The organism is Flavobacterium sp. ZB4P23, assembly GCF_003970375.1.
Lineage (GTDB): Bacteria > Bacteroidota > Bacteroidia > Flavobacteriales > Flavobacteriaceae > Flavobacterium.
The window spans coordinates 519,043-576,713 of the sequence record NZ_RYDK01000001.1; the positions used below are offsets into that span (position 1 = coordinate 519,043).

Below are 57,671 nucleotides of genomic sequence, written 5' to 3' on the forward strand. Positions count from 1 at the left end.
GTTTGATTATTTTGGTCTGTAACTCTACCCTTTAGATTTGATTGCGAAAATCCCTGAACTGATAGCAGCGCAGCAGCAATTAAAATAATAATTTTCATGTTATTCTTATTTAGATTTATTAAATATAAAGTACGAAAGTAAAACTAAAAAGAAAGTTAGCAAAGGAAAATTAAGTTTATTTTAAGAAATAAATGATTAGAGGGTAAGTCCAGCTTATGATCTGTTGAATAGCCGTGTTCATATAGACGATAAAGAATTTGCGTTGGATGATGGACTATTACCTGAAAATTTAGATCAAGGAAAAGTAAGGCAACAGTTTTTTGTCTTTGCGGTGCATATAGGCATCAGTGAGAAAAACTTTAATGATATCATGGAGTTGCGTTATCACAGTCAGAAAAGGCAGAAAAAGTGGTAGCTGCTTCTTTCCTAAACGATGCTACTAAGAGAAATTATTGGCAGTCTTACCAAGGCCGGCTAAAACAGTTAATGAAAGGATAAGCTTTCTATATAGTAATATGTACCACAAAATATAGAAAAGTGCTGCTGGTATTTGTTGAACTAGGGCTCCTAAAATTTAATTGGCATGATAAACACAAAAACCTCGTTCACCACAAAATTTAAGGAAATTATCTCAATCCAATTATAATAGTGTACTAAAAGTTGTATATATTTGAAAAAGAATAAAGCGAAACAAAACTTCTGGAATCAATCCCTATAGGGTATATATGCGAAGATTTGTTTCGCCAATATGCGAGTTACCAGCAATTTTACCTCAGAATCAGAAATCTAACGTAAATTTATAATCAAAATAGAAGAAAATGTCAGATGCTTTAAGAAGGGTTGTTTATTATTCAAATGATGATTTAAGTAGTGGAATAAATTTAGAAAATGCAGAAAAAATAATTCAATTATTCGATATGAATAATTCATTTGCGATAAATGATTTACTAGAATTATATAACGTTCAATTATACTTCAAAAACAATCTTCGCTTACCTGCTTGGTCTGATGAACAATACGAAAAATATAAAACTATAGTAAGCGGGTTTTGGGAGTTAATAAAAAACTTTTTTTTATCAATTGAAAACTCAAATTTCACTCAAGTTTTTAAAGAAATAAATTTCAAGTATTCTCATAATTTTTGGGAATTATTCAACAAATTAAATATATTTAAAAAAATTGATTCTAGTTTAATATCAGCTTTATTGACTTCTAAAAAATATATATTTCAAGAAGTTTTATATAACCAAGAATTAGTAAATTACTATTCAAAGGTAATTCTAGAGCATTTTGAAAAAAATCCCGAAACTGCTGAAATAATTTTATCTCACTACGAGGAAATTTCATTTCGTGAGAAGAAAAAAATTTACATACCTAAAATCTTTTCTTTTGATAAAATTGAAATATTGATCAACCGCTATATTTCGCTTTCGGAACCGAACTTAAATTACATTAATCTTATTGTAAATTCTCAAAATTTAAAACTTGATTATAAAACTAAATTTAGGGCTTCTAAAAAAGAACGTGAAATCACAAAATCATTTTTCAAGGAAAACAATGGAATATCATATGGTGTTGAAATTGGAATTTCTGGAGAACAATTAGAACCTAAATCATTAAAATACAATGAAGAAAAGAATAGATTAACTTACACTTATAGTGAAAATCATCTTAATAACAAAAGAGATTTTTTTTCGATATTCAAAAACTTCACTTTCTTATTTGAATATGTCAACTTTCAAGGTTGTATGAATTTAGTACAACGAACTTGCGAGATAGACACTATGGATAGGATTTTTATGCGTTCAAAAGCAGAATATTTAAAATATATAAAATTTAATCAAAAAGAACTTCTCTCTAATGGACAATTTGCTATATACAAGTATTATTTAAAAAATAACAATATTGATATTGAAGATATTATTTCTTTTATAGTTGTAGAGACACTGCAAAAAGTCTATGGAATTGGAAAACTAAAAATATCACTACCCTCAAAAGAAACTGAATTTTTTGAAAAGGTTCGTATTCTAGCACCTGAATTAGAATTTCTACTAAAACAATATAATGCATTTATAGAAGACGGAGAGATAGATTTTGAATTATTACGGTTTAACTCATATCCCATCTATTTCAGCAAACTAAAAAGCAAAGTAGAGATTAAATATGTATATGCTAAAGGCGAAAATATTTATCGCATAAAAAATAGTTTGTTTTCGACACATTCATCTTTAACATATATTGCACCATTTAAGAATAAATATAGTCATCTGTATGAACTCCTTTTAAAAGAAAATGTCACTTATGATTTATTTGAAGGTTTTCAACAACGAGATATTGATTATCTATTAGAGAAAAAAATCATTTTTTTTGATATCGAAAACTTTATTAGAGTTGATCGAATTATGTCTCTTATTTTTAGTTCCTTTCATTATCAAGAGGTTATTAGTTTTTGGCATTTTCCTTTAGAAGTAAGAAAAATTTTAATTGATTTAGAAAAGCAGAATGAAGTAATATTTGAAAATTGTTTGTTTACTCGAGAAGAAATACGCTATTTAAACTATAATTTAAATAAAAAAGAATTTTCCAACGGTTTAGATTTACGCAATAAATACATTCACGGCTCAAACTCTGAATCGAAAGATGTTCAAGAAAATGATTACAATGTACTTTTAAAAATTTTGATATTAATTCTTTTAAAAATTGAAGACGATATATTTATAAGTAAAAGAGAAAACTAAAAACTAAAACTACTGGTGACAGCAGGGTTCGTTGCGTGCGCAGCACGAACAATGAAACCTGTATTGAACGGAGACGGATGTAGTTTTGAAAAGTACTTTTTTTAAGCTTTGGGATTTGTAGACTGGAATAATACTATTTAGGAAAAGATGCTGTGAGGTGTCTTTCTTTATTTAATTATATTTTTTACGATAATAATGTGGAAAGCCGTAAAATACTGAATATCATTACTGATATATTTGTAGCTCAACCTAAATATTTTAATTATGGCTTTATCGTATGAAATCAAATGTATCAACAAATCTGACAGGACAAACATTCACGAAAGGATTGTAAACATTGGGGGTATTAAAACAGACGGCAATCGCTGGAAGATAAGCAAGAAGGAGGCTATTTCGGCAATTGAGGCAAACAAATGGCAATTTTATGTAGGTCAAGGAGTGAATAAAGTAGATGTAATTATTGCAGAAAGTGCTGCTGGTTACAAATACTTAAAAACTAAAAATGACACAACTACAACTAACAATCTTTTAAGCCTTCCTGAATGTCCATAAGTTATAAAAACTTAATTAAAAAAATAGGTCACAGAAAGTGAATATCCCATTATTTATAAAATGTTACTTGATATGAAGTGTCAGAAAAAGAAAACACAAAAAATATGGTTTTCCTAAAAGGGCGTCGATGCTTTTTGTTTCCTTTTTATTTTGTAAAATCCCGATGGTCATCCGAAAGAATTGAGATTGGTGCTATTTTTTTTAATAAAAAAAGAATACTTGTCTTTTACAACAAACATCCTTTTTGAATTAAATAACTAACCTTAAATACTACCTTGTTAACTTCAACGCATCGTTCAATCGCATGGCCACGTTATCCCAATTGATGATATTAAATAAGGCATCCACAAAATCGGTCCGTTTGTTTTTGTATTTTAAATAATAGGCGTGTTCCCAAACATCAATAACTAATAAAGGAATGGCACCCCATTGTGTTAGTTTTTCGTGGTTTTCGCATTGTAAAATCACCAAACTATCGCTGTATGGTTGATATGCTAAAATTCCCCAACCATTTCCATCAACATTTTTTGAGGTAGCAGCAATTAAGATTTTAAGTTTATCGAAACTTCCGAAATTTTTCTCTATTCGCTTTAGTAAATCGCCTTGTGGCGAGGTATTTTTATTAGTTAGGTTTGTCCAAAATATGGAATGTAAAATATGTGATGAAAAATGATGGGATAATTTTTTTGTCCAAAAATCAATGGTTTCCAAATTATTTTCGGCCAATGCTTTTTTTATCATTTGCAAATCTTTGTTTGCCCCTTTTACCGCACCACCATGATGAAAAACATAATGCAAATGCAAGGTCTCTGAATCCATATAGGGTTCTAAAAAACTTTCACTATACGGAAGTGTTTGTTGAATATAATTACCGTTTGCATCAACCAATTTATCAATTGAATTATCAGCTAAATTTGTGGCAAATGCATTATTTGTTGGAAGAATTAGCGAAGCTGCACCTAATAAAGTGCTCGATTTTAAAAACTCTTTTCTGTTCATAGTATTAATTTTATAATGATACCTCATACTGCTGGAACAGCAATAATAGATGGTTCTTGAATTTTCTTAATATAAAGTAAAGCAAAAATTGTTGCAATAGCTATTAGTACCGTAGGAATATCTAAAATACTTCTTGTTGCGATTATAATAACTGCACCTACCAAAGCTCCAATAACCGTCGCAGTAACACCTTCTACAAAGGCTTTAATTGATTGATTTTGTGCAATTTTCTTTAGGTCTTTACCTGAGAGGGAAGATTTATAAGTTTAGGAGGAATTATGATAAAAATGATAGTTGAAAGAGTAAAGGGAAGAGGTAGAAAGATGCTGAGAGGTGTCTTTTTCTTGACATTTATTTTTTGATAATGAGGAAAACCGTAAAGTATTGTAAAAATGGTTTTGTATGTTTGAAACTGTAAAGGAAAAAACTAAAATTTGGCACAAAGCCAACCTAATTTGGGTAGATTTAAGCCATTTTATGGCTGGTATAAATAAGTTAGCAACATTAACAGAAACAACGCAATATGAATGAAATTATCTTCTCCATAGTTATGCTTTTTCAAGTAACCAATGGAAATGTTTTTAGTACAGCAACAGGATTTTTTTATGAGTCTAACGGGCGAATTTTTTTAATTACGAATAGACACGTAGTAAATTATTCAACTACAGATTCCACGGCTAAATTAGTAGTTAAGATTCATACTAATAAAACAGATTTAAGTAAGTTTAAAACTGTTGAAATTCCATTAGTCAAAGACAGAAAAATTACGTGGCTTGGGGACTCTAATCCAGAAATAGACGTAGTAGCAATTCCGATGGAGAATATTGACATATCAAACACAGTAATTAACACTCTTTCAAATAAAAATTTTCCTCCTCAAGGTTTAGAACTTGAAGTTGGTTCTGAATTACTTGTTATTGGTTATCCTAGAGGTTTTACCGATAAAATAAATCAACTTCCTATTACTAAAAATTGCATAGTTTCTACACCAATAGAAATTCCGTTTGACGGTAAACCTTATTTTTTAATGGATGGTAATTTATTCCCTGGAATGAGTGGTTCTCCCGTAATTACAAAAGCATCATCAACTCATAATATAAATGGAGGAATTTCTTTTTCTAGTTCCACACAATTTTTCTTTATGGGAATTCATAGCGCTAGTTTTTACAAAGAAATTGGTATAAAAGAAAACCCCATTTATGTATTAGAAAATGGAGAAATAAAAATTAAAGGTTTTAATAATGAGCCTGTAAAAGAAAATTTAAGTTTGCAAACTTGTTGGTACAATGGAATAATTGAGGAACTAACAACACCTAAGATAAAATAACGTTGCCGAACAGCTAAGATTTCGTTGCGTGCGCAGCATGAACAATGAATTATAATCACCGAATACCAACAAAAATAAATTCAATGAGGTAAACCCGTGTTGAACGGAACCGAGTACCTGCCGTCAACACTATGGAGTTATCGTAAAGATTGTAGCGGTATTTTCAAGAGGATTTTGTTCCTCTTTTTTTGCGGAGTAGTTTCAGCTAGTTTTTTCGTGTTTTCCTTCACTTTTGAACACAAATTCCCTTACCCGTAAAATTAATTTTGATAGGAATTTAAACATTACAGACGAATGCACCACAATTGAAGCCAAAAAAGGTTCTGCAATCGACACTTCAATAATGGAAAATATTTGTGCGTTTTCTAATTAACCCGGTTTGGGTGGTGGGCTAATTGTGCTTGGTGTTGTAAAAGATGAAACTTCGTTATTCCAAAACTATTTTATTGAAGAATTATATTTACCCTCAATAAAAGTTAAATAATAACAAAAAACAAACCCCGATATTTAATGTCAATTACCTTTTTGTAAAGAAAGAAAAACTTAAAATCAAACGAGGGCAATATTTACTCTCAAAAACAAAACGAGAGTAAATTTTTATTATATTTACACTCGAACACAAATTAAAGGTAATAAACGCCTTCGTTTAAAAATTATAATATGAGTAAGAGAATAACACATAATCCAGAAATTGCGTACAATGATTTGCCGTTATTACCCCCACAAGCGGAAATAGAAAATACTACAATACTCAAAAAAACAATTGCAGCCAGTAGAGCTTTATCAGAGCTAAAAGGAGCAATTACAAATTTACCCAATCCAACATTATTTATAGACACAATCAATTTACAGGAAGCACAAGCTAGTTCTGCAATTGAAAATATAATCACAACACAAGACGAACTGTTCAAAGCATCGATTGCTGAGAAAAAAAATGATAATCCTGCTACAAAAGAAGTAATGCATTACAAAAATGCCTTGTGGTTTGGTGTAGAACAAGTAGAAAACCGACCTATCCTAACGACAAATCTATTTGTTGCAATAATGCAAATCATAAAAGAAAATCAATCCAGTATAAGAAATGCACCTGGAACACAATTAAAAAACCCAGCAACAAACTCTGTAGTCTATACACCACCAGAAGGAGAAAATGTAATTAGAGAAAAGCTAAAAAACCTAGAAGATTTTATTCACGCAGAAGATAATATTGACCCATTAGTAAAAATGGCAATCATTCATTACCAGTTTGAAGCAATTCACCCATTCTTTGATGGAAATGGTCGTACAGGAAGAATTATTCTATTATTATACCTCAAAATGACAGGCTTACTTGATTTATCGGCACTATATTTAAGTAATTATATCATTCAACACAAAGACAAATACTACACCAATCTCAGAAAAGTAACAGAAGAAGGAAATTGGGAAGATTGGATTATATATATGCTGGATATGGTGGAACAAACAGCCCTAAAAGGAAGGAGCCAAATAGCGGAGATTGAAAAACTGATGAATGAAATGGGAACCGAAATACAACAAAAGTTACCAAAAATATATTCAAAAGACCTTATGGAAGAGCTATTCCGATTACCATATACAAAAAGAAACCAATTAGAAAAGGCAGGATTAGGCAATCTAAAAACGGTAGGTAATTATTTAAAAGAATTGGAAAATCACGGTTTCTTGAAAAGTGAACAAGTGGGCAAAGAAAAGTTGTATCTAAATTTTAAGTTGTTAGAAGTTTTGAGAGTAAAATAATTAAAAAAGTAATCAATAAAAATATGGCTGACTTAAATCACAATCCAACGGAATATATTAGAGGAATCCAACAAATTCTTATTGGATATTCCGGGTCAAACTGAACACCCCATTCCGGTTCAAACTGGACAGGTGATTCCGGAGCAAAGTGAACACCTCATTCCGGTTCAAACTGGACAGTTTTGATGATGATTTTTAGTCCTACTTTGTGATCAAATCACATCAGTATGGCCAATAAATTAATAGGATCAATTATGATACGAGAAATCATGGGTCATATAAATTTTCTGGGGATTAGGCAAAAAGTTTTTCCATTCTAAAGAGAAAGAATTTGATATCTACGACACGCTACTTTTCTCCTGCAAAAGAACATGAATTTAAAACTATTGTCCTTAACTCTTCAATTGTAAGCACGGGTGCCAAAATGAAAACATTAAGAAATATTGATTCATTTGATAACAAAATGATAAGTAAAGTTCAAACTTTAATGAATACAAGAAATGCTTTTGCGCACTTGCCATTAACAAAATCAGCAACAATAACTGCTACCAATAAAGGAGAAACCTTGTTTGGAATTTAGAGGACGTATCAACTCAATTAGACATAATGAATTCAAGCGGTGAGATTAAGAAAAAAAATACTAAAAGAATTAATTATAGAATATCAGAATGTTTTAGCTGAAGTCAATACATACTTAGAATCATATTTTACACATAGTATTTAAATAATTAACCTCAACTCAATTTGTTATAGTCAATAGAGATATATTGCATATCGCGATATGCGATATAAAATAGTAATCTATTGTTTTATAAGTAAATATTAAGTAATATTGCATATCGCAATATGCAATATAAAGAAAATGTCCCAAATAAAAAATAATCTAAAGCCACAAGACATAGTAATCCTCCTAAAGATTATCGCTTTAGGAAACAAAGATTGGTTTCACCATACACTGGCAGAAGAATTGGGAATGAGCCAATCAGAAGTCAGCCAATCTCTCAATCGTTCCAAATATGCAGGCTTAATTGATGACGCAAGAAAAAAAGTAAACCGTATAGCATTCAATGAATTCATCATCCACGGCATAAGCTATGCGTTTCCACAACACCCTGGACCAATAGTAAGAGGTGTACTGACAGCCCATTCTGCAGAACCGTTAAATAAAATTATAAATGCCTCAGAAAAATATGTTTGGCCTTACGCTAGAGGAAACGATAGAGGTCAAGCCATCGAACCGTTATACAATACAGTAGTAGAAGCAATACTAAAAGATAACATATTATACGAATTACTGGCAATGGTCGATGCATTGAGAGTCGGTAGAGTAAGAGAAAAAGAAATAGCGAAAAAAGAACTGGAAAAAAGAATACTAAATGCATAATAAAATAATAAATCTAGCTTTAGTAGCTCAAGTAGCAAAAGGCCTGGAAGAACTGAGAGAAAAAATGGTATTCATTGGTGGAGCAGTGATTAGCTTGTACACCGATGACCCAGCTGCAGAAGAAATCAGACCGACTTCAGATATAGACATGACCATAAACTTAGCTAACTATAACGAATGGGCACAAATGCAAGAACGCTTGGCAGAACTAAAATTTTATCCAGATCCTGAAGGACATTCTATTTGTTCATACAAATATGATAAAATAGCAGTAGACATAATACCTGCAGAAGATAGTAGCATCGGAATTTCTAATATATGGTACAAGCCAGGCTTTAAATACCTACAACAAATTGATTTGCCAGAAGGAGTTAATATAAACATTTTACCTTCACCCTACTTCCTTGCCACAAAATTAGAAGCATTTAAAGACAGAGGCGCAAATGATTTCTACGGTAGTCACGATTACGAAGACATCATCTACCTATTAGACAACAGAACCTCAATTGTAGAAGAAATACTCGCTGCCGATGAAGATGTTAGAACATACATAAAACAAGAAATAAATGGCATAAAAAAGCATCCGCAAGCAAACGAAATTTTAGCCATGCACATTCATCCATTAATAAGGGAAGAAAGGTTTGGTATGTTGATGGAGAAAATTGAAAAAATTACAAAATAAAAAATATAAACCAGAAGCTTTTTACTACTGGTTTACCTTTAGAAATAAAATGATTACAACTAGTATTATAAAATATGCTATTCTGTTTTACTAGTATGGCTACTAGTTTCACAACTTATAACCTCCAATATCGTTCTAATTATAAATGCGGTGATTATTTCTATTTATCACCGCATTTTTGCGGTAAATATAAAATACAATCACCGCATTAGTACAAAAAACAAAGTATGCAATTCGGGAATTTCACTATTCAATTCGGGAATCGCACACTACTCCATTTGCAACGGTAGCGAGCATCAAATAGATTTACAGCCCAATTCAATTACCAAATAAGTCAATTTGTAAATCTTAAACCGCTTCAATGAAATTATTTTCTGAATCCTTGATGTCTCAATTAGAACATCAGTTAAAATTGATCCATCTGGAAACAGAAAATCCAATTCAATCGGCTGAATTGTCCATTAAAAGTAGCGTTACTGCCTTAGAGAGACTAAAATCCTCTTTCATAAAATACAAATCGTTGAACAAGAAAGAAGAAATAGAATTCTTCCGAGACATCAAGCCTAAGTTTGCTGCTAAACTGATTTACTATAGCGAAATCTATACTATAGAAACCAACAAGCCATTGGGTTCCCATAAAACAATAGCTAAATATTATAACTCCGAACTTCTTAAATTAAAAGTTTTCTTCAAACAAAACCAGGAATTTTATCGTTACTGTCGCACGGCTAACAACTGTCTCGATAGCAAATATTATATACGCGAAAAATACGACCTTAAATTAATGATGGACAGTGTTTATTTTCAAATAGACCATCGATTCGCGACCTCTCACGACTATAAGATGGCTCGCATAATAGCGAACGATGAAATAAAAAATTTTCTGGTGGAGCAAATGGAAAAACTAGAAAGAAAGGCAATAATCACACAATCGCCTTCTCCACTCTCTAAAAGCCTGAAATGGACTGGATCAAAAGTAGATCTGATAGAATTGATTTATGCACTGCATTCAGAAGGCGTTTTTAATAATGGAGCCACAGGGCTCAAAGAAGTCATAACCTTTTTCGAGTCTTCTTTAGAAATCGAATTGGGCCAATTCAACAGGGTTTTTTTGGAAATCCGAAACAGGAAATCCGATAGGACAAAATTTATGAATACACTCAAAAACAAACTCATAATCCGCATGGATGATGCAGATGAGAATTAAAAAAAAAGCTGCTCACACTAAAATGAGCAGCCTTCTAGCTTTGGTTGCAAAAAAATCATACTGTAATAATAACTACCATAGCAATGTGTATGATTTTTATGTCTACTTACTACTTCCAGAACCATCAATAATATGGCCAACAAGTATTTTCCAGTCAGGATCAACAGCCATTGCTGGCTCCTCTGTACTAGTGTTAGCCGATAAACTTTCTGCAGCGAGCACTGTATCCCCTTTATTGGGATAATAATAATGAATTTCATTCTTTGCGTCTGCCTTGCTTATAGTATCTCCCGATACAAAAGGTGTATCGGTGGTACAGGAATCAAGTGTAAATAGAACGCACAAACAAATTAATGTGCTAAGACCTGAATAGAATTTTTTCATCTTTGATAATGTTTTTAAATGTTACTGATTATTTTAATCAGTTCATTTCTCCCGGGATAATCTGAACAATGTTGGTGTTGGTTTTACTCATAACAAAACCGTTTGAATTCAGGACAAAACTACTAGGAGCTTTCCCCACCGGCAAGCCAACAACTGTTCAATTCGGGAATCTACTATATGCAATTCCCGAATTGAACACAGAACTTTTTTAGATAAACAACAACCATCCAGCAACTTATATTCATAAAAACAGAAAAGCCATTTGTTGAGGTAATTCTCGTATCAATTAAATTATTTTAGTTACATTTATTTTACCAAAACAGAGTCTCAAAGGCATTAATCTTATGTTTTCTAATCAGTAAGACCCCAATCTCTTAAGAATATGACAAAAAAATACTTACTTATAATATTCCTATGCCTGTATAATAATGCATCCGCACAACAAAATAGTTTTATTATTCCGGACAGCCTTTCAGCTAAAGACTATGAATATTTTAGCAAAAACATACTATATACGGAAAAGGACAGCATTAAAGAATGGCTGTATGCTCATTCATGGTTAGCTAAAGCAAAAAGGGAGAAAAACTTCGGTCAAATGGCGTGGGCTTATAAAGTTTTAATTTACAAAAACGATAAAAAGTTACGGATTATATATGCCGATAGTATGGTGACAGCAGCTAAAAGAACAGCCGACATCGAATTAATTGGAGCAGTGTACATGACTAGAGGAGCAGTGTACTATGACCGGAAAGAGCAAATGAAAGCACTTGACAACTACCTCATAGCAGATGAATACATTTCAAAGACAAGCAACAAATACCAAATTTACAAAATAAAATATGGCATTGCTCAGATCAAATATTACCTTGGATTTTACGATGAGGCAATAGCATTGTTCAAAGAATGTCTTGGCTACTTCAAGGAAGAAAATAGCAGTGCCTATCTTAATTCACTTCATTCTTTAGGGCTTTCTTACAATCGCATAGGTAAATATAAACTATGCAGCCAAATGAATCAGACGGGAATCGGTGCAGGTCTGCGCTTTAATAACCTAGAAATGCAGTCCTACTTCATCCATTCCGAAGGCGTAAACCAATATTTTAAACACAATTATCCCGACGCAATAAAAAAATTGACAAAGGCACTGCCTTCTATGAAAGTGAATAAAGACTTTACAAACGAAACGACGGCCTATTTTTACATCGGTAAAAGCTACTGGGCGCTAAAATTGCAGGAAAAGGCAGTACCCTACTTAAAAAAGATAGATGAAGCTTTCCAAAAACAAAAGTACATACGTCCTGATTTACGGGAAGCCTATGAAATATTAATTGATTATTATCAGCAACAAAACGACAAAGAATTAGAGTTATATTATGTCACAGCCCTTTCAAAAGTAGACCAAGTGCTAATTAAGGATTACAAATACCTTTCAGGGAAAATACACAAAGAATACGACACAAAAAATTTAATTCAAACTCAAAGAAACATTGAACACTACTGGACCATTATAATTACCATAATGACAGTAATCATAGCGGTATTAGTGTACAGACACTATAAAAATAAAAGATTGTTTGAAGAATTGATGAATCGCAAACCCGAAACGACCCGATCATTAGTTTCAAACAATACCAGTAAAGAAACCGAACTCGATATCAATCCCGAGGTGATTGCCGCCATTCTTAAAAATCTCGAAAAATTTGAACGCAATAAAAAGTATCTCGAAAAAGACATGACTTTGGCAAAAATGGCTTTATTATTAAACACCAATACGAAATACGTATCAAAAATTATTGCACGTTACCGCGACAAAGGAACCGTTGAATATATCACCTATTTAAAGATTGAACATATTATAAAACTACTCATAAACGAAAACAAATACCGCAATTACAAAAATAAGTCATTAAGTGACGAAGCTGGTTTTGGTTCCACACAAATCTTTACACGAGCGTTCAAAAATCAAACAGGCCTATCTCCTACCTACTTCATCAGTAAATTAAGAAGTCAACAACATTCATAAATAATAACAAGACATCCAAAATCGACTATGCAAGACCAGTAATATCAAAAACAAACATGAATTTACAACCTCCTCACCCCGCCCTTAAATAAAAAGCATAGCAAAACAACGAGGAAGTGAAGTGGCAGCAGTCCGCGAGTTGAGGACGAAGGACGAACGGCTCGGGCTGCGGAACGGAACTTCGAGGTAGTTTTCAAGCTTTTGATTTTCAGGCTTGATCTTTTGTTTCTTTTGCATCAAGGCAAAAGAAAAGATTTCTTCAAACAAAAAATCAGTACTTACATAAACGTACTTCTTATATCCGCTCTTATATTTTTATTAAAAAAAGTCAATAACCACAGCCCCTTCAAAATAAAAACCCATTTTTTCTTTCACAACTTGTGAACCACTTGTGATATAAAAACAACCAATTACAACAATTTTGCACCATAACAATATAAACCGAAAGTTATGGCACTTGAAAGCAACAGCTCCACCAACGCTACTAAAAACAGAATGTACCGCGAGCAATTAATTACAATGGAAGACTTAAACGAATTTCGCAGTCTTCTTCTCAATGATTTAAAAGGAATCATACAATCCAAACCACTCCAGCAGAAACAATGGCTCAAATCCAACGAGGTCCGGAAACTGCTAAATATTTCACCCGGTACTTTACAAAACCTTCGCATTAACGGAACATTGACCTACACCAAAATCGGTGGAATTATGTATTACGACCAAACTGATATAGAAAAACTTTTAAACGGAAATAAAGTAAATGCCCTCCCTACCCTTTTCAAGTAAATTAGTTTTTAGGAACGAAGCAATCTAATCATTATTCACTTTTTACCACTCACTATTAAAATGAACTACATCAAACACCTCACCGGATTTTTCAATAAAATCAATTATGAATCCACCCTAAATCCAACGCACATTTCTCTCTATTTGGCACTTTTCCAATGTTGGAACGTAAACCGATTCAAGAATCCAACAGGCATTTCTCGGGAAGAAATCATGAAAGCCAGCAAGATCAATTCAAAAGCAACGTATCATAAATGCATGAGAGAATTAGAACTTTTAGGGTTTATGATATACAATCCAACATTCAATCCACACTCTTGCTCCAACATCATTATGACCAATTTTTCTGAAAAAGAAAAAACAATTTCAAAAATACCACACTCAACCCATTCAAAAAATGAACCCGTTCACAATTTGACCGAATCAAAAAATGAACATGTCATTGAACAGGTAAATGAACAGCTCTATATATATAATAAAAAACAAACAGTTAAAAACAATTTAAACAATACAAAAATAGATATAGAAAAAAATTTAATAAATCAACCAGTTCAAAATTTAAATCCTATAATAAATCCAAAAGAGAAAGAAATAAAAACGGAGACCGGGCAGCAAATACTTCCAGTATTCGCTGCTACCAATAAAAAACAAACTGAAAGCGGGCAGCAAAAAGAAAAAAGTTGCACCAAAAAAGAAAAAGCTGTTGAACTCGATTTATTTTTTGAAAACACAGTGCCATCACTCGAAATGATACTGGAATACTTCTCTTTCAAGGAAAGCTCCCAAATAGAAGCCAATAAGTTTTTCAATTACTACTCCAGCATCGGTTGGCTCATAGGCGGAAAAACAAAAATGAAAGATTGGAAAGCTGCAGCAAGAAACTGGATGCTCAACACAGCTAAGTTTGCGACACATACTTCAAAATCCGATTACAACGCCCAACCAAAACCGATGCACCTGCACACGGCAACCCAAAAAAACTATGACGAACCATTGTAAATCAGTCCATGAAACCTTCTTGGTCTACAAAGGTTTCAAAGTGTATAATTTCCAGAAATGCTTGGAATATTTAGAAAACCAAGGGAAAACAACCTATGGAAGTTCGTTTCAAATCAGCGAAATGGATTACCCTACCATCTACAAATTGTTGATTTATATGATAAAAGATGAGAAAGCTGCCATAAACCAAAATATAGACTTAACAAAAGGCATTTTAGTATCAGGTTCAATAGGTTGCGGAAAAACATCTTTAATGAACTTAGTACGTCCATTTGCCTATCATGCGTCTGAGTACAAAATCAAAACATGCAGGGAAGTCTCGTTTGAATTTGCCAAAAATGGCTTTGAGGCCATCAACTGCTACACGCTAAAGCAAACCAATCAATCGAAACTAACCGGTTATTGCTTTGACGATTTGGGTGCCGAACAGCAAATAAAGCACTTCGGAAATGATTGCAACGTCATGGCTGAGGTACTCATCAGCCGGTACGAACAGTTTGTCGAAAACAAATCCATCACGCACATCACCACCAACCTTTCTGCCTCCGAAATCGAAAACAACTACGGCAACCGCCTCCGCTCCAGAATGCGACAAATGTTCAATTTGATAACATTTGATAGTAGAACGAAAGACAAACGATAAAGTCATTGCGAGGAGTTGCGAGACACGAAGCAAAGCAATCTTATCACTTTGCGTAAAAATTGTATCGAGAAGCAACTTTAAACTTTTCAAACCTTAAACCTTAAACTTTTCTATCATGAAAAAAATCAACACTTTCTGGAACTGGTTCCAAGACAACAATCAAACCATCAAAAACCTCATCAACGAAACCCCTAAAAACCAAAAACACATCAGCTTTTGGATAAACAAAAACCTCGGTTATTATTGCAAGGAAATTGACTTTATGATTGTATATCCGAAAACCGCCAACGGAAAATGCGAGCTAATTTTAACCGCCAACGGCAACCCAGAATACTTTAATCACGTAATTGATTTAGTCGACAATGCACCGCAATTGAAAAACTGGAAATTCACCGCTTTCATCCAACCAATCGAAAGAATTGACAAACTCATGAAGGGTCTTGATGAACCTTACATCTTCCATGAGATTTCATTAAAAGCCAGCGAACTCACTTTTTTACCGCTGGAGTATCATGAATTATCGCATAAGGTAGACATTGTAGTTTTTTTAAAAAGTTACAATTTGTATTGTGATACAAAGACGTTACAACAAGCTATTTTCATCATCATGCAAGAAATTTTAGGAGAAAAATCCCTATACCAAAACATCAATTTTGTGCAGTTGGCACAAGTACCGGATAACAAGGACGGGTTGATTAAATTGTACGATTTTCAATTGTTTCTGGACAATCTAAACGGCGTGGAATTAAATAATTATTTTCTCAAAATGTGGGAAACCGTAAGGTAAACAATTTTTTATACTATAGATTTGACGCATTATTATTAATCTAAATCTCACTATCAAATGAAAAAATTGACTATTGCTTTAATTATGATCCTGTCATTAGTACCGAAACAATCGCAAGCACAAAATAATGGAGCAGCAGTAGCTGCGGTAGCCGGTGGTCTGTTAGCCATAGGAGCAGGAATTGCTGCCGTGGAGGACATGAAAGAAAGAGCCGAATTGACTGCTACCCAATATGTTTTAGCGAATCATCCTGAATTAAATAGTTTTTCATTAAAAACACTTGATTTTAATGGAAAAAAAACAAAAGATATGTCAGCTACCTCTGTTATTTCTTTTAAAATACAAGAATTTAGTCCATCCGACAATCCAAAACTAGATGGTAAAAAGCTGGTATTACTTGCTTTTACCAGCTACGGATGGATCAGCGATCAAGGTATTGACTTTAATAAGGTACAATGGTACTTGATTGACAATAGCGAATGGATGAATATGATAGTAGCCTATGCTAAAGTAGCATCAAAAGAAAAAAGCGATGCAGTACTAAAGGATGCTTTAGCTAATGGCGTTGTCGTTAATAAAGGAATAAAGGCAAAAGGGAAATCTGAAATTCCTTTTTTTAAATTAGAAGGTGATATGTATTTGGTGACCGACTATTCTTCCGAAATGAAATTGATTTATAATGAAAAAACACTCGGAATATTTTTAAAAAAAACGCGCAATTTAGTACAGATGGGAAGAGCAGCTGTTATTGATACGCACGAATTCTTATTTCAACAAAATTAAGTCTAGGAATACCCATCTGTCAACAAATTCAACCTAAAACAAAATATTCAATCACGACTTTTGGGATTTTGTTTGAATGACCTTGGCACCAAAAAGCAAGTCAAACATTTCGGTAATGAGTGTAAGGTAATGGCTGACATAATTCTCAGCCGTTACTATTCATTCATAATAAAAAAATCACTAATACACGTGGCCAGCAATCTATCCGCTTCAGAACTCAAAGCCTGCTATGGGGACCGCATATCATCCCGCAAGAGACAAATTTACCCTAGTATGATTTATACCAAATTCAAAAGAAAAACGATAACAAACGGCACATTCATAAACTCTAATAAATAACAAACTGCATGAGTCAATAAATATTTAAGTTGATAGTGTTTGAAAGTAAAATAAGGGAGAACAGCTAAATTAAATATCACTAAAAGTGGGTATAGTAATATTCTAGAAAATACTGTTTATTTACAAATTAACAATCGAAACATTATCGTTTGATAAAACGAAAGGAACATTAATTCAAAAAAATATTTAATTTCCTCAAATGAGTGAAACCGTAAAGAACTAAGAAAGTTCTATATTACTTTTGTTAATAATATGTTCAATATATTGCACTTAATATTATTATTTTCATGTATATTTGGTACATAACAAGCGAGGACAACGCTATACAAACTGTAATCGATTATGAAACCAACAAAAGAAGGACAAATAGCAAAATTTCACACACCATTAGCCGGAGAAAATCCAGAGCAATTATATGTGGTATTAGAAGTGATTCAAGATGACGAAAAACCAAGAGCCGATATACAGGCGCTTAACACAGGCTTACCATTTCCACCTATTAACAAAGTTCGCTTAGACGATCTGGAAGTGGTTGAAGTAAGTACACAAGATTTAATCGGACATTATGTAACAATTAATAAAACTGATTATTCACAAGTGGAAGGAAGAGTAAGTAAAGTTAGCGAACAAAAAATAATAGTAAATCTTTCTGCAGGTGTTCAGGGTACTGAAACTAATGTTTGGCTTACGGTTATTGATAATAACGGAGTAGAACACTTAGGAACCTTATTTGTTAATCCAGAGTAGTCAATTGAAAGAGCGCACAATTATAATACAACCATCATGAGCACATACATAAATGAAGAAGAGAAATTAAAGCATCCATACTATAAACTGATGGAATTGAGAGACGACGCTTTGGAAAGAGAATTAAATTCTTGGTCCAGATTAGATTTAATAGAATGGCTTTGTTGGAATGACCGAAATGGTGTTTACAAAGATAATGAATCGTTACAAGAGTTTGGTAATACAGTTAGTAAAGAAGAAGCAATTGAAATTATTACAAGACAAATTACAGAAGCATAATAAATGAGTAATACAAAATCTCAAATTACAGATTTGAAAATGGAGAATTATCTTCATGATTGTCGTTTGAAAATGGGTGAAACCATTCGTGAAATCAGAGAAAAGAGAGGTTATAGTCAAGATGAATTAGCAGCCATAATGGAAGTAAATCGTTCTACAATCTCTAAAATTGAAAATGGAAAATTTAGTTTTAGTATAGATTATCTTTCCAAGTTTTCATGGTTTTTAGATTTCGATCTTTCAGTAGTTGATAATAAAGAAATAAAATTAAAATAAACAATGGCATTAAATTATATTGATTTATTTGCAGGTGCAGGTGGGTTGTCAGAAGGATTTAAAAGGGCTGGATTTAATCCAATAGCTCATGTTGAGATGAACAGTCACGCTTGTAATACCATAAAAACAAGAATGGCCTATTATCATTTAAAAGATAATAATCAGGAAAATATTTACCTAGAATATTTAAAACAAAATATTGATCAAAAACAATTTTGGGAAAGTGTTCCAAATGAAGTTCTGAATACAGTTATCAATACTGAGATTTCAGACGATACTATTAAAGAAATTTTCAATAAAATTGATTCTCACAAGGATAGTAAAAATGTAGATCTAATAATTGGAGGGCCTCCATGTCAAGCTTACTCTATAGTTGGAAGAGCCAGAGATCCAAAAGGCATGGCTGATGATCCAAGAAATCATTTATACCTTCATTATGTTAAGTTTCTTAAAAAATACAAGCCTAAAATGTTTGTATTTGAAAATGTCCCCGGAATTTTATCAGCAAAAAATGGAGAATTCCTAGAGAAAATAAAGGAAGCTATTGATGAAGCGGGCTACATAGTAGAACACAAAACATTGACTTCAAAAGATTTTGGTGTACTTCAAAATCGTAGAAGAGTAATTTTAATTGGTTGGAAAAAAAATAACAATTTAAAGTACCCAACATTTGAAAATTTTCCTATGCAGGGAGAAATCATGAAAGATTTATTTTATGATTTACCAAAATTAAAACCAGGAGAAGAAAAAGTACCAGCCAGTTATACCAAACCAATTAATGAGTACTTAAACCTTTCTAGAATCAGAAATGGAATTGATTTTACAACCCAGCATGTAGCTCGGAATCATAATGAAAGAGATTTAGAAATATACCGAACAGCTATTGATTTATGGGTAAATAAAGGGAAAAGATTGAGTTATGCTGATTTGCCTTCAGAACTAAAGACACATAAAAACGAAACCGCTTTTTTAAACAGATTTCAGGTTGTTGACCCAAAAGGTGTTTGTCATACTGTTGTGGCTCACATTTGTGCTGACGGACATTATTACATCTATCCAGATTTAAAACAAGTACGTTCAATCTCAGTTCGTGAAGCTGCCAGAATTCAATCATTCCCAGATGATTTCTTTTTTGAAGGTGGAAGAACCGCAGCGTTTAAACAAATAGGTAATGCCGTACCACCATTAATGGCTGAAGGAATTGCTAATAAAATAAAAGAGATGATATAGATCTTTTTATTTTCGAATTACATTTTTAAAAAATACCACAAATAAGATGATAATTAAAACCGAGACGAATGTAGAATGAAATTAAATTCGTAATTAAATATGCAAGTATGCACCAATACAAAGCCGAAAACGCCAAACCAAATCCAAAATCTACCATAAATTCTTATCGTAGTTTTGGATACAATTTATCTACTGCAATTGCAGACATTGTTGATAATAGTATCTCAGCCAATGCAAATCGAATAACTATAGATTATTTATGGAAAGGTAAAGATTCATTCATCTCAATTCTTGATAATGGTAAAGGAATGAATTTAGAAGAGTTGATTATTGCAATGACGCCTGGAAGCAAAGATCCGGAAGACTTGAGGGATGAAAAAGACTTGGGTAGATTCGGTATGGGATTAAAGACTGCTTCTTTTTCCCAATGCAAAAGACTGACAGTTGTTACAAAAAAAGAAGGTTTCAATACGATAAAACGATGCTGGGATATTGACTTTATTAATCAGGAGGAAGAATGGACTTTATTGGATTTTATTTCTGACGAATCCTATTTAAAAAAAGTAGATGAATTATTAAGTGGAACTCTTATAATTTGGGAATCTTTAGATCGTATTGTAGGAAATGCCAATGAAGAAAATGAATCAGTTAAAAACGCATTTTACCAAGAAATGATAACAGTAAAAGAACATCTTGGTCTTGTTTTTCATAAATTCATAGAAAGTAAAAAAATTAAGCTGATTTCAAACACCTATGAAATTGATGCTTGGAATCCGTTCCTTTTAAATTTAAATCCAAAACCTGAAATGGGGCAAACAGAATTACTTCTTAATAACGTTGAAGTAACCTATTTCATACTGCCACACATGTCAAAAATCAGCACTGAAGATTATGAAAAATCGGGTGGTCCGTTAGGTTGGTACCAGCAACAAGGTTTTTATGTTTATAGGGGTGATAGATTATTGGTTTCAGGAGATTGGTTAGGAATAGAAAAAAAAAGGGAATATTCAAAATTAGCAAGAATTGCGATAAACTTTCCCAATGCAAATGATTTCGACTGGAATTTAGATATAAAAAAATCTACAGCAATGCCTCCTATTGAGATTAGAAAGGAATTATCCAGAATAGCAAAAATTGCAGTTATGAAGTCTGCTAAAATTTATAATTGGAGAGGCCAGAAAACAATTTCTAATGAAAATGGAAATGCGTCATTTGAAAGCTTATGGAAAGACGAAACCAATAGAGAAGGAATTAAAAAATATAAAATAAACAAGAAACACCCTATAATAAAGCAGCTGTTGGAATCAGATAATACAAATAAAATATTTTCTAAAGCTTTGAAATTATTGGAAGAAAATATTCCAGTAGAGTTAATTTTATATAATCAAAATGAAGACCCTTCATTTCATGAACTTGAAAAAATAACAGAAACGCCAAGTGACGATTTAATAAAACTAGCTGTTGAATTATTTCAAATTTATAAATCCCAAGGAATACCAGAATCATTATCACGTCAACAAATAATGAATGCAACACCATTTAATTTTTTCCCATTAATCAACGACTATTTAAAATGAACGATATAAATCAAACTGCCAAATTAGTATGTTACGCATTCCTGAATATGATCCCGAAAGAACAAATAACCGATGATATTATACTTAAAATAATAAAAGAAAAAATTGAATCAGCACCTGAATTTAAAGATGCTGATTTTGCGAATTTATTTGAAGTGATTAGATCCGAATGCGAAATCGGAAAAGGGAAGATAACTGTAATGTCTGACGATATCGACCCATGGTTGAGTGAAGAAAAAAGCAATATCAATTTTGAATTGTGGAATAGGTATAAATTATTTATGTCTCAAAATGACCCTTCATTTCCTGTGAATGAATTAGATGACTTTACAGATAAAATTTTAGATAAATGTGTAAATCCTAAAGATAAAAATTCTTGGGACCGTCGTGGTATGGTTGTAGGACATGTGCAATCTGGAAAAACATCTAATTATGTCGGATTGATTAATAAAGCAACTGACGCAGGTTATAAAGTAGTAATTGTTATCGCTGGAACTATTAGCTCTTTAAGAAGACAGACTCAAGAACGAATTGATGCTGGATTTATTGGAAGAAGTAGTTCTGCTTTTATTCGAGAAAATGAAAATAGACTTATTGGTGTAGGAAAACTGAAAGTAGAAACGGATATTTATTCGCTTACATCTTCCTATTACAAAAGTGGTGACGAAGGCGATTTTAGTCAATCTGTCGCCAATCGATTAAATATTCCAATTGGGAAAAACCCTGTTGTTTTTGTTATCAAAAAAAACAAAAGTATTCTTGAAAATTTAATAGACTGGTTTTCAAAAAATGAAAATATAAAAATTATAGATGGAACGCCAAAATTGTTTGATGTTCCTGTTTTAATTATTGATGATGAAGCAGATGCGGCTTCCGTAAATACCGCAAAAGATATTAATGATATTAAAACAATCAACAAGTTAATTAGAACTTTACTTAATATTTTTAATCAAAACACATTTATTGGTTACACTGCAACTCCATACGCAAACCTTTTTATTTCACAAGATCACAATGAAGAATTAACAACTATTGTAAAAAACAAAATATATAAAATTGGCGAAGATTTATTCCCGAGAGATTTTATAATCAACATAAAAGCTCCTACTAATTACATTGGTGCGGCCAAAATATTTGGCTTTGAAAATCCAAATGGAACAGATAATGAACCATTAGATATTTTCCGGGCAATTGATGATTTTGACCCCCCATTTTTTAGAACAATTAATATACACAATAAAGCAGACTTACCTGAGTATTTACCTAAAAGTTTAGAAAAAGCCCTAAAATCATTCATTTTAACTTGTGCAATTAGAAGAGTCCGTGGTCATGAAAAGAAACACAATTCTATGTTGATTCACGTTGCATTATTGGTGAAATGGATAGATAGAGTTGCCTATTTAGTTAATGATAAAATGCGGGAATATAGAAATGCAATCGAAGGCAATGATGAATCTTTACTAATTGATTTACAATATTTGTATGAATCTGATTTTTTACCCACAACTGAAAATGTGTTAGAAAATTTAGATTATACGGACATTAGGATTAAAACACATACTTGGGAAGAGGTAAAAACAGAATTAAAAAAGGCAGCATCAAAAATAGAAGTTCGTTCAGTTCATGGAACTCGCTCCACAACAAATTTAGAATATCACAATATTGAAGAAATTGATTACAGTAGATATGACAATGGTCTTTCTGTGATTGCAGTTGGAGGAAGTAGATTATCTAGGGGGATAACTTTGGAAGGATTGTCTGTAAGTTATTATTTGAGAACTACAAAAATGTATGATTCATTAATGCAAATGGGGCGTTGGTTTGGTTATCGACCAGGATATGTGGACTTATGCCGACTTTATACAACAGAGCAAATTTTTGAGTGGTTCAACCACATCACAATGGCAACAGAAGAAATGCGTGATGATTTTGATGAAATGACAGCAGCTTTGCAAAGACCTAAAGATTTCAGACTCAAGGTAAGAAATCATTCTGGTTTAATGACAATTACGAGCTTGGCAAAACTTTATCACTCGGATAAAATTGAAATATCCTTTTCAGGTACTAATCCGCAAACTTATCAGCTATTAAAAACGAAATCAGCTATTGAAAATAATTTTAATGCCTTGCAGTCTTTAATTTTAAATATAGGTTTCCCGCTGCAAAAAAATAGGATTGAAACAACTAAGGGGAAGATTAGGTATTTATTTTATCAAAATCAAAAGGCAAGTGCAGTGTGCGACTTTATAGATGCATATAAAATCCAACAACCTAGCATAAAAAACTCAACTTTGAGTGATTATATTAAAAAGCAAGAAAAAAGCGGTACAATAAAAGAATGGAGCATCTGTATTGTATCAAATACTGATCAAAAAGTTTTTATCGACTATGTTGGAAACACACCTTTAAAAGAAAGACAGGAAAAAGAAAATGTAATGAATTATGATTTGCATTTTAATGGAGAGTTAATCTCATTAGGATGTAGCGTACGTAACCAACCAAAAGTAACTCGAGGAAGCGATTTTTATTTGATTGCAAAAAATCAAATTGATGATTTAAAAGATAGACAAGTAGATTTATCAATAAAAAAACACACTAGTAATAAAGATATCAAAAACCAAAGATCGAAAGAAAAGAAAGGATTATTATTAATTTATGCCTTAGATGAACGAGCGACACCAAATGTAAAAAATGATAGTCCTATTATTGGTTATAGTCTTCACTTTCCGAAAATTGACAATGAAGAAAAAGTATCGTATACTGCTACGATAAATAATGGATTTGATGAACAGGTCCAAGAAGATGATGACTTAATTAACGAAGACGAATAATTATGATTAGTATTAAATCTATCTGGGAAACTCACATACCTACTGATGAAATCATTATCAAAACACAACTTGAACATGTAAAACCTTTTAAATGTTTTGCAGCGACTAATCACATTACAGGAAACCACTTATTCATATTCGTAACTTTAAAAACTGCTAAATATCCTGAATTTAAGAACTATAAGTTCAAAGGATTGTTTGTTGAAACATTTGAATTTAAAGGTGTAAAAGAATTACATATTTATCTTTTAGACAATCAACTTAAAGATATTTTTAGCTTATTTATAGAAAATATCGTCGAAGAAATATCAAAATGTACAACGGAAAATGAAGCGTTAGTAGAAACTTCAAACGTTGTTTTAAAATGGAAAAGATTATTTGATAAAGTTAATTTTCAAGGACTCACTTTAGAAAACCAAAAAGGATTAATAGGGGAACTTTTATTATTCAATTCTTTTTTAGCTGAAAATTATCCTATTGACAGTCTGCTTGAAAGTTGGACCGGTCCGGATTATGAAGACAAAGATTTTTTATTTGGATCTAAAGGGATAGAAGTAAAATTTACATCTTCAAAAACTCCAAAAATAAGAATTACAAGTGAAAGGCAATTAGATGCTCAGAATTTGTCTCATTTGTATTTAATTCTATATGGTGCCGAACAAGTAAAAGACAGAGGGTTTTCACTTAACTCAATAATTGAACAAATCCGGAATAAAATAGCAGGCAATCATAGCGCACTGAAATTATTTAATGAAAGATTAATATTGGTTGGCTACTTTGATGAGGATTTTGAAAACTACGATAGTCAATACGCTCTCAAAATGAATTATAAATATTCAGTTGATAATGATTTTCCAAAACTAGTTTCGTCAGACCTAGCTACTGGAATATATAATGCTTCATATTATATTGAATTATCTGCAATAGAGTCTTTTATGGTAAATGTTGAATCAATTATTGAATTAGTAAACTAATGGTAAAAGGATTAAAAAATTATATTGAATCAATACAATCTGATGTAGCTGCATTAGTGTATTCAGATGGTGAAGGTGCTAGTTTTGAAGATAAATTCACTGAACATTGTCTTGAAATATTGGATAGCGCAGGAAAGTCTGAAGGAGCAAGTGTATTATCTTATATTCATCCGGATTCACAAGGAAGAATAGATTGGAAACTAAATGGATATTGTTTAAAGGACGAATTCAAGGACGATGACAATAAGGTCTATTTCGAAACTTTAGACCTTTTTATTACTCATTTTAATCACACCACTTATGATTTTAATATTCAAAAAAGTGACTTTGACAAGAATATAAATCAAATCAAAAAATTTCTAAATGCCGCTTTAAAAGGTCATATAGATTATATTGATCCTGCACAATCAGAATTAAATGCACTTTTAAAAATTATAGGAAAACAAAAATCAAACTTCGTCAGAATAAATGTTTTCTTTTTAATCAATGGAAATTCAAATCACAATCTTGACACTACTTCTATCAAAGGATATGACGATTTGAAAATATACATTCATGTTTGGGATATTCAAAGATTTTATAAATTAAATGAAAACTCTAGTAATCGAGAACCTATAGAAATTAAATTCAAAGATTTTTTGACAAATAATCTGCAGGGTATTCAATGTCTTAAAGTGCCTGATTTAGACGAATTGTATGAGTGTTATTTAGCAATTATTCCTGGGGATGTTCTCTCTAAATTATATGATTTACATTCTAATGAATTATTAGAGAGTAATGTGCGAGCTTTCTTAGGACAAGCAGGGAAATTCAATAAAGGAATTAGAGATACGATTAGAGATAAACCTCAAATGTTTTTACCATATAATAACGGTATAACGGCAACCGCTGAAATTGTAGAAACCGAAACAATTGAAAATCAACTTTACTTAACAAAGATGAATGATTTTCAAATTGTTAATGGTGGGCAAACGACAGCTTCATTATTTCATACACAAAAGAAATATAAAGATGCAGACATAAGCAAAGTATTTGTTCAAATGAAATTGACAGTAATTAAGGATATTGATCAAAAGAATATTGAAGTCCCTAATATTGCTAGATATGCTAACAGTCAAAACAAAGTTTCAGAATTAGATTTGTCGTCTAATAACCCATATTTTGTTCAAATAGAGTCATTATCAAGGAAAAAATATGTGATTGATTCCAATAATAGAAATTTATCTACACTTTGGTACTTTGAACGTGTAAACGGTCAATACAAAGAGTCTTTGAATAAATTAACTACTCCTGTTCAGCAAAGAAAATTTAAAGAACAGAATCCTACGAGTCAAAAATTTGTCAAATCTGAAGTTGCAAAATATATAAATATTTGGGAATTAGAACCTCATTACGTATCACAAGGAGCTCAGAAAAACTTTATTCATTATACTAAAAAAATAAACGAATTAGTTAAGAAGAATAAATTACCAGGTGAAAATTTTTATAAGAAGTTAATTGCAAATTCCATCCTTTTTAAAGCAGTCGACAAACTATTTGGTAGAAAAAATATTGATGCCATTGGCGACACCAACTTAAAATCATTCACTGTTGCCTATACCCTATCATATTTTTATTATCTAACCGAAAACAGACTCGATTTATGGAAAATCTATGAAGAACAACATATTGACATTCGAATTATTAATGAATTACAAAAACTGATTGTTTTTGTTTACAATCATTTGGTTAGGGCTTCAAACAACTCTTTGATTTCAGAATATGCAAAAAGAGAATCTAGTTGGAAACTATTAAAAGAAGAGAACTATAAATTTAGTATCGATAATTTTATCGATTGCTTTGTTACTGCAGATTTAGTTTTGTCAAGGGATATTGAAACAGAAGAGGTAGACAATAAATCAGAAAACAATTTGATGAATATTACCCAAATACTTGGCTTTGGTAATAAATTTTGGGATGGCATGTCTAAATATATTTTAAATATTGATGAATTTAAATTAATGTCTACAGATGTTTGGGAAATTGCAAATAAAATTAAGCGTTCAAAAAATCTAAATACAAGGGATATTTCTATCGGAAATAAATTTCTAGCATACATTGAGGATAACCAAATTGATATAGACAAAATTAAGTCACTTTCCAATGAAATTGAAAGTGAAATTATCGATATAAAAGCAATTTATGACCGATTAAAACTAATCAGTAAGAATGATTGGGCCACGATAATTAATTTGGGAGAACAAAGAAAAATATTTGATAACCTTGAACTTTCAAATTTAAAGTCAGTTAATAAATCTATTTCTAAAAATGAAAGTATTAAAGAAATAAATATTATTAATGCTTTGAAATCAGTGAAGAAGCTGGCAAAGTTTGGTTTAAAACATTAATTAAAAATGGCATATAATCATTCCTACTATAACAGTTAATAATAATGAAGATGGCTATGTAGATAGAATAAATATAATTACTGTGAGTCCTTAACAAAATTTCACAAAGTCAGCAATAAAAAAATACCTTTTTATAATGTACTAAACCAGCTTTAAATTAAGAAAATCTAAATTGAGATAACTGAAAAATATATTTCGAAAGTATCTTTCATTGACAACGAGAAAGATGTCGAAATTATTCAAGCAATTGAAAGAAAGGCACCCGTACAAACCCATCTCTTCCACGATGAAATCAAACTAAATAGTACGGTAAAAGTAAAATATGTGAATAATGGCAAGAATATTAGTGTTCAAATAGTTGAAGCCACTAACAACAATGGTGAAATAGTAAATGGAGTCCAAAAAGTCAATATAAAATCACCTTTGGCGGTATCAATACTTGGTCGTTCAATTGGTGATATTGTAAAAGTTGGAAATTTAGACAATTTTGTTGAAATTCTTCAAGTGGCAAATTAAATTAATTATTTAAAACTAGACGAAGCACTTAAACAACTTTTAATAAAAGAGTATCTCCAGAAGAAAATTACGAAATAGAGTTAAGTACATATAAATCATCAGTTAAAATATAAAGCAATCGACGAGACCAAAATATAATTAAACCAGAAACTATGATAAAATTAAGATTTCCTGCACTTGAAAAAAATTATTGGAAAAAAGTAGGTAACAAAAATTTTGTTAAGCAATTACTCGCACCAAGTTTTGAAGCTGATTTTAATTTTATTTCTAGCCATAGAAGTTATTCAATCATAGAAAAAAACGGAATAAGATATTGTTTATCAAGTAGAAAAAATATTGTTCCAGAAGAATTTGATTACATCATATTGACTAATCAAAAAGCGACGGAAGCAAAATTAGTATCAAATAGTATCAAGTTAAAAGAATGGTTAAAACACCCGCTTGATATGGAGTACACGAATGATGAAATAATAAATTCGTGGAATAATGATTTTAATTTCATAGAAGAAGATTTAAGCGTTCCTCAATTTGGTTTAAGGGAACCTCAAATTGCAGCATTATATTCAATATTAAGTCATTTAAAAGTTTATGATGAAATAGGTACAGTTGTAATGCCTACTGGGACAGGAAAGACAGAAACAATGTTAACTACCCTAGTTGCTAATAAATGTAATAAAGTAATAATCACAGTCCCTTCTGATGCTCTAAGAAATCAAATCTTTAAGAAATTCTATTCTCTAGGCCTTTTAAAGCAATTTAATATTGTTGGCAAAAAGTCTTTATATCCAAAAGTTGGTATTATTCAAGAGAATTTTAGCTCAGTTGAAGAATTAGAAGAGTTTATTCAAGAATGTAATGTCCTAGTTACAACAATGGGGATCCTTTCTAATAGTTCAAATGAGTCCATATTAAAATATTCTGATTTATTTTCACATCTTTTCATTGATGAAGCGCATCATATAGAGGCTAATTCTTGGAATAGAGTTAGAACATTTTTTTCAAAAAGCAAAATATTGCAATTTACTGCTACACCTTTCAGAAATGATCGAAAGAGATTAGAAGGAAAAATCATATTCAATTTCTCGTTGAAAAAAGCTCAAGAACAAGGATATTTTAAACCTATAAATTTTCTACCTATTAGAGAATATGACTTTAAAAAGGGTGATAAATTAATTGCAGAAAAATCTATATCTCAATTAAAAAAAGACATTGAAAATGGTTTTGATCACATTTTAATGGCAAGATGCGAGAATAAAATACGAGCGCAAGAAGTTTATCAAATCTATAAAGAATACGAAGACTTTAATCCTGTCTTAGTTCATTCAGGTGTTCTAAATAAAAAAGAAATAGTAGATAGAATTGTAAAAGGTGAACATAAAATAATTGTCGCAGTTAATATGCTTGGAGAAGGTTTTGATTTACCTCAATTAAAAATTGCGGCCTTTCACGATATTAGAAAAAGTCTTCCTATTACGCTACAATTTGCAGGTCGTTTTACAAGAACATCCAAAGATAATGAACTTGGTAGTGCAACATTTATTGCCAATCTTGCTGATTCTAACGTTGAAGAAGAATTAAGTGAATTATATGCACAAGATTCTGATTGGAATTTATTATTGTCAAAACTAAGCTCAGGTGAAATTGACGAACAAGTTGATTTTGATGAATTTATAAATGGATTTCAACATATGGACAATTCAAAAATTCCATTTCAAAATATTCGTTTTGCATTAAGTACTGTTGTTTATAGAAATAACTTTGATTCATCTGTCGAAGATTTAAATATATCAGACACTTATGATTTAAAAAAATTCAAAAAAGGAATTCCAAAGTTTGATGAATTTGAATACAAGTTTGCAGATTATAATCCTAATTCAAATACGGTAGTTATAATTACTGCAAACAAAAGTGAAATCGAATGGGTAAATTATAAAGAAGTTTTCGGGTTGGATTGGAAACTAACAGTATTATATTATGATTCTAATACAAATCTATTATTTATTCATAGTTCTGATAAATCAAGTTTATATCAAGAATTGGCAAATGCCGTCCTTAATGACAATGCTGTTTTAATTAACCAAATAAATGTGTTTAAAACTTTCTATGATATAAAGCGAGTTTCATTACAAAATGTAGGCCTTAAAGAATTTTTAAATCGAAAAATTAGATTTACAATGAGAGTTGGAACAGATATAGAAGAGGCATTATCTATCTCTGAACAACAAAGCGGGCAAAAAGCATTTGTATTTGGTTCAGGATATGAAGAGGGCAACAAGATCACATTAGGATGCTCTTATAAAGGACGTATTTGGAGTTATTTAAAAGGTGATTTAAAAGAATTCATAAATTGGTGCAAGAATATCGGAATAAAATTAATTGATGATACAATTGATCCAAATCAAATTTTAAGAGAGACATTAATTCCTGAAATAATAAACGAAATACCCAGCATACATCCTACCCATATAGATTGGGATGAAGCTGTTTACAATTATTCGGAATCAAAAGTTTCGATAATCGTTGACAGTAGAGAATTTAATCTTGTAAATTGTTCTCTTAATATTATAAATCCATCAAATAATCAAGAAATACATTTTGAAATTGAAACTCCTAATGCAAAAATTCACTTTCAAAAAGAACTGTTTATAAATAATACATTAGAACCAAATTTTTCGGATTTCAGAATAATTAAACACAGTGTAAACAATGTATCTATAAAAATTGGTACCAAAGAAATTGATATAGTTGAATATTTCAAATATAACATCCCTACCGTCTGGTTTGCAGATGGTTCAGCACTCCAAGGTAATTATTACATAGTTTTAAAACAATTAATTAATTCTTATCCAATTCAAAATTTGATTGGATGGAAATGGGAAGGAGTTGATTTAAGTAAAGAAGCACAAGGAGTACTTCCTTTACAAACAAATTCAATTCAGTATAAAGTTATTCAAGAATTAAAAAAAGAAGACTTTGATATCATATATGACGATGATTATTCAGGAGAAATTGCAGACATAATTACAATTAAAGAGTATGACAATAGACTTGACATACAATTCTATCACCTGAAATTTGCCAAAGATGGTTTAGTGAATACTCGTGTAGATAACTTTTATGAAGTATGTGGTCAAGCACAAAAATCTATTCATTGGAAACATAAAAAAGGAAAGGAATTCTTTGAACATCTTTTACGTAGACTAATAAAAACAAGAAGTGGTGAGGAAAGAAGTCGTTTAGAAAAAGGAACTAAACCTGATTTAGAAAGATTATTGACAATAGCTAAGAATAGTAAACCAATGAATTTTGAAGTTTTTATAGTTCAACCTAGCTTATCCATAACGAATACATCTGAAAGTATCTTAACATTACTTGGGGTTACCGAAAATTATTTAAAGGAAGTCGGAGACATTAACCTGAAAGTAATAGTAAACGAATAACTATTATATTTTAAATACTTATTTCAAGCTATCCTAAACTGTAGCGGTATCTTTTTAAACAGTAACACTTCTTTCGGATGAATATAAAGCCACTCTTTGTCATTACTTTATTATCATAACAAATAAGAAATAAAAAACAAATGTTTGCTATTTAAAACATAAAGGCTATTTTTGTTCAGAATAACAAACATTTTAAAAAATGGCAACGAAAAAACAGACCGTATTCCCAAAGTATGACAAGATATTGGAGCAAATGGGAGAAAACATAAAAATGGCGCGTAAAAGAAGAAAACTCACTATGATACAGGTCGCGGAGAGAGCCGACATTTCAAGATCCACATTACACCTAATCGAGTTAGGAAACACAAGTGTGGCAATGGGTGCTTATTTCAATGTACTCAGAGTATTAGGCCTTCAGGACGATTTCCTAAAACTAGCTTCAGACGATGAACTCGGAAGAAAACTCCAAGACCTCGAACTTCTAAAATAAAACCACTCTACTTAACTCGCACTAAAATTCCCCTCCTTTGGAGGGGTGCCCAAAGGGCGGGGTGGTAAATTAATAATATAAAATGGCAACTAACAAAACCGACATATACGTTTACGTCCATTGGCAAGATTTGATTTTAAGAGGAGGACTGCTAGTGGCAGTCTGGTATAATCTCAATTTAACAATATAAGATGTCTATAAAAACTGAAATATACGTATATGCACATTGGAAGGGTTTACCTGAACCCAAGATAATTGGCATCTTATCAGCACAACAAGCTAAAGGCAAAAAAACATTCAGCTTTGAATATAATAAAGACTGGATAAAATCGGAACAAAAATTCCTGTTAGATCCGGACATTCAATTATATGGTGGACCACAATACCCTAACAAAAAAGAAAACTTCGGAATCTTTTTGGACAGTATGCCCGACACTTGGGGAAGAACACTGATGAAGCGGAGAGCGGCGCAATGGGCAAAAGAAAAAGGAGAAAAAGCACCAACACTCTATGATATTGATTTTCTGCTTGGTGTTTACGATGAAAGTCGTATGGGAGCATTACGCTTCAAAATAAATCCGGAAGGAGATTTTTTAGACAACAACAAAACAGCTTCAACACCGCCTTGGTCATCCATTCGCGAACTACAAAATGCAGCTGCTAATTTTGAAAACGACGATGACAATGATGAGGTTAAAAAATGGTTATCTGTCCTGATGGCACCAGGTTCCTCACTCGGAGGAGCTAGACCAAAAGCCAATATCTTAGACAATGATAAAAGCCTTTGGATTGCTAAATTCCCATCCAAAACCGACACCACAGACAAAGGGGCTTGGGAATTCCTATCCTATAAATTGGCAATAAATGCTGGTATAGAAATGGCACCATGTCGGATAGAAAAAATAATGGGGAACTACCATACATTTTTCACAAAACGTTTCGACAGAGAAAACGGAGAAAGAATACACTTTGCATCCGCAATGACCATGACTGGAAACAATGAAGATACAATCCGGGACAATCCGGCAAGCTATTTAGACATAGCCGAATTTATTAGTAATCATGGAACAAATATAGAAGCTAACTTATACCAATTATGGCGCAGAATAGTATTTAACATAGCTATTTCAAACACAGATGACCATTTAAGAAACCACGGCTTTATCCTGACCAAAGAAGGTTGGATATTGTCACCAGCCTATGACCTAAACCCCTCAATTGAAAAGGATGGTTTGGCTTTAAATATCGATACCGATAATAACGACCTCGATTTCGAATTAGCAAAAAGTGTTGGAGAATATTTCCGCCTAAACAAAGAACAAATGGAAACCATCATACAAGAAGTACTCCAAGCAACAAGCAATTGGAAAAACATTGCTAGTGAAATAGGTATTTCAAGAGGAGAACAAGAATTGATGGTAAAAGCATTTAATTCCTAAACATCATTATGATAGAATCATCTTTCGACAAAATAATTACAACGTTAACCCGTTCGCGCGGAATTGCATTCCGTGCCCATTCCTATTAGCAAATGAACAATTACTCCAAACCAGAACGTTAGCGCTAATATTTCAGAACTTATATCTAAAAAGAAATTCATATGAACAAACAGGAATTTAATGACCTACAAAAAAAATTTGGTGAGGAAACTAAAAAAAGAAAGTTTCAAAAAGTCTTCAATTTCTTTTCAACTCTAATTTCTATTCTAGGAATAACAGTCATTTCGTATTACTTTCTCAAAACTCTTTTTATAAAAAATGACACTCAAAAGTTAAAAATAGAAAATCAAAATATACAACTTCAGGAGCGTATATCTGAGTTAGAGAATAGGCTGAGAACAAAAGATTCAACTATTTCCATTTCGTCACCAAGTGAAAAGCGAATTCAAGATTTGGAAAAGAAGATTGAGACATTGAATAATATTATTATCGAAAATCCTGAGAAGTCATTAACAATTCCACTTTTGAATAAAGATATTGAAAATATCAAAAAAGAAAACGAGTTACAAATTGAATTAATAAAGGATAAAGTTGAAACCGTTGTGGATTTAAATAAGTGGATTTTAGGCTTAATATTTTCGTTACTAATTACAATTGTAATATCAAACTTGGCCAAAAACAAACCGAAGAATAATCTGGAAGAATAAATACTACTACCACTAACAGCTATGCTCCTATGTAAAGCAATTAAAATTATCAACAACTTTTTTAAATTGAGAGATATGTTGGTGTTTCTCGAGTTTAAAATGCCGTAGGCTTAAGATAGAAAAAGTTATTATGATTTTTTCAATAATACCAGCTCTTCGAGGTCTTCTGACCTCGAAGCTATAGTAGTTATTTACTCGCTTTTATAATACAGTTTTAAATCAGCTCTTTGAAGTTTACTTACCTTGAAATATAAATAGTTACAGTTTTTCATAATTAGGTATTCAAATTTTAGTAAAAGTGGTGCCCGTAAAAAAAGCGTCATAATTCAAAACTTCCTATCAAAATTTTATTTTTTTTGTTGAAAATTATAATCTACAACAATTCCGTCAACCAACATCTTAGAACCTTCATACGTAATTGCTCCGCCTGAAGGGACACAAATAATAACTGCAGCACTTTCTGGGGCAATCTTTATTTTGGCCAACGAAGAAACCTTTCGAGCAACAAAACGTCCGGATACTGTATTATATAAATCTACTTTTTTTCCCTGCTCTGTTTGTATAATAACTTTTTTAGTATTGCTATGAGGATTGTAATATAAAAAAGAAGGATAGGCTTTGTCTTTAAAAAAATCGGTAGCCAATAAATTTAATTGTAGAATTCCACTCACATTTGTTGCTCGAATAATACTTCCAAAAATACCCACATGTCCGCTTCCATAAACACTAAATTGAGATTCTTGAGGATTTTCACCCGCTACCCATAGTGGACCATCTCCTTGCGCAACAGGCCCTTTTAAATTTTCATACGCTTTATAACTGGATTGTTGAATGATACCTTCATATCCGATAACTCCTTTAGTAACCTCTGCCAATTGTGGAATCGTTTCATGTTCATCAGGCATGTATTGCGGATAGAAAAATCGAGAAGCATTGGCAGCATTCAACATCCATTTACCAATTGCCGTGGCATACGATTGATTGTAACGAACCATTGGAACCATTGGCCAAGCCATATCATAGGTATTCATCAAAAAACCATATCCTCCGTGATCCACCGTACTTCCCACTGTTCCTGAAATATCAAATCCATTCCAATTGCCTACTAATACGCCCCAACCTTCCCGGCAAATGGCGGTTCCATCGAAAGTCCACTCCAACATCTTAGCAGTGTCGTAATCTTCCCCCTCTTCAGCATTTATTCGGGCGGACAAATAAGCACCAAAAGGCATTAATAATTCATAGGTTGGATTTATAGATTGAGATTGTAGTGCAGATAAGGCACTTTTGGCTCCTTTTAAATATCTTGGATCTCCAAACTTTTTATAAGCAGAATACAATACCCAGGCATGTCCAGCAGCTGCATCGGGTTGGGCACAGATGTTATTATTCATTGGTTTCATTTTACCGTAATCAAAATAAGAATAATTATAATTCCCATTCAATATCGAATCAGCTTTGAAGAATTTTTCAGCAATACTTCTCGCAATAACATCAAAACCAGGCTCGTTCGGATATTGATCATAAACAGCATAAAACAACAGATTTGGATAAACATCATACCACCAGTCTCTCCCATAACCTCCTCCTAACAAAGCAACCTCTGGACTAGTATTATTCATCATAATGTCCCAACCCGTTTCAGTATTAAAATAATTTTTCATCATACTGACATGATTCCGATTCTCTTGATTGCTTTTATCAATACCTACTAAACTAGCACCTAAAGTAGCTCCCATAGTAGCCAACGATTCGTGAAACATTCCTTTATTATTAGAAGGCCCTTGTCTTACATCGCCAACAGCAGTGTACAAACCAACAACATCTTGAGGAAAATTATTTTGGCTCTTGTCAATCCATACCAATGGCCAATATTTACCTTTAGCGTTGAAATCATATACGGTACTGTCAAAACGGACCGCCATTTTCTTATAATCTATTATTTGAAATGGTTTCGGCAAGTTGGGCATTTGATCTACACGAGCAATATTTTTTTGCTTTATTTGTGCTGAACCACTTAGTACGCAAAGGATAAAAAATAGACTTGTCAAAGTGATTTTGAAAATAGTATTCATTATTTGTTTGATTTAATTATAAATAAAAATTTATTTTTTGATTCTGTATTTAAACAATTTTCTCTGCAACTTCCTTCATAACTTTACTATCAATTTCAGGTTCATCTGGAGAAAGTAAATTTCCTTCTGCAATAATTTTTTTGGCGACAAAAATAGAACTCAACTGCAATACCGCTACAATTACAATTGCATATCGTAAGGCAATTTCGGTTGAGATAGTATAGGCCAAAACCAAAAAAGTACCTGCTCCCAAAAAGCGACCTGCAAATAATCCTGCCTCATGATTCAAAATATAAGCAAATTCTCCTCTTTTTTCAATTTTTGAAACAATATCGATTACCTTAAATTGGATTGGAAAATAGGCCAAATCCATCAGCGGTTTTGCAATCAATAATAATAAAATAAAAATAATAACACCCGTTTGATTGAATAATAATCCATTGACCACTGCTCCTAAAGCAAACAAAACGAGTCCTGCTGTAAATATCTTAATTCGGTCTGAAGGTTTTGCAATTCTTCCTATAACATACATAATTACGGCTGCAATTATGGCTCCAATGGATTGTGCTGTACCCAATGCTCCTTCTTTTCCTATCAATAACATGATTAACATGGCGGGGGCTGTTACAAGAAAACCCTGTACCAAACCTTTCAATAAGGATAATGACAACAACTTATACCAGAGTTGGTGAAATTTAAAAAACACATATTTTTTCTGTATTGGATTTTGGAACGTCCCCCTAAAACAAACTATAGAGGCAATGACAGTTACTAAAAACACAATTCCGGTAATGATTAAATAAGCAGTATGAATTTGTGCGGTATCCCCGCTAGATTCAATAAACCAACCTATAGTAATCGGAATGACAACAGCAATAATCGTGTAAAAAAAAGTTTCCAAACCATAATAATAATTTCGGTTTGTATCATTAGTTATGGCCAATGCCAAATAATCTCGGTTAGACCAATAAAAACCAAAAGACAATCCCATAGTAATTCCAGCAAATCCTATTCCTACTAAATCAAGTGTCTTCAAGGACATCATAATCATCATAGAAACACCACTGAGCATCATTCCAGCTGAATATAGTTTTCTAATGTTGAAGTGTTTTAATAAATAACCATTTAGTAAAAAAGTGAGTGGAATTCCGGCATAAATTGTCAGTTGATAAATAACTACCTTAACGGGATCATTGGAACTTCGCATTACATAAGCAGCCACAAAAATATCTATTACTGGTAAAACGATGGCATACACCAGATTTGTAAGTACTAATATTTGAAAATTGTGCGTCTGACTTTTAAAATGACCAATTTCGGTTTTTAGTTTCTGGAACATTAGTTAAATTTTAAAAGTGAATAAATGTCTTTGATCGAAAATTCTGCACCACAAACAAACTCATCGGAAGCACCATAATAAATAGTGATAGTATCTCCGTCTGACTGCACAATATGTCCGTTAGTAAAAACTACGTTTCCAAAAAAACCACTCAATTCATAACTTGTTGTTGGAACCATTATAGGACCTTCTGTTCGTGCAATTACTTTAGTAGGGTCTTCTAAATCCATTAAAAAGGCACCCAAACAATATTGATGCGAGGCGTTAGCCCCATGATAAATAGACAACCAACCTTTTTCTGTTTTTATAGGGGCAGCACCTGCACCCACTCTTTTACTATCCCACAACCCGGCTCTGGTTTTAATAATACACTGGTGATTTCCCCAGTGCAAACCATCAGGAGAGGACGTAATCCAAATATAGTTCCCACCAATATCCACACTGCTTGGACGGTGTAAGGCGTAATACAAACCATTAATTTTCGCATCAAAGATGGCACAATCTTTATTATGCGGAGGCAACATCATTCCATGCGATTCAAAATTTTTCCAATCGGTGGTAGTGCGTAAACCAACGCCAACACCATTTGGAGAAACAGACGTAAAGGTCAAATAATACTTTCCGTCCAATAAAGCGACACGACAATCTTCAATTCCAAAAGTCTCCAACATACCTTCGCCAACCAAAGGAGGATAATTTTCTGGTTCATGAAATTCGATTCCATCCTCACTACATACTAATCGAAGATGCGATAGTGTCGTCAAATAATCAACCCCTTTATAATTAATGACTCTAGCATCACTGGCGTCTAATTCAGGATCATTTGTTGGGATTTCAATAATTTGAATCGCCCCTGTTTCCGTTAGTATTGGAAACGAAATGATATTTTCTTTTTGTTTGGGTCTTTCAGCAACTCTAACCAAAAGCCACGTTTTTCCTTCAAATTGAAATACTCCAGGATTAAGCAAGCAGGTAATTTCTAGACCCTCTCTACTAGGAGGAAGAGCTGCCGGTGATAATAAGGGATTTTGTGTAAAACGTTTTGCGATATCGATCATTTTTTATAGTGTAATTGTGTTTTTAATTTAAATAGTGTACTTCAAAATTAATAATGGTAATCGATGATATTTGTTCCTGCGATAAGTGTTTTATTTTTCATGGATGTTTTTATTTCTGATGGCACTATTATGAGTGTCATAGCTGTATTTGCATTTAATTTGAAATTAAAATTTCCAATAACCTTTCGTCCAATATATTTTTTTGATACACTATCATAAATATTTACGGAACTGTTCCCTACATTAAAGGATACATTTTTTATTTCTTTATAAGGGTTGTAAAACAAAAACGTAGGCAATGCTCTTGAAGAAAAGAAATCGGTTGCATTACAGTTTATTTTCAGAATTCCTTCCACATTTGTCGTGTCAACAATTGAGGCTAACATTCCAACCCAAGCTGATCCATAAGGACACAAATCGGTAGCTGAGGAATATTGTTTCATCTGATCACCCAAAGCATAAGGACCTTCATTTGCCAATACATCTTTATAAACTTCAAAACCATTACCGTGATCTAAATCTTTGCGAAGACCCTCATAGCAAATCACATGGTTTGGATCTCCCTGCCATACGGCACTGGTTTGTCTGTTTTTTGGATGTTCATCGCTATAGAAAAGTCGACTGGAATTTGATAAATTCAAAATCCATTTTCCAATGGTTTTAGAATAAGAAGGATTATATTTTACAATTGGAACCAATGCTGCCGCTTGCGAAAAGGTGTTCATTGCGAAAGCATATTGTTCCTCTTTTTTTTGCCCAACTAAACCATCAACATCATATTGCCCCCATTTTTCAGCCATTACACCCCATCCATTACGGTCGGAGTTTTGCCCGTCAAAACACCAATTCAATAGTTTTATTTCGTCGTATTTTGTTCCTAATTCAGCATTCATTCGTACTGCCATGTAAGCACCATAAGGCATCATGATCTCATAATAAGCACCTTCTTTTTCTGGTCGGTTTTGTAAATAATCCATACAGGATTTACTCGCTTGAAGATAGGAAGCATCTCCCCATTTTTTCCAAGCGGTAAATTCAAGCCATGCTAAACCCGCAGCTGCATCTGGCTCATGCCAAACACCGTTATAAACTCCCTTGTTAGTTTTAAAATCGAAAGCAGTGAAATTAAAATCAGGATATTTTTTTTCTTTGGATAATCTATTTATACAGACAATCCACTTATCGGCATTCAATTTCATGATGTCAGCGATTTCCTTTTTTTTAGGATATTGGTCCACGAGCATATTGAACGCCATTCCTGGAAAAATATCATACCAAAAGGTTTCACCTGTTTTTCTGTCAACAGAATTCATAACTAAATTTTCTCCGTTTTTAGTATTATAAAATTGTCGACACATTGATACAAAATCAATTCCGTTGTAATTACTTTTATCAATTCCTACCAATGACGCACCCAAAACAGAACCAATTACGGGTAATGATTCATAGCTAGACTGTTTATTCATATTTCTTGAAGCACCAACATAACTTGGAATCCCGAAAGAACGAATGGGTACATTTACTTTATTATCATCCCACCAAATTAATGGCAGAAGTGGTCCCTTAGCATTAAAATCATATAAAAGCGAATCTTGTTGCGCTGTTACTTTTTTCCAATCCTTCATCTTGTAGGGCGTCGGCATATTAGGCATTGCATCAACCAAACGAATTGAAATTTGTTCTGCGGCTTTTTGTGCATATCCTAATTGAAAAGTCGCCAGAGCAATAAAAATAACTATTTTGCTTTTTATCATGTTTTTATTTTTTAATGCTGGATTATATTGATTCTCTGATTCCGAATAAAGAGTTATTTCATAATTTGTTTAAAAAAAAGAAGCAGTAATTTTTAGTATTTAACTACTACTTCTCAATGGTACTAACTAACTAATTCGCTAACCAAACTTTATTGTCTAATATCCAGGATTTTGTATCAAAAGACCTGCAGAGGCATCAATTTCTGATTGAGGGATTGGATACAACATATGTCGGTCTTGAAAATTTTTCCCATGAGCGGTCATAACTGCTTTCGCAATTCCCCATCTTTTTAAATCCAGCATTCTTTGATTTTCAAACCCGAGTTCGGCTCTTCTTTCTGAAATCAACCAGCCTTTGACAACTGCTTTGTCAGAAGAATTAGCTCTGTCTAATAATGTGCCGCTTGGCGGAACTAAACCAAGTGCATTTACCGTAGTTCTGGCTCTGGCTCTTATTTGGTTAATTATAGCAATCGCTCCAGAATAATCACCCGTTTCGTTAAGCGCCTCTGCTTTCCAAAGTAAAGCATCGGCCATACGCATGTAAATTTTATTATTAGGTGCTTCATCATTGCCTTTATTCGTTCCATCTAAGCTTCCTAACATTTTATTTACATTGCGATTTGTAGTATTTACAGTATATAATTTTCGGGGATCATTAACCTCAAAGGAATTAAGAAAGTCTGTACTGGGAGCAAAGAATCCCCAATCTAATGGTGCACAAATTCCATTTCCTTTTCTGGGAGTCTGCCCTCCTTGATGATTAAACGCAAAAATAACCTCCAAATCTGTAAACTCGGTGCTAAAACTATCAAAATAATTAGCATTCAGGCTATATCCAAGTGGAGTCAATTCGTTTACAAGAGTGATTACTTCTGCCCAGTTTTGTGTATACAATGCTGCTTTGGCCTGAAGAGCGATTACGGCTCCCTTTGAGACTCTCCATTTTTCAGTAGTTGAGCTGTATTTTGAATTTGGCAAAAGCCCTTTTGCCAATACTAAATCGGCTTTAATACTGCCCCAAACTAATGCTTTGTCAGCTCGAATGGCATTCGTAAAAGCTTCTTGATAGGTTTGAACAGGAGCCAAAATTAATGGCACGTCACCAAAATTAGTCACCAATGAAAAATAATAATAGGATCTTAAAAAATAAGCTTCTCCCAAGAGTTGATTCTTTCTTTCAGAAGTGATACCCGTAACAGACTCAATGTCAGATCTTGTTAAGAAACCAATAGCAATATTAGTTCTTTTGATTCCTTCATAATCATATTTCCATAATCCGTTTGGTCCGCCATTAGTAGAAGTAAAAGTATAATTATTGATATCATCCATCCAAGGCTGATCTCCGTCAGGATTCCATTTTTTTTCCATATCGTCAGAAGCAATGTCCTGCATTACATAATCATTTTGAAAAACAAGCCCTCCATTCCAATCCCATTGTGCCAAAAGATTCAAACTATTTGAAAGTAAGTAGTAGGATGAGTTTACCGAAAGCTCTACCGAAGTAAGAGTTGGAGTAGTATTTGCCTGCTTCAAAGTTGTTGCTCCTATGGGATCAGTAGTAAGCTCATCTTGGCAGCTAACTGCAAACAATAAGCTCATAAAGATTGATGCTATAAATATTTTTTTCATAATTTAATATTTTAAAAGTTGAATTAAAGTTGAACTTGAAGTCCCAAAATAAATGCTTTTGATTGAGGGTAGGTTCCTTTATCAATCAATGAAGTTGATTCTGGATCTAATCCTGTGTATTTTGTAATTGTGAAAAGGTTTTGACTTGAAGCATAAATACGTAAATTTTTAACTCCAATAACCTTACTATCAAACGTATATCCTATTTCAATATTTTTTAATCTAAGGTAAGAAGCATCTTCAACAAAAACACTGGAAACATTTCCTCCTCCATTATTATTGAAAGTAACTCGTGGTGTTGTATTACTGGTCCCTTCACCATGCCAGCTATCCAGCACCGAAACCATAGAGTTGAATGGACGACTATCGTAATTTAAAATTTGCTTCAAATCGTTGTAACGATCCACTCCTTCTACCCCTTGTAATAAGAATGAAATATCAAAATTTTTGTATTCTCCCGAAAATGAAAAACCATAGGTCATTTTTGGAATAGGATTTCCTATAATAGCTCTATCATCAGCATTAATCTGACCATCTCCATTTAAATCCTTGAACTTAATGTCCCCGGGCTGTGTATTATTTGAGTTTGAAAATAAAGTAGTATTTATTTCAGTATCGTTTTGATAAATGCCGTCAAATACAAGACCATAATAGGAACTAATGGCTTGTCCAACTTCCGTTTTTGTATGGGTCCCATCATCAATAATATTCTTTACATAAGTTTGAAGTTTATTCACCCTATTAGTTAATGTGGCAACATTTGCATTTATATTATATTTAAAAGCATGATCATTATCCTGAAAATTTAAACCAAGTTCAAATCCTTTATTACTTACAGCCCCTGCATTTACAATTGTACTTTCAATTACACCAACAGAAACCGCTGGCAAGTTTACCGATAATAGAATATCAGTTGTGTTTTTTTCAAAGTAATCCGTTGACAATGAAAGTTTATTTTTAAGGATACTCAAATCCAATCCAAAGTTAGTTTGAGTTGTAGTTTCCCATTTAAGATCAGGATTCCCGTATCGAATGATGTTGACTATTCCGCCTGTTGTTGAAACTAGAGTTTCAAAAGCATTATTCGGTATTTCCTGATTGCCTGATTGCCCCCAACTGGCTCTTAATTTTAAGTTAGAAATCCAATCTATTTTAGACATAAAATTTTCTTTTGATACTATCCACCCACCAGAAACAGATGGAAAATAGCCCCATTTATTATTGGCTCCAAATCTGGAAGAGGCATCAGCTCTCATGGTAGCAGTTGCAAAGTATTTGTTATTAAATCCATAAGTACCCGAAGCAAAATAAGATAAAAGAGCCCAATTGCTCGCTGAACCAGAACTATATGGAAAGGCTCTTATTACATTCCCATCGGCATCTAAAACACCTTGACCACCATAATCAAGATATCTGAAAGAGTCAGAAGTGTTATCAAAATTTTGTCTGCTACCGCCTATTGCAGCAGCATCGCTAGTAATGCTTTCCTGACCTAACAATAAATTGACGCTGTGCTTTTCATTAATTGTTTTTACATAGTTTAAAGTGTTCGTAAAAGTGAATGTCATACCTTGACCTCTATTTTCATCTAGTACATTAGGTCTATTATTTCTTCCCAGACCATAATAAGTATTATTGACATCACTGATATTAGCATCTCCAAAATTTTGAGCGAAATTTTTGTTATGGGTAAATTGAATATCAACACCCACATTACTTTTAAATTTTAAAGAATTATCTTTTAAGAAAGCATATTCTCCATATACATTTCCAAATGTTTGAAACGTATTTCTTTTGTCATCTGTAAAATGGACTATAGCAATTGGGTTTGAAGTAAATTCATAATTTTGACTCCATCCATTATCAGGTCCCGTATAGAAAGGTAAATCCGTATATGGATTGCTTGCAGAATAGGTGGGATCATTAATGTCTTTATAAACCCCTAATATTGGCGAACGCAATAAAGCATGGCGAATGATACCCGGTGCATCTCCACTGGAAGATAATTTGTCTTGTTTTGCATGGCTAATCTGGAGATTAGTTCCCACATTAAACCGATCTGAAACATTCGCATTAATATTTGCTCTAAAATTTACACGCTGGTATTTATCATGGTTTTCTACTACAATTCCATCCATTCCAAAATAACCTCCTGAAATTAAGTATTGCAAATTTTCAGAACCTCCACTAATTGAAGCTTGGAAATTTTTTGAAATCCCAGTTGTAAACAATTCATCCTGCCAATTTGTATTGGCTAAATCACTTCTGCTTCTGTCTGCTACATAAGGGCTAATTGCCGAGGAAGAATTCCCTATAGTATTATGCCAAGCCTGATCTTTTACCGTTAAGTATTGATCTGTATTTAACATTTTAGGGAGATTCGTTGCAAAATGAAGTCCCGAGTAATAATCGGCACTAATTGTTGATTTCCCTTTTTGTCCACTTTTGGTTGTAATAACCACCACTCCTCCAGCAGCTCTTGAACCATAGACTGCTCCTGCGGCGGCATCCTTCAATACCGTCATCGATTTCACATCCGATTGATTAAGAAAAGAAATATCGCGAGTAGAAACGCCGTCAACAACATATAAAACATCGTTATTTCCTAATGTTCCTTCTCCTCTTATTCGAATTTTAATACCATCACCAGGAGCTCCCGTATTTGCAGCTACAAAAACACCAGCTATTTGTCCTTGTAAAGCTTGTGCCACATCGGGTACTTTTGTTTTTGAAAGGCTCTCCATATCTACCATTGAAACGGCACTACTTATGGATGCCTTTTTTTGGCTATTGTACCCAACTATAATTACTTCATTTAAAGAATTCAAGTCTTCTTTTAGGGTAATAATTAAATCTGTTCTTCCTGATACAGGTACTTCTTGGCTTAGATAGCCAAGATAACTAATGACAAGGATAGCGTTAGAATTCACTGTAGAAATGGTAAAACTACCATCAATATCAGTTACCGTTCCTGTTGTTGTTCCTTTAACGATTACATTTACTTGTGGTATGGGACCATTTTTATCTGATACAATCCCTTTTATGGTTTGGGCATACAATGCACTCCCTGATAATATGGTCCAAAGTAAAAACAAAGTATAAACAGTACTTTTTTTCATGATAAGAAAGTATTAAATTGATTATTAACTAGAATATTTTTTTTCATGTTCATAAAAATTAGGTTAATTAAATGCATTAATGGTTTTTTGGTTTGTAATTCATAAATCATTTTATAAAATTAGCAGGAGGACACATAGAATTATGTACACTATTTCATCAAAAGTGTACACGAATCAAAAACGCATTGATTTACAGATGTTTAAAATAATAATTAGTACTTAGCTTTGTACTTAAATTGATAGTTTTTTGGAGTGCTATCATACATTTTTTTAAACTCCCTGTAAAAATAGGAACGATTATTAAAACCTGATTGGTAGCATACTTCCGAAACCGTCAATACATTTTTACGCAAAAGTTCTGCAGCATGTTTTAAGCGTATTGTCCGAATTAAATCTCCTGGTGTAAAACCAAAAATCTGTTTTATTTTTCGATATAATTGAGAACTGCTAATACCTAATTCTTTTTCGATGAATAAACTTTGAAGATTCTCATTGTCAATATTTTTTCGAATTAGCTCAATTACCTTTTTCACAAAGTCTTTTTCTTCCTTTTCTATGGGAAGATTTGTGAGGTTCTCGATAAGAGTATCCTGAGTAAAATATTTATGTATTTGTTCTTTTTCTTCCAGCAGTTTTTGAATTCGGATTAAAAGATGATCGGGATGAAAGGGTTTTGGAATATAAGAATTAGCACCGCTTTCAATTCCTTCAATTCGTTGTAAAACCGAATCTTTGGCAGTAAGCATGATAAATGGAATATGACAAGTCTTAATTTCTTTTTTTACTTTTTCACAAAGTGCCACTCCATCCATAAAAGGCATCATTATATCGCTTATAATAAGATCCGGAATTTGAATTTCAAGAATATTCAACGCTTCTAAGCCATTATAGGAAACAATAATTCTATACTTTTCTCCTAGTAATTCATTCAAAAAGAGATGAATGTCTTTTTCATCTTCAACAATTAATATTGTTTTACGATGGTCTTCCAGAATTGTAAGAGATGCTATTTTAGGGTTTATAGTATCCGATATCTTAGGATTTTCTTCCAGAATATTTTTGAGATGGTGAGAAATCAAAATAGGGCTTAACTCTGTATCCAATTCTTTTTCACTAAATACTTCTTTGCTACAAGGTAATAGAATCGTAAAGATTGTTTTTTCATTTGCAATGCTTGAAACAATAATTTCGCCTCTCAAGACGGTAACAAGTTTTTTAATATAAGCGAGCCCAATACCGGTTCTAAACAGATCATTATCGGTTCCTTTATTTGTGTCAGAAAGAAAAAATCGATCAAATAAAGAATCTAATTTTTCTTGCGAAATTCCTTTTCCTGTATTAACTATCGTGATATTTAGTCGTTTTGGATCCCCGTCCTCAATATGAAATTTAAGGTCAATTTTACCATTAACTGGGGTATATTTAAATGCATTTGACATCAGGTTAAACACTATTTTCTCAATTTTATCCTTGTCAAACCAAGCCAACAATTCAGACGGAATATCCAGATGGTAATTAATATTTTTACTGAGCGCCCATTCATCAAATAGTTCCGCAATTTGTTCTACTAAATTCACCAGATCAAACTCTTTTACACTTACTTCTAAATAATCATATTCGGCTTTTCTAAATTCGAGTAATTGCTGTGTTAAGAACAGTAATCTTGAAGTGTTTCTCTGAATCATCTGAATAAACTTCTGATTCTTTTCACTCAAATTTGTCGTTTCAGACAACTTTTGTATGGGACCTACAATCAAAGTCAAAGGAGTTTGAAACTCATGGGCAATATTAGTAAAAAAGGTAAGTCGATTTTCATGTAGCTCTTCTTCCCGTTTTCTAAAAAGAATATTTTGGCTCAAAGATTGGCGTTTCTTGTAATAACTAAGTACAAACAAGATGAAAAGCACAGCCAATACAGTATAAATTACAAAAGCAAGGTTCGATTGCCAAAGAACGGGTTTAATTCGGATGTCAATTGCATGAACCGGATCACTCCAAACACCGTCACTATTAGACCACTTTATCCACAGGGAATAATTCCCTCTGGGAACATTCGTAAAGGAAATAATTCTTCGGTTATTGATTGTATTCCATTCCTTATCAAATTTTTTCAGTTGGTAGGCATATTGGCATTTTTCACTGTTAATATAAGTTAATGCGGCCAACTCAATATCAAAAAAGTTTTGATTATGATCTAAAACAATAGACGGATGTGTATCCGAATCAGGCGAAATAACCAATCCCTGATAATAGGGAACTGCTTGGTTTTGTCCACTAATTTTATCAATTAAAATATCAGGAATTACAGAGGATTCTTTTATATTTTGAGGAAGAAAATAATTAAACCCTTTTATTCCTCCCATAAAAATAAAATCTGATTTTGGATCTTGGTAAAATGCTCCATCAGCAAATTCATTGTTTTGCAAGCCTTCATTTTTAGTGTAATTGATAAACTTTGATTCTTCTAGAACAAAGTTGGACAGTCCAAAATTAGTACTTAACCATAGATTAGATTTCGAATCCGAAACAATCCCATGAATGGTGTTATTTGGGAGACCTTGATTGGTAGTATAACTTTTAAAAATAGCCCTGCCATCGCTTCCTAAATGATCTAAAAGATTTAAACCAAAACTGGTTCCTATCCAAAGCCTATTTTCTCCATCTTTTTTCAAACTCAATATATCATTATTGGATAGGCTTTTTGGATCACCTTTTATGTTTTTGTAAGTTTGAAATTTTTCTGTTATTTTGTCAAAAAGATTCAAACCTCCCAATCGGGTTCCTATCCAAAGTTGGTTCTCCTTCTCGGGTACTATGGAGTAAATAATATTACTGCTTAAAGCATTTTTTTCTTTATTATCAGCTTGGTATATCTTAAACTGACTTACTTTCAGGTTTTCTCCAGAACGCTCAATTTTGCAACGAATCATCCCATAACCATTCGTTCCAAGCCAAATGAATCCTTTTTTATCCTGATAAATGGCATAAACAGATTTGAAATAGTGGCATTGTTCCTTTCCCAGAATTTCTGACCAACTGACTAATTTTGATTTTGCCAAGTCGTAAACAGTAATTCCATTTCCATCGGTTCCTATAAAAACAAGCCCATCTTGTCCTTTGCATAAAGAAAACACCGCATTATTAATAAGGCTATTGTTTTCGTTAAAATTTTTATATTCTAACGTTTTATCCGGATTTTGATAAAAATTAGGAGCCAATCGAAACAGTCCTTTTCCTTTTGTTCCTACCCAAAATGAATTTCCCTTTATTTCTAAAAATGCCCTCACAATACCACCATCCAGTTCAGGAATTTGTGTTTTTGAAATTAGATTGAATGGTTTTTTAAGCGGATACATTTTAAAAATTCCATCCCCATCAGTACCGGTCCAAATCACATTTTCACTCCCTTGAATCAAAGCAGTCACTTTTTGATTCTTGAGATATTTCAACCAGGGTTTAGTGAAGACATTTCCCAAACTATCAATAATACGATAACCCGAATGGCTAGATAAAACAAGACCCTCAGGCACATGACCAATACTGTTTTCTATATTTTGTACTGGAATTTCCTTGTTTTTTTTATCCGACATGGAATGTAATATAACTTTCCCTGAGGTCGGAATAACAACTATTTTCTGATTAGACATTATTTCAAACGTTCTAATATTGACAGAAATCAAGGCTGTTTTTGAAATTATTTTTCCGTTTGCTTTGGCATTCTCAATAGACAAGGAATAAAGTTCTTGATCTTCAAACAATACGATCAAATCGCCCTTAGATGTAAATTCCATTTTTTTAACGGATTTTCTAGGAAGATTTTTAGAACTTAATAATTGAAAAGCCGTACCGTCGAAATAACCAATTCCCCAGTCTTTTACGGCACAAAAGACTTTTTTGGATGGATCAAGTGCCATATTGAATTCTGATTCCGATAATGGAGGGCTATTCTTTCTGGAAAAATAATAACGTTCAAAACGATCCGTTTTTTTGTTATATTGATTAATTCCGTGCATTGTCAAGATCCAGATCCTACCCAAATCATCTTCGTCTACTTTAAGAATGACCTGATTACTAAGGCTATTTTCTTTATTAATTTCGGGTCTAAAAATTTTGAAATTAGTCCCGTCATATCGGTTTAAACCATCCCAAGTCCCAACCCAAAGTAAATTTTCAGAATCTTGAAAAATAGTATTCACAGAGCTATTGGAAAGTCCCTTAGTATTGTCAAGTTGCTCTAGAGAATATTTTAAATCAACCCTCCTAGAAGAATCTAGTAATGACAAATTGATAGTATCAGTTTTTGATCTTGCTATTAATGGACTAACTTTTTTTGAATCGTCCAAAGATGCTGATTCCTCTTTCTTGTTACAGGCAATAAATCCCATAAAAATAAAACCAACAACTATCTTTCTTATTTTCAATTTGGCAAATCTTTTTTTTAATTTATAATGATAGTACTTACTTTAGAATAAAAAGATTTTTTTTGAATATGAGTAGCACAAATATTCAAAAGGAAATATGCTTAAAAACATATATCTAAAATAAAACATACCGAAATCGATATAACTAGGTGTCCAAATGTACACAAAAAAGAAGAAATAGAATAAGATAAACGCTAAAACACATACTATTTAGAAGGGAAACTTTGGTTATCCTATTATTAATCTCAGTTTAATCAATTCATCCAAAAGCCTTATGAGTATAATTAATGACAAAAATTTAAATAATATTAAAATGAAGTGAAATTCAAAATTGAAGGTGAAGATGAAAACACAAAAAAATAATAGATTATTTAAGAGGAAAAGATTTTGAAGATGTTCGATTGAGTGGGAATCTAATAAAGGAATGGTGAGGTACTTTCGTAGGCATATTAATATTAAAAAAATAAGAGAACTGAAAAACTTAACACGTGATTTTGTTGCTGCAGAATTAGAAATGAGTACTAGTGGCTATGGAAAAATTGAACGAGGTGAAATTGATTTAACAATTTCGAGAGTTGTTCAAATTGCAGAAGTTTTATCGGTCTCTGTTTTCGATATACTATTTTTTGACGCGGAAATTTTTTTCATAAAAGATAATATTCCAATTGAAGTTAATATTAGCAAGAATTATGTTGAAAGAAAGAAACTAATATACTATCACGAACATCCGAATAAAATGCTAAAAAAACAGAATTAATTATTTTGACTGCCTTTCTAAATCGGCCACATGTGTATTTTTATATTAAAGCCACTACTTTTTAATCCTCTAAAAAGAGTTTGAATCTGCCACTTTGTTTATAATAAACCATTGTTTGTTCGGGTTTATTGAATGAAACAATAATTAAAAACTCCATTTTTCCGTTTCGGTCAATGGTTTTACTCCCTGAAAGATAGCGTTTTCGGATAATGATAAAAATTGCCTGTTTTCAAATTATTGAACAACCAAAAAGCCTTAATCTCTTCCTGTTTTTGGTACGAATAAATTTTGAAATTATTTCTGATTCTGATGTAATACCAAATGTTGTTTTGGTTTAAAAACGCTAACCATTTTCCCCCGACAAACTCTCTATCAGCCAAAAGACAATCTACACTTTCCTTGCCGAACCAGTTAGCTAATTCATAAAAACTACATATATTGTAAGTCTGCCATATTATTTCGCAAGAATTGCGCATTCCTGACGTAGCATTATTTCATGATCTGTTTTCTTATAATTTGTTCTGAGGTTATATTTCATGTCTTCGAGTTTTATGCTAATATTTTATTTTTTTTATAAATAATAGAGCTTCTAATTGGTCTTATTGATAATTTTATAATTGTTGCAGTTTAACATTTTGTTCCTTAAAATCATCATATCTTCACTCACTTTTTTATCTAATATTTTAGCGTAGTGTTGCGTCGTTCTTATGTTTTTATGACCAAGCATTTTACTCACACTTTCTATGGGAACGCCATTTGTAAGGGTTACAGTCGTTGCAAAAGTATGTCGAGCAATGTGGAAGGTTAAATCTTTTTTAATGCCGCAAACGTCCGCTATTTCCTTCAAGTAGCTATTCATTTTTTGGTTGCTTAAAACCGGTAATAGTTTATCTTCATTTATGCATTGTGGGTGATTGGCATATTTCAGGATTAATTCTTCGGGAATCGGGAGGAGGGGAATGCGAGAAGCTGTCTCTGTTTTTTGTCGATGGGTGAATATCCATTTCCCGCCATCGATACCCATACTGATATTTGATACCGTTAAGTTTTTGACATCTATATAAGCCAAGCCAGTAAAGCAGCTGAAAACGAAAATATCTTTTACCTGGTTTAATCTTTCGGTTGCAAATACTTTAGAATAGATGTCCTGAACTTCTTCTTGCGTTAGGTAATCTCTTTCGACTTCACGAATTTTTGATTTATAGTTTGCAAATGGATCCTTATCTATCCATCCATTTGAAATACAGATTTTGATTATTTTGTTGAAGTTCTTTAAGTATTTTACGGCAGTATTGTTGGCGCAATTGCGAACGCTTCTCAAGTAGAATTCATAGTCTGTTACGAAAGCGTGGTCTATTTTGTTAATGTCTATATCTGATACTTTGTATTTCCATTCCAGAAACTCTACCGTATGCTTCAAAGAAGTGTTGTAGCGTTCTAATGTTCCCGGGGCGTATTCTTTGCCCACTAATTCTTTTATTTTGTTGTTGTGATCCTTGAAAATGGGGATAAGCATTCGTTGGTTGTCGTGGAGATCAAAAATTTCATTCTTTAAATTTTCAGAAGTTATAATAATATCCTTTTTGTATAATTTTTTCTCAGCTTCTGAAACTTTAGATTTTAAATATTCAAGATGACTGTTTATTGAACGAGTCTCTTCATTGTTTCCCTTAACTTTAGATCCTTCATTTGACCATTTCTCAGGATTAACAAATTTGTTGCTGCTAAATTCAAATCGTTTAGATTGTACTGTGACACGAACGTAAATAGGGCAGATACCATCATTATTGACTTTTGATCGCTTTATATAAAAGAGAACGGATACGGCTGTGTTCATGGTTGGTGACCTTTTAGTTATTATTAAATTTAAACTTTGTAATACTTCCAAACAAGATGTTCAAATAGTGAAAAGGTATTTGGACAAATGTTGAACTGGTAACTTTTGAGATAGGTGTCACTTAAAAAAATAGATTTTCAGTGACACCTCAAAAGACACCTAAGTTTTGAGATTTAATGAATAATTTGATTTACCGCAAATGAAAAAAACCCCCTAAATCATAAGATTTAGAGGGGTTTGCTTCGTTTTGTATTTCTACTGGCGGAGAAAGAGGGATTCGAACCCCCGGACCTGTTACAGTCAACAGTTTTCAAGACTGCCGCATTCGACCGCTCTGCCATTTCTCCAGTAAATTGCTTTCATTATCTGATTGCGAGTGCAAATATAAGAATCTTTTTTGGTTATACAAATCTATTTTTTTTAAAAAAAGGTCTATTAGATGTACTTATTTTTAATTGTTTCATTTTCTTTACTTTAGCATTTAATTTATTTGAATAAATAAATTATTGTTTTTTTAATAACTGACGTATTCTGTTATTTCTAGTCCGTAACCTATCATTCCTACTCGTTTTCCTGGCTCTGTATTGGATACTAATCGGATTTTTGAAATATCTATATCATGAAGTATCTGCGCTCCGATTCCAAAGTCTTTACTGTCAATTTTAATTTTTGGGGCTTTTATTTCTCCTTCAGCCTGTAAAATTTTAAGCTCTCCAATACGATTCAATAAATTAACAGATTGCATATCTTGATTGATAAACACAACAGCTCCCTTACCTTGTTCGTTAATCACTTTAAACATGGCATCAAGTTGCTGGTCTGCATTATCAGTCAAAGTTCCTAACAGATCATTATTGACTTGCGAAGAGTGTATTCTTGTTAAAATTGGTTCCCCTAAATTCCAAGTCCCTTTTGTCAATGCAATATGGATTTGTTTGTTGGTCGTTTGTTGGTATGCTCTTAAACGAAAGGTACCAAAACGAGTTTGTATATCAAAATCATCTTCCTTAATAATTAGGCTGTCGTGCTGCATTCTATAAGCCACAAGAGCTTCAATGGAAACTAATTTTAGATCGAATTTCTTAGCTACTTTTACCAATTGAGGCAATCGAGCCATAGTCCCATCTTCGTTCATAATCTCTACAATCACACCTGCAGATTTAAAACCCGCTAATCTGGCAAAATCAATTGCGGCTTCCGTATGACCAGTTCTTCTTAGTACGCCTCCTTGTTTGGCAATCAATGGGAAGATGTGCCCGGGTCTTGCTAAATCATGTGGTTTGGTATCAGAATTGGCTAAAGATAAAACTGTTTTTGCTCTATCTGCTGCTGATATTCCAGTGGTCACTCCGTTTCCTCTTAAATCAACCGAAACAGTGAAAGCAGTTTCCATTGGGTCGGTATTATTGCTTACCATTACATGTAGGCCTAGCTCCTTACAGCGGCTTTCTGTTAATGGTGCGCAAATGAGTCCTCGGCCGTGTGTGGCCATGAAATTAATCATTTCGGGTGTTACTTTCTCGGCTGCTGCTAAAAAATCACCTTCATTTTCACGATCTTCATCATCAACTACGATAATAATTTTTCCTTGACGAATAGCTTCTATCCCTTCTTCAATTGTGTTGAGTTGTATATTATTTGTAGTCATTTGTACTGTTAATTTTGTGATGGAAATATTTTTTTTAATATTTTTTGAAATGGAGCCAGAATAACATCCACATTTATCAATCCAATATCATTTGTAGCTCTATAAGTTAGTATAATTGCTAAAGGGGATAATAGTATCGAGGACAACCAGGCACCTAAAAAAGGTGACATTTCATTTTCCTGAGCAATTCTTTTGCCAAAAGAGTTTATGAAGTGAAAGGTTATGAAAATTAAAATTGCAAAAACTATAGGTAGTCCCAATCCTCCTTTTCTAATAATTGCTCCCAAAGGGGCACCTATAAAAAACATTAGAAAACATGCAAATACAATTACAAACTTATCATAAAAAGCAAGTAAGTGTTTATTGATATTTTTTTGTTTATTTTCTAATTCGGTTTTAGAGGTATCAATTGAATACACGGTACTACTAATAGTACTTGTCGCTATTCTTAAAATTTCTATTTGTTGCTCTTTAGTGTACAAGGATAAAATATCTTCAGGAAAGGAGTTTTCTATTTTGAACTCCTTTCGTTTAGTATTGCCAGGAATCCGTATTCGTGCATTGCTATTTTCCGAAAATGAAATAATATCATTTTTTAAATTTTTATTTAACGAATCCAATGTATAGCTTAATTCATTGACAGTAAGCATAGTATTAGTATTCGCAACGCTTTCGTCATTGACATCTACATTATTAAGTTCTGATAAATCAATGTTGATAATATGTTTTTTAAACGAACTTTTGATAAAAGGCATTTTACTGCGATCCTCATATTTTTCTGGAACTATGTCTTCGTAGTAAAAGCCATCATTTAACACTAATTGTAAAATGCTAGATTGTTCACTACTTATTAATTCGCCATCTCGGGCTTTAATAACTGTTTTACTCCCGTCACCAACGTTTGATTTTTTATGAATAGTCACACCTGTAAGGATGTTTCCGTTGTCACCTGTTTTTTTATTTACCTTAATGTTATAAAAACCAACATCACTAAATTGTCCTTCAGCTATTGCCAAGGCTGGTTTTACTTGTGCAATATTTTTTCTGAAATTGATAAATTTATACTCCGCATAAGGAATCACATTATTAGAAAACAGAAAAGCTACTATACTTAATAAAATTATAAATACCGTTAAGCTTCTCATGGCTCTTTGCAAAGAAATTCCAGAAGATTTCATTGCCGCAAATTCATAATTTTCTGCTAAATTACCAAATGTCATTATGGAAGACAGTAATATCGAAAGGGGAAGTACTAAAGGCACAATCCTAGGCATTGAAAATGCTAGGAATTTTATGATCATGAGTAAATCTAAATCCTTTCCTGCTAATTCAGCTATGAATAACCAAACGGTTTGAAGTATAAATATAAAAAAAAGAATTACAAATACTGTGGTAAATGTAGTCAGGAATGTTTTTAATAAGTATTTGTCGAGAATTTTCACCTAATAAATTAATCTAATTTGTTGATGTAGTAATTTGGATATTTACTGCTTGCAAATGTAAATTGATTTTTTGACAAAGGTTGGTTGGTTTTGAAAGAATTAACCGTTAATGTTGTTTTTGTCCCTTTTTTTCCTATTTCAATCAAATTGTAGATGTGTTTCGTTTGTACATCAATTCCTAATAACACCTCTTTTCTTTGGTCTTTAGAGTTAAACGGAATCAACTTTATATACTGAATTTTTCTACCTCTGACATTTTGTAAAACATCCATATTGTACTTATAACCAGTATTGAAAAACGTTAACATTTTAGAAGGTGTAATTGCATTGTCATCTTTATCATTGACCGTTGAAATTGTAATCTCCTCATCTTCAGGAACAATAGTATAGGCTTTTTTTCCGTCATAAATTTTAGTTACTCCCATGAAATTTAAAACGTATTGATTGCCTTTCATGGTAACATTTCCTTTACTTTCCTGATTAATGTTTTCTTTTGTATTATTCAAAGAATACTTAAAATCAATTATTATAGTATTGTAGCTTTTGACTTTTGCAGTAACTTGGTCTAAAAGATTTTTTGCTTTTTTATCCTGAGCTTGTATCGAAAAACTAAAAAGTAATAAAGTGGTAATAAAAATAAGTCTTTTGCTCAAGTTCTTTAGATTGCTTTTTTTGAATGGCTTCATTTGTTCGCTTTTACTTGAGTTTTGAATCTTTGTTTTCATGTTGTTAATTGTTTTGTTCATTGTTGAAAAATTGATCAAGAGAACTTATATCCAGAATGTTTACACTGCGCGCTTTACTTCCTTCAAAAGGGCCTACAATTCCTGCGGATTCCAATTGATCAATCAATCGGCCCGCTCTGTTGTACCCTAGTTTTAGTTTTCTTTGTAACAATGATGCGGAGCCTTGTTGTGCATTGACAATTATTTCGGCTGCTTCTCTAAACAAAGTATCTCTATCAGAGATATCCATATCAAGATTAATGCCACTTTCTTCCCCAATAAATTCTGGAAGTAAATAAGCGGTAGCATATGCTTTTTGACTACCAATGAATTCCGTTATTTTTTCTACTTCTGGTGTGTCTATAAAGGCACATTGTACACGTACTACATCATTTCCGTTAGTGTATAACATATCGCCACGCCCAATTAACTGATCTGCTCCTTGTGTGTCAAGAATGGTCCTGGAGTCAATTTTTGAAGTAACTCTAAAGGCGATTCGGGCAGGAAAATTAGCTTTTATCAAACCTGTAATTACATTTACCGAAGGTCTTTGAGTAGCTATAATCAAATGGATTCCTATGGCACGCGCTAATTGTGCCAGGCGAGCAATAGGAACTTCTACTTCTTTTCCGGTAGTCATAATCAAATCGGCAAATTCATCTACTACAAGAACGATATACGGTAAAAATCGGTGGCCATTTTCTGGATTCAATTTTCGGGCTTTAAATTTATCGTTGTATTCTTTAATGTTTCGCACCATCGCGTCTTTCAACAAAGAATAGCGATTATCCATTTCTACACACAGGGAGTTTAAGGTATTAACTACTTTTGCATTATCAGTAATAATTGCTTCATCCATGTCTGGAAGTTTGGCTAAATAGTGTCTTTCAATCTTATTAAAAAGGGTCAGCTCCACTTTTTTAGGATCTACCAAAACAAATTTAACTTCTGCGGGATGTTTTTTGTACAAAAGGGAAGTTAAAACAGCATTTAATCCAACAGATTTTCCTTGTCCGGTAGCACCGGCCATTAATAGGTGGGGCATTTTAGCTAAATCAACTACAAAAGTTTCGTTCGAAATGGTTTTTCCAAGAGCTATAGGTAATTCCATTTCGGCTTCTTGAAATTTAGCGGAACCAATAACACTTTTCATCGAAACCATCGTGGGGTTTTTGTTAGGAACTTCAATCCCTATGGTTCCTTTCCCAGGAATAGGGGCAATGATCCGAATGCCTAATGCCGAAAGTGACAGCGCAATATCATCTTCTAGACTCTTGATTTTTGAAATTCGAATTCCTGCTTCCGGAACAATTTCATATAAAGTAACTGATGGTCCAACGGTCGCTTTGATCTGTGCAATTTCAATTTTGTAATTGCGAAGCGTATCTACAATTTTATTTTTATTTTCTTCTAATTCTTCCTGATTGATAGTGATTCCTCCCGTAGAATATTCTTTTAATAGGTCAATCGTAGGAAATTTATAATTGGATAAATCCAATGTTGGATCAAATAATCCAAAATCAGCAACTAATCGCGAGGCTAAATTTTCTTCAATTATATCCTCTTCCGGAGCCGTTTCT

General features: G+C 32.5%; 44 protein-coding genes and 1 tRNA gene (2 of these 45 only partly in view). 28 read left to right on the plus strand and 17 right to left on the minus strand.

What is annotated here, in order from left to right:
- A protein-coding gene (locus tag EKL99_RS02140) for a TonB-dependent receptor (RefSeq protein ID WP_126562951.1) crosses the window boundary here: on the minus strand, positions 1–98 show its start. Its footprint begins 2,290 nt before the window's first position; the window shows 98 of its 2,388 coding nt (coding positions 1–98); its start codon is at positions 96–98; its stop codon lies beyond the left edge, outside the window.
- 720 nt (positions 99–818) lie between these two features.
- On the opposite strand from EKL99_RS02140, the gene EKL99_RS02145 reads away from it, so the two are divergent.
- Together EKL99_RS02145 and EKL99_RS02150 are read left to right on the plus strand one after the other, a co-directional pair.
- Positions 819–2,738 (plus strand): hypothetical protein, encoded by a 1,920-nt coding sequence (locus EKL99_RS02145; RefSeq protein WP_126576312.1) that lies wholly within the window; start codon positions 819–821, stop codon positions 2,736–2,738.
- Between the two features lie 264 nt (positions 2,739–3,002).
- Positions 3,003–3,290: a DUF3892 domain-containing protein gene (locus EKL99_RS02150; protein WP_126576313.1), complete on the plus strand. Its 288-nt coding sequence runs from the start codon at positions 3,003–3,005 to the stop codon at positions 3,288–3,290.
- Between the two features lie 270 nt (positions 3,291–3,560).
- Here the strand turns inward: EKL99_RS02150 and EKL99_RS02155 are convergent, their stop codons facing one another.
- Positions 3,561–4,289 (minus strand): superoxide dismutase, encoded by a 729-nt coding sequence (locus EKL99_RS02155; RefSeq protein WP_126576314.1) that lies wholly within the window; start codon positions 4,287–4,289, stop codon positions 3,561–3,563.
- 23 nt (positions 4,290–4,312) lie between these two features.
- Positions 4,313–4,516 (minus strand): hypothetical protein, encoded by a 204-nt coding sequence (locus tag EKL99_RS14845; protein ID WP_370453900.1) that lies wholly within the window; start codon positions 4,514–4,516, stop codon positions 4,313–4,315.
- Between the two features lie 296 nt (positions 4,517–4,812).
- Between EKL99_RS14845 and EKL99_RS02165 the strand changes: the two genes are divergently transcribed.
- The 6 genes from EKL99_RS02165 to EKL99_RS02190 all read left to right on the plus strand — a co-directional run bounded on the left by EKL99_RS02165 (position 4,813) and on the right by EKL99_RS02190 (position 10,647).
- Complete coding sequence (locus EKL99_RS02165) at positions 4,813–5,616, plus strand: serine protease (RefSeq protein WP_126576315.1); 804 nt, start codon at positions 4,813–4,815, stop codon at positions 5,614–5,616.
- Between the two features lie 660 nt (positions 5,617–6,276).
- Positions 6,277–7,374, plus strand: coding sequence for a Fic family protein (locus tag EKL99_RS02170; protein WP_126576316.1), 1,098 nt, complete (start codon positions 6,277–6,279; stop codon positions 7,372–7,374).
- Positions 7,375–7,705: 331 nt separating this feature from the next.
- Positions 7,706–7,954 carry a hypothetical protein gene (locus tag EKL99_RS02175; RefSeq protein WP_126553756.1) on the plus strand — a complete coding sequence of 83 codons (249 nt, stop codon included), beginning with the start codon at positions 7,706–7,708 and terminating at the stop codon, positions 7,952–7,954.
- Between the two features lie 282 nt (positions 7,955–8,236).
- Positions 8,237–8,758 (plus strand): hypothetical protein, encoded by a 522-nt coding sequence (locus EKL99_RS02180; protein ID WP_126553754.1) that lies wholly within the window; start codon positions 8,237–8,239, stop codon positions 8,756–8,758.
- Positions 8,751–9,440 carry a nucleotidyl transferase AbiEii/AbiGii toxin family protein gene (locus EKL99_RS02185; RefSeq protein WP_126553752.1) on the plus strand — a complete coding sequence of 230 codons (690 nt, stop codon included), beginning with the start codon at positions 8,751–8,753 and terminating at the stop codon, positions 9,438–9,440. The genes EKL99_RS02180 and EKL99_RS02185 overlap by 8 nt, the downstream gene beginning before the upstream one ends.
- A gap of 361 nt (positions 9,441–9,801) precedes the next feature.
- Positions 9,802–10,647 carry an RteC domain-containing protein gene (locus tag EKL99_RS02190; protein ID WP_126553750.1) on the plus strand — a complete coding sequence of 282 codons (846 nt, stop codon included), beginning with the start codon at positions 9,802–9,804 and terminating at the stop codon, positions 10,645–10,647.
- A gap of 102 nt (positions 10,648–10,749) precedes the next feature.
- Here the strand turns inward: EKL99_RS02190 and EKL99_RS02195 are convergent, their stop codons facing one another.
- Positions 10,750–10,992, minus strand: a complete 243-nt coding sequence (locus EKL99_RS02195; protein ID WP_126553748.1) for a hypothetical protein — start codon at positions 10,990–10,992, stop codon at positions 10,750–10,752.
- A gap of 421 nt (positions 10,993–11,413) precedes the next feature.
- Here EKL99_RS02195 and EKL99_RS02200 point away from each other — a divergent pair, with 421 nt between their 5' ends.
- The 19 genes from EKL99_RS02200 to EKL99_RS02290 all read left to right on the plus strand — a co-directional run bounded on the left by EKL99_RS02200 (position 11,414) and on the right by EKL99_RS02290 (position 34,284).
- The gene (locus tag EKL99_RS02200; protein WP_126553746.1) at positions 11,414–13,054 is read left to right on the plus strand and encodes an AraC family transcriptional regulator; all 1,641 of its coding nucleotides are present in this window, start codon (positions 11,414–11,416) and stop codon (positions 13,052–13,054) included.
- A 450-nt stretch (positions 13,055–13,504) separates the two neighbouring features.
- Positions 13,505–13,840 carry a helix-turn-helix domain-containing protein gene (locus EKL99_RS02205; RefSeq protein ID WP_197037196.1) on the plus strand — a complete coding sequence of 112 codons (336 nt, stop codon included), beginning with the start codon at positions 13,505–13,507 and terminating at the stop codon, positions 13,838–13,840.
- Positions 13,841–13,900: 60 nt separating this feature from the next.
- Complete coding sequence (locus EKL99_RS02210; RefSeq protein WP_126553744.1) at positions 13,901–14,839, plus strand: transcriptional regulator; 939 nt, start codon at positions 13,901–13,903, stop codon at positions 14,837–14,839.
- The gene (locus EKL99_RS02215; RefSeq protein WP_126576317.1) at positions 14,823–15,482 is read left to right on the plus strand and encodes an ATPase; all 660 of its coding nucleotides are present in this window, start codon (positions 14,823–14,825) and stop codon (positions 15,480–15,482) included. Before EKL99_RS02210 ends, EKL99_RS02215 begins: the two co-directional genes overlap by 17 nt.
- 115 nt (positions 15,483–15,597) lie before the next feature.
- Positions 15,598–16,269, plus strand: coding sequence for a hypothetical protein (locus EKL99_RS02220; protein WP_126576318.1), 672 nt, complete (start codon positions 15,598–15,600; stop codon positions 16,267–16,269).
- A 57-nt stretch (positions 16,270–16,326) separates the two neighbouring features.
- Positions 16,327–17,052, plus strand: coding sequence for a hypothetical protein (locus EKL99_RS02225; protein ID WP_126576319.1), 726 nt, complete (start codon positions 16,327–16,329; stop codon positions 17,050–17,052).
- Positions 17,053–17,733: 681 nt separating this feature from the next.
- Complete coding sequence (locus EKL99_RS02230; RefSeq protein WP_126576320.1) at positions 17,734–18,138, plus strand: hypothetical protein; 405 nt, start codon at positions 17,734–17,736, stop codon at positions 18,136–18,138.
- Between the two features lie 36 nt (positions 18,139–18,174).
- Entirely contained in the window at positions 18,175–18,417 is a 243-nt protein-coding gene (locus EKL99_RS02235; RefSeq protein WP_126576321.1) for a hypothetical protein, read from the plus strand.
- A 3-nt stretch (positions 18,418–18,420) separates the two neighbouring features.
- Positions 18,421–18,693, plus strand: coding sequence for a helix-turn-helix transcriptional regulator (locus EKL99_RS02240; protein WP_126576322.1), 273 nt, complete (start codon positions 18,421–18,423; stop codon positions 18,691–18,693).
- A 3-nt stretch (positions 18,694–18,696) separates the two neighbouring features.
- Positions 18,697–19,923, plus strand: coding sequence for a DNA cytosine methyltransferase (locus EKL99_RS02245; RefSeq protein WP_126576323.1), 1,227 nt, complete (start codon positions 18,697–18,699; stop codon positions 19,921–19,923).
- 107 nt (positions 19,924–20,030) lie between these two features.
- Positions 20,031–21,500: an ATP-binding protein gene (locus tag EKL99_RS02250; RefSeq protein WP_126576324.1), complete on the plus strand. Its 1,470-nt coding sequence runs from the start codon at positions 20,031–20,033 to the stop codon at positions 21,498–21,500.
- The gene (locus EKL99_RS02255) at positions 21,497–24,331 is read left to right on the plus strand and encodes a Z1 domain-containing protein (protein ID WP_126576325.1); all 2,835 of its coding nucleotides are present in this window, start codon (positions 21,497–21,499) and stop codon (positions 24,329–24,331) included. Before EKL99_RS02250 ends, EKL99_RS02255 begins: the two co-directional genes overlap by 4 nt.
- 2 nt (positions 24,332–24,333) lie before the next feature.
- A complete protein-coding gene (locus EKL99_RS02260) occupies positions 24,334–25,305 on the plus strand; it encodes a PD-(D/E)XK motif protein (protein WP_126576326.1) in 972 nt (323 codons plus the stop codon).
- Positions 25,305–27,692, plus strand: coding sequence for an AIPR family protein (locus tag EKL99_RS02265; protein WP_126576327.1), 2,388 nt, complete (start codon positions 25,305–25,307; stop codon positions 27,690–27,692). Before EKL99_RS02260 ends, EKL99_RS02265 begins: the two co-directional genes overlap by 1 nt.
- A 291-nt stretch (positions 27,693–27,983) precedes the next feature.
- Complete coding sequence (locus EKL99_RS14595) at positions 27,984–28,208, plus strand: GreA/GreB family elongation factor (protein WP_255416395.1); 225 nt, start codon at positions 27,984–27,986, stop codon at positions 28,206–28,208.
- A gap of 152 nt (positions 28,209–28,360) precedes the next feature.
- Positions 28,361–31,648: a DEAD/DEAH box helicase gene (locus EKL99_RS02275; protein WP_126576329.1), complete on the plus strand. Its 3,288-nt coding sequence runs from the start codon at positions 28,361–28,363 to the stop codon at positions 31,646–31,648.
- Positions 31,649–31,847: 199 nt separating this feature from the next.
- Positions 31,848–32,138, plus strand: a complete 291-nt coding sequence (locus EKL99_RS02280) for a helix-turn-helix domain-containing protein (protein ID WP_126462714.1) — start codon at positions 31,848–31,850, stop codon at positions 32,136–32,138.
- A 191-nt stretch (positions 32,139–32,329) separates the two neighbouring features.
- Entirely contained in the window at positions 32,330–33,577 is a 1,248-nt protein-coding gene (locus tag EKL99_RS02285; protein WP_126576330.1) for a type II toxin-antitoxin system HipA family toxin, read from the plus strand.
- 161 nt (positions 33,578–33,738) lie between these two features.
- Positions 33,739–34,284, plus strand: a complete 546-nt coding sequence (locus EKL99_RS02290) for a hypothetical protein (protein ID WP_126576331.1) — start codon at positions 33,739–33,741, stop codon at positions 34,282–34,284.
- Between the two features lie 347 nt (positions 34,285–34,631).
- On the opposite strand, the gene EKL99_RS02295 is transcribed toward EKL99_RS02290, so the two are convergent.
- The 7 genes from EKL99_RS02295 to EKL99_RS02325 all read right to left on the minus strand — a co-directional run bounded on the left by EKL99_RS02295 (position 34,632) and on the right by EKL99_RS02325 (position 49,682).
- On the minus strand, positions 34,632–36,359 hold the full coding sequence (locus EKL99_RS02295; RefSeq protein WP_126576332.1) for a hypothetical protein: 1,728 nt from the start codon (positions 36,357–36,359) through the stop codon (positions 34,632–34,634).
- 49 nt (positions 36,360–36,408) lie between these two features.
- Entirely contained in the window at positions 36,409–37,698 is a 1,290-nt protein-coding gene (locus EKL99_RS02300) for an MFS transporter (protein ID WP_126462724.1), read from the minus strand.
- Complete coding sequence (locus EKL99_RS02305; RefSeq protein WP_126462726.1) at positions 37,698–38,756, minus strand: glycoside hydrolase family 130 protein; 1,059 nt, start codon at positions 38,754–38,756, stop codon at positions 37,698–37,700. Before EKL99_RS02305 ends, EKL99_RS02300 begins: the two co-directional genes overlap by 1 nt.
- Before the next feature lie 47 nt (positions 38,757–38,803).
- A complete protein-coding gene (locus EKL99_RS02310; RefSeq protein WP_126576333.1) occupies positions 38,804–40,510 on the minus strand; it encodes a hypothetical protein in 1,707 nt (568 codons plus the stop codon).
- Positions 40,511–40,666: 156 nt separating this feature from the next.
- A complete protein-coding gene (locus EKL99_RS02315; RefSeq protein WP_126553725.1) occupies positions 40,667–42,142 on the minus strand; it encodes a RagB/SusD family nutrient uptake outer membrane protein in 1,476 nt (491 codons plus the stop codon).
- A gap of 23 nt (positions 42,143–42,165) precedes the next feature.
- Positions 42,166–45,261 (minus strand): TonB-dependent receptor, encoded by a 3,096-nt coding sequence (locus tag EKL99_RS02320; RefSeq protein WP_126553723.1) that lies wholly within the window; start codon positions 45,259–45,261, stop codon positions 42,166–42,168.
- 212 nt (positions 45,262–45,473) lie between these two features.
- Entirely contained in the window at positions 45,474–49,682 is a 4,209-nt protein-coding gene (locus EKL99_RS02325; protein WP_126576334.1) for a two-component regulator propeller domain-containing protein, read from the minus strand.
- 424 nt (positions 49,683–50,106) lie between these two features.
- Between EKL99_RS02325 and EKL99_RS02330 the strand changes: the two genes are divergently transcribed.
- Positions 50,107–50,439 (plus strand): helix-turn-helix domain-containing protein, encoded by a 333-nt coding sequence (locus EKL99_RS02330; RefSeq protein WP_126563041.1) that lies wholly within the window; start codon positions 50,107–50,109, stop codon positions 50,437–50,439.
- 589 nt (positions 50,440–51,028) lie between these two features.
- On the opposite strand, the gene EKL99_RS02335 is transcribed toward EKL99_RS02330, so the two are convergent.
- The 6 genes from EKL99_RS02335 to EKL99_RS02360 all read right to left on the minus strand — a co-directional run.
- On the minus strand, positions 51,029–52,276 hold the full coding sequence (locus EKL99_RS02335) for a site-specific integrase (RefSeq protein ID WP_126576335.1): 1,248 nt from the start codon (positions 52,274–52,276) through the stop codon (positions 51,029–51,031).
- Positions 52,277–52,535: 259 nt separating this feature from the next.
- Positions 52,536–52,623: transfer RNA gene (locus tag EKL99_RS02340), tRNA-Ser, on the minus strand.
- A 167-nt stretch (positions 52,624–52,790) separates the two neighbouring features.
- The gene (ribB, locus tag EKL99_RS02345; RefSeq protein WP_126576336.1) at positions 52,791–53,924 is read right to left on the minus strand and encodes a 3,4-dihydroxy-2-butanone-4-phosphate synthase; all 1,134 of its coding nucleotides are present in this window, start codon (positions 53,922–53,924) and stop codon (positions 52,791–52,793) included.
- Between the two features lie 8 nt (positions 53,925–53,932).
- Complete coding sequence (locus tag EKL99_RS02350; protein WP_126462751.1) at positions 53,933–55,366, minus strand: LptF/LptG family permease; 1,434 nt, start codon at positions 55,364–55,366, stop codon at positions 53,933–53,935.
- Positions 55,367–55,374: 8 nt separating this feature from the next.
- Positions 55,375–56,052, minus strand: coding sequence for an outer membrane lipoprotein carrier protein LolA (locus tag EKL99_RS02355; protein WP_231507367.1), 678 nt, complete (start codon positions 56,050–56,052; stop codon positions 55,375–55,377).
- 43 nt (positions 56,053–56,095) lie between these two features.
- Positions 56,096–57,671: the 3' portion of a DNA translocase FtsK gene (locus tag EKL99_RS02360; RefSeq protein ID WP_126462757.1), read on the minus strand. 872 nt of this gene lie beyond the right edge of the window; only the last 1,576 of its 2,448 coding nucleotides appear in the window; its start codon lies off the right edge, out of view — the gene reads right to left on this strand; the stop codon is at positions 56,096–56,098.

Coding starts and splice junctions, on each gene's coding strand:
- EKL99_RS02145 (WP_126576312.1), top strand. CDS start 819: ATGTCAGATGCTTTAAGAAGGGTTGTTTATTATTCAAATGATGATTTA.
- EKL99_RS02150 (WP_126576313.1), top strand. CDS start 3,003: ATGGCTTTATCGTATGAAATCAAATGTATCAACAAATCTGACAGGACA.
- EKL99_RS02155 (WP_126576314.1), bottom strand. CDS start 4,289: ATGAACAGAAAAGAGTTTTTAAAATCGAGCACTTTATTAGGTGCAGCT.
- EKL99_RS02165 (WP_126576315.1), top strand. CDS start 4,813: ATGAATGAAATTATCTTCTCCATAGTTATGCTTTTTCAAGTAACCAAT.
- EKL99_RS02170 (WP_126576316.1), top strand. CDS start 6,277: ATGAGTAAGAGAATAACACATAATCCAGAAATTGCGTACAATGATTTG.
- EKL99_RS02180 (WP_126553754.1), top strand. CDS start 8,237: ATGTCCCAAATAAAAAATAATCTAAAGCCACAAGACATAGTAATCCTC.
- EKL99_RS02185 (WP_126553752.1), top strand. CDS start 8,751: ATGCATAATAAAATAATAAATCTAGCTTTAGTAGCTCAAGTAGCAAAA.
- EKL99_RS02190 (WP_126553750.1), top strand. CDS start 9,802: ATGAAATTATTTTCTGAATCCTTGATGTCTCAATTAGAACATCAGTTA.
- EKL99_RS02200 (WP_126553746.1), top strand. CDS start 11,414: ATGACAAAAAAATACTTACTTATAATATTCCTATGCCTGTATAATAAT.
- EKL99_RS02205 (WP_197037196.1), top strand. CDS start 13,505: ATGGCACTTGAAAGCAACAGCTCCACCAACGCTACTAAAAACAGAATG.
- EKL99_RS02210 (WP_126553744.1), top strand. CDS start 13,901: ATGAACTACATCAAACACCTCACCGGATTTTTCAATAAAATCAATTAT.
- EKL99_RS02215 (WP_126576317.1), top strand. CDS start 14,823: ATGACGAACCATTGTAAATCAGTCCATGAAACCTTCTTGGTCTACAAA.
- EKL99_RS02220 (WP_126576318.1), top strand. CDS start 15,598: ATGAAAAAAATCAACACTTTCTGGAACTGGTTCCAAGACAACAATCAA.
- EKL99_RS02225 (WP_126576319.1), top strand. CDS start 16,327: ATGAAAAAATTGACTATTGCTTTAATTATGATCCTGTCATTAGTACCG.
- EKL99_RS02230 (WP_126576320.1), top strand. CDS start 17,734: ATGAAACCAACAAAAGAAGGACAAATAGCAAAATTTCACACACCATTA.
- EKL99_RS02235 (WP_126576321.1), top strand. CDS start 18,175: ATGAGCACATACATAAATGAAGAAGAGAAATTAAAGCATCCATACTAT.
- EKL99_RS02240 (WP_126576322.1), top strand. CDS start 18,421: ATGAGTAATACAAAATCTCAAATTACAGATTTGAAAATGGAGAATTAT.
- EKL99_RS02245 (WP_126576323.1), top strand. CDS start 18,697: ATGGCATTAAATTATATTGATTTATTTGCAGGTGCAGGTGGGTTGTCA.
- EKL99_RS02250 (WP_126576324.1), top strand. CDS start 20,031: ATGCACCAATACAAAGCCGAAAACGCCAAACCAAATCCAAAATCTACC.
- EKL99_RS02255 (WP_126576325.1), top strand. CDS start 21,497: ATGAACGATATAAATCAAACTGCCAAATTAGTATGTTACGCATTCCTG.
- EKL99_RS02260 (WP_126576326.1), top strand. CDS start 24,334: ATGATTAGTATTAAATCTATCTGGGAAACTCACATACCTACTGATGAA.
- EKL99_RS02265 (WP_126576327.1), top strand. CDS start 25,305: ATGGTAAAAGGATTAAAAAATTATATTGAATCAATACAATCTGATGTA.
- EKL99_RS02275 (WP_126576329.1), top strand. CDS start 28,361: ATGATAAAATTAAGATTTCCTGCACTTGAAAAAAATTATTGGAAAAAA.
- EKL99_RS02280 (WP_126462714.1), top strand. CDS start 31,848: ATGGCAACGAAAAAACAGACCGTATTCCCAAAGTATGACAAGATATTG.
- EKL99_RS02285 (WP_126576330.1), top strand. CDS start 32,330: ATGTCTATAAAAACTGAAATATACGTATATGCACATTGGAAGGGTTTA.
- EKL99_RS02290 (WP_126576331.1), top strand. CDS start 33,739: ATGAACAAACAGGAATTTAATGACCTACAAAAAAAATTTGGTGAGGAA.
- EKL99_RS02295 (WP_126576332.1), bottom strand. CDS start 36,359: ATGAATACTATTTTCAAAATCACTTTGACAAGTCTATTTTTTATCCTT.
- EKL99_RS02300 (WP_126462724.1), bottom strand. CDS start 37,698: ATGTTCCAGAAACTAAAAACCGAAATTGGTCATTTTAAAAGTCAGACG.
- EKL99_RS02305 (WP_126462726.1), bottom strand. CDS start 38,756: ATGATCGATATCGCAAAACGTTTTACACAAAATCCCTTATTATCACCG.
- EKL99_RS02310 (WP_126576333.1), bottom strand. CDS start 40,510: ATGATAAAAAGCAAAATAGTTATTTTTATTGCTCTGGCGACTTTTCAA.
- EKL99_RS02315 (WP_126553725.1), bottom strand. CDS start 42,142: ATGAAAAAAATATTTATAGCATCAATCTTTATGAGCTTATTGTTTGCA.
- EKL99_RS02320 (WP_126553723.1), bottom strand. CDS start 45,261: ATGAAAAAAAGTACTGTTTATACTTTGTTTTTACTTTGGACCATATTA.
- EKL99_RS02330 (WP_126563041.1), top strand. CDS start 50,107: ATGGTGAGGTACTTTCGTAGGCATATTAATATTAAAAAAATAAGAGAA.
- EKL99_RS02335 (WP_126576335.1), bottom strand. CDS start 52,276: ATGAACACAGCCGTATCCGTTCTCTTTTATATAAAGCGATCAAAAGTC.
- ribB (WP_126576336.1), bottom strand. CDS start 53,924: ATGACTACAAATAATATACAACTCAACACAATTGAAGAAGGGATAGAA.
- EKL99_RS02355 (WP_231507367.1), bottom strand. CDS start 56,052: ATGAAGCCATTCAAAAAAAGCAATCTAAAGAACTTGAGCAAAAGACTT.